The organism is Aquitalea sp. ASV15 (assembly GCF_016429115.1).
Lineage (GTDB): Bacteria > Pseudomonadota > Gammaproteobacteria > Burkholderiales > Chromobacteriaceae > Aquitalea > Aquitalea magnusonii.
This window is the reverse complement of the sequence record NZ_JAELTZ010000014.1, coordinates 1-53,949: the sequence shown is the minus strand read 5'-3', so window position 1 is coordinate 53,949 and position 53,949 is coordinate 1. Positions and strand designations below refer to the sequence as shown.

Below are 53,949 nucleotides of genomic sequence, written 5' to 3'. Positions count from 1 at the left end.
GAAAGCCATTGCAATTCCGGCTACTGCTAGAGTGCATGTAATAATAAGCAGTGCGATGGAGTAGTTTTTCCATTGAATGCTCTGGGTGCTGTGCTTGTCGGCCTCATCTTGGAAAAATTTACTTTGCTTTTTTGTTAGCTCGTTTGTGGATAATTGTTTGGCACTTGCTAAAATTTTCTCTGTTATTTCTAAATTACTGTCAATTTTATTTGATACGATGTCGCTGGCAAGGACTTTTGCCATCTGATTGAATGGAGATGTTTGAGAGAATATTTTTGAGCTAAACTTTGAAGATTCTTCTAGGATGGAAAGCTTTTCGAGAGGATCTAATTTCTCTATATTTATTTTTTCTATTCTTTCAATGAATTTAATATAATCATTTATGGTTTCCGATATTGTTTTTATTTCATTTGTGGCGACGAAGTTTATTGAGTTATTGTTTATTTCCTCTAATTCGTATCTTATGCTTTTGATTTTCTTGCTTATGAAATCGGGGAAATTCTCTGGAATAGAAATGGCTATTGCTAAATTTAGTAATTCCTCTAAGTGTTGTCGTATATATTGATCGTCTTCATTGCTTTCAGGTTTGGTCATGATGGTGGTGTCTGGAGGAATGGTTATTACTATGTTCGCATTAAAATTTATGTAAATCAATTGCTATGGCATTGGTGTCTCTGCAAACTCACCCCACCCGCCACCACATCACCATCCGTCTGGTAGCTGCCTCCCTCCTGCCGCACATTCCCGCTGAACACTGCGCCATCACCCCCTTTGATGGCCATGCCGCCTTGGCCGCTTAACTGCTGGCGCACCAGCAGCTGGCCGGTAAATTCGGCCTGCGGGCTGTCGAAGCGCATGCCTTCCGTGGCGGTGAGGGTGAAGGTTTTGGTGGTACCTGCTATCTGGCCGTCTTTAAACACAAAGGTATCGCCGAAAGCGTTAAACACCGCCGTTTCGCCGGGGGCCAGGCCTTGCACACGGAACTGGCCGTTTTCGGTCGCAATGATGATGCCGTGGCTGGTTTTGCCACCCAGCGGCAGCACGATGACGGCGGTACCGGGCGGCGGGTTGCTGCTAAAGCCGAACTGCTGGAACAGCTCCAGGTCGGGCAAAGGCTCGTCGGCCAGGCCCTCCACCTGGGCCAGCTGGCTGCCGGCTCCGTTGCTGGTGAGGCCCAGCACACCCCGGAATGCCTGGCGGATGCCGGCCAGGGCGCGGCTGATGCGGCGGTCGATGTCCGGGGTCATGGCTTGCCTTTGCTGGGATTGGGCGGGCCAACATCCACCGCCACCAGGGTTTCGCTGGCGCTGCTGTTCTTGCCCTTGCGGTGGCTGCGCTTGTGCGGGTGGGCGTCCAGTACCCAGGCCCCGTCTTCTTTCAGAGTGAGCAGGGTGTGGCTGGGGCGGCCACGGCCGCCGCTGAAGCGCCGCGCCATCAGGAAATAAATGCCGTTGATGTCGTGCGGCTCGCTCAAGACGTGCAGGCGCTGGCCCGGCGTCCACAGCAGGCCGTTGCTGCTGCGGTGCCCTTTTACTGTGGCTTGCAGGGTGAGGCCTTGCAGGCGCGAGTCCGACAGGATCTTGCGCGCCCGGGCACGGGCGGCGGCCAGGCTGTCGGCGTCATGGTCGATGACGATGCGCGGGCGGTACACGCTGACGCTGCTGTCACGCTCCACCACCTTGATGGCATGACGACCGGCCTGCAGTGCGCTGCCATGCGACTGGCCCAGTACGGTGACGTCCGAATAACGCCCGGCCATGCTGCGCACCCGGTGCAGGCGCTCCACATTATTGCCCTGGCCATCCCGGCGCAGGATCAGGCTGGCCACCGGCGGGCGCTGGTAGTCCGGCCCGCCAATTACCAGCGTGCCGTCCGGCTCAAACCACGGCCACAAGCCGTTGGCCTCGGCGGCATTGCGTAGCGTGTCCCAGGCGCTGTCACCGGGTTCAACACTGACTTTTTCGCGGGTGAGGCTATTGGCGGCGTCGATGCGGATCTGGCTCAGCCCCAGCGGCCGTGCCACCTGGGCGACGATGTCGGCCAGCGTGGCCTGGCGGCGGGTGAAGATGGGCGAGGAGCAATCCACCAGCACTGCCGCGCCATCGCGGCCGCGCAGGGTCAGCGTGTGCGCGCCGTGTTCGATCGGGTCCTCGATGTCGTCGATGCGACCGGTCAGCACCAGGTCACGGCCGATGCGCAGTTGCACCGCCGCACCTTCCTGCAGGGCTGCCGGCAGGCGGCCATCCGGCAGGCCCAGTTGCAGCTGCCAGGCGTCAGCCGGAGTGAGCAGGTCGGAATCAATCTCGTAGCTGCTCCAGGTGTGATGGGCCTTGCCTGCCAGCAGCAGGCTGACGATGTGGTCGGCAGGCACGGTATCAGCGGGCGTAGGCATGGAGCAGGTCTCCGGCTTGTAGGTGGTTGGGGTTGCGCAGCGTAGGGTTTAGGCGGGCCAGCTCGGCAGCGCGGCGGTAATCGCCATACCAGGCAAAGGCCAGCAGGTGCAGATTGCCGTCCTGTTCTACCCGGCGCTGGATCAGCGGCGGGGCCAGCGCAATGACGACGCGCGCCGCTTCCTGCACGGCCAGTGCCGTGTCTTTCAAGGCCTCGACCACCGGGCGGGCCTGCTCCAGCGGATAGGTAGCCTGATGGCTGTCGATGCTGGTCTGCAGTAGTTGGCGCACATCGTTGGCGATGGTTTCCAGCTGTGGCGGGGTAAGCGTGGGTTGCTCGGCCTGATCGGCCAGCACATCGCTGGCGGTGCTGGCCAGCGTGCTGGCGGCCACGGCTTGTACCAGGGCGGTGAGCTGGGCCACATCCTGCGGGCGCGGTGGCAGGGTCGGGACCGGGATGGCGTTGTCTGTGCTGGCGGGCGGCAAGTTGTTTGCCGGGTCGGCCGCGCTGGAATGCGACGGGCTGGCCAACTGCACCGGCAGCAGCACGATGCGATCCAGCTGCCGGGCCAGGCTGTTCCAGTCGCTGGCGATGGTGTCGGTATCGAAGCCGCGCAGATCCACCAGCCCGTCCAGCAGCCCCGTCAGTTCCGCCGCAAAGGCACGTGGGCTGTCCAGCACGCTGGCCCCGGCCACCAGGCCATGCAGCTGGCTGCGCACGGCAGCCAGCGTGCCGGTCATCACTGCACCCAGCGCTTGCAAGGGGGCGAGTTGGCCTTGCCATTGCTGCAATTGGGACAGCGCCTGGTCGAACACGGCAATGCCGGCCTGGCGTGCCGTTTCCGCCTGCAAGGCCAGGCTCTGCGCCTGCTGTGCTGGCAGCTGCTGTACAAAAAAAGGCTGGCTCGGCGTGGCTTCCTTGAAGGTCAGTTCTACCGTGCAATAGTCCACATCCTCAGCCGTGTGGCGTACCGCATGGCGCAGCAGCTGCATGCGCGCCATGCTGCCGAAAACCGGGTGAATCAGCTCGCCATGGCCGGGCAGGTCAAGCACCTGTAAGAATCCCTGCAGACGGCTGTCGTAGTCGTCACCAAAAAACACCGCAGTCAGCCGCAGCTGGCGTGCCTTGCGCCCCAGGTCTTCCACATCCTCACCATCCATATAGGGGTAGGCATGGCTGGCGGTGTCGCGTTCAGCCTCGTCCTCGGTTTGCAGGCAGTCAAACACCAGGCCACGAAAGCTGGCGTCCAGCAGATTATCTTTCCATGACATCAGTTTCTCCTCCATTCCAGCTTATTGGCCTGGTTAACTGCGGCCACGATATTGCCGTTCTGCACATCCACCGTGACATGCAGCGGAATGGGCTGCTGGCTGGCCTGCTGTATCTTGTCGGCGGCCAGGTTAAAGCGGGTGGATGAGTCCATGACGGATTGCAGCAGGGCCAATGGAGGGGCCGGAGCCGGGGCATTAAAACCGGCCTGTGGAATGGGGGCACCGGGGTCGGGCGCGTTGCGCTTGACGGGGGTGGGGGCCAATAGTTTTGCGTCCTGGTCTCCATTGATCAAATCGTAAAGCCAGGTGCCCAGGGTGCGTTCCTTGCCGTCATTGGTCGCCGTCAGTACCTTGGTCATGCCGGCATTGATACCCGTACCGACGGCATAGCCGGCAGCACCCGCCGCGCCGACTGCCCCAGCCCGGATGGCTAGCTGGCCAGCATTGCGGACCAGACCTCCACCGGCAGCCGGGCCAGGCTTGCCAGGTAGTGGCCCACCAGGCAGCCCGCCCTTGCCGATCAGCGCCAGCGGAATGGCGGCGGCAGTGGCGGCTGCGGCCAGTGCTGCGGTGGCAGTGCCTGCGGCAACAAGAGCAGCTGTCAGTCCGGGGTACTCCTGGGCGTACTCCACCAGCTTGCTGGCGGCGTTGCCCAGTGCACCGTTCAATCCTTCCATGGCTTTTTGAGTTGCAATGGCGCGCTCATTCGCCAGTTGCTCGGCCTTGAAAGCCGGGGTGTCGGCAATCAGCTGATAATTGGCCTCACCCGTCCCTTTGGCATTGGGCAATGCTGTTTCGATGTCCTGCACGTATTCGCGGTTGTTCATGATTGCCACCAGGGCCATCAGCGCCTGGCGGTCCTGTATCAGCTTGCCAATGGCGGAGCCCTGCAGAATGTCGCCCTGGGACTCCAGCAAGGCGCGGCGCTCATCCTTGTTGCCGGTATGCTTGAGTTTGTCCTGAATGGCCTGGTAGCGCTTGTCGCCCCCGATGACTTTTTCAGTCATGCCGATAAAGCTGTCCAGTGCATCCATGCCTTTTTCGCGGCCTCGCGCCAGGGTGGCGGGCAGGTCTATGCCTTGTTCACCTTTGCGCTTTTCGCGGAAGGTGGTCGCGCTGATTCTGGCGGCATCACGGGCGGTGTCCTGGCTGTTGATCTTGGTCAGCAGGTTCACCAGGTTGTTGCCGGCCTCATCTTTGCTGCCTGCAGTAATCACGGCAGCCTGGTTGGCCGCCAGCAGCTTGGCCATGCCCGGCATGCCGGTGATGCCGCTGAGTTTGGCGGCCGCCATCTGCTGCGGCAGCCATTTGGCCATGTCTTTCAGCTCGAAGCCGCCTTTCTGGCCGGCCATGATGGCTTGGTCCAGGATGAAAGAGACTTCCTGCGGCTTGATGCCCATGGTCTGCATGGCACGGATGGCGATATTGCCCAGCTCTTTGGGGTCGGCTCCGGTGCCGGTGGCCATTTTCTGCAGGGTGGGAAGCAAGCTGCTGGCCGTCTTGATATCCATGGCCCCGGAGGCAATCAGATTGTCCAGGGTGTCGGCGGCTTCTTCGCGGGTGCCACCACCATGGCGCACGGCGGTGTTGATGGTGTTATCCAGCTCGACCATGCCTTGCTTGCGGCCGGACAGATTGCGCTCGGCATAGGCGGTATTGGCCATCATCGCCAGGCGGCGCTCATAGCCCATGGTCTGTTTCACCGGGCCAGACAAGACCCGCGCACCGACGGTGACCCCGGCGGCAACTGCGGCCATCCCCTTGGCCCCGGCAATCAGCTTGCTCTGCTGCCGTTCCACGCCGTGCATTTCCTGGCGCAGCTTGCCCACCTTGTCGCGCATGGCGTCAAAAGCACGGACCTGCTCCCGGGCCGACAGCGTGCCACTGCGGCTCAGGCGCTGGTATGCGGCTTCGGTCTGGGCGAGTTCGCGCTGGATGGTGCGCTCGGCACGTATGCCCAGGGTTTCGCGGGCGCTGGCCATGCGCTGGCTTTCCCGCGACAGGCCCACCACCGCCCGTTCGGCGCGCTGGCTTTCCTGGCTGATGGTCTGCAAGGCGCGGCCCACGGTGCGCGACATGTCGTCGCGTGCCTTGAGCGTGAGCGCCAGTTCCATGTTGCGACTCATTTAACGGGTTTCCTGCGCAAGGAGGTAATGCGCTGCGTCTGGCTGCGGCTGCCGGTCTTGTGGCCATGCAGCCGGGCCAGGGCGGCCAGATAGCCGTCCAGCTGTGCCTGGTTCAGCTGGCGGATGGCGGATTCGCTGATGCCGTAGCGGCCGAGGGCAAGGACGGTGAGTCGGTAGCCGGCAAGCTGCTGCTCGGCCGCCTGCGCTTTTTTTTGAGCGCGTCACGGGCGGTGGCCAGGGTATCGAAGTCGTCATCCACCAGCCGGCTGAGCAGCGCAAAATCCAGCTGCTCGGGCGGGATGTCGCCCAGGCTCACCAGGCAGCTGGCCATCATCGCGGTGTTGATGCGGATATTGGAAGCCACGCCGTGGTTCTCGATTGCTGCAATATTGTCACCGATGGTGGGCAGGCGCATGACGAAGTCGTAATGCAGCTGGCCAGAGCCTTCTGGCCATTCCACGCCATACTGCAGTTGTCCGGGTTCGGTCATCATCATTCTTCTACCTTGCGCAGCGCGGACAGCTTGATGTCGCGGCGGGCTTCGTTATCGACACTGTATTTTTCGCCCACCTCGGTGCTGAAGCAGTCCAGGTAACTGGTGCGTTTGCCGCCGGGGCTGAGCGGGTAGATGGTGAGTTTTTCGCCCTCGATGCCGTCCCAGTCCAGGTCTCCGGACAGCGGGATGGCCACGGTTGCAGCCATGTCGTATTCGGCAATGCCCTTGGCAAAGCCCTTGGCGCGGCCGGTCTTGTTCATGGTCTTCACCAGCTTGCGGCCGGTCTTGCCGGTGACAGACAGGTCGATGACTTCAACTTCCTGGCCATTCACTTCCAGCACAATGGCCCCGGCGTATTCTTCCAGCATGGTGTGCTCCTGGTGGGGCAGCGGCTTTCTCGGGCAGCTGCCGGGTGTTAACAGGCCATGGCAGCGCAATGCCGCGACGGCGGTTTTACGGCGGCTACAGCAGCAGGTCGATGCGGCCGGCGATGACATGCAAGCCATTCACCACATCGGCTGGAATCTTGACGCATAGCGAACCCACGTTCTGCAGGTCGCGCTCCACAAGTACGCCGTCCTTGTTGGCATCGACGGCTTCCAGTATTTCCAGCTCTTCCAGCTTGTAGAGCACATCCAGGATTTCGCTGCGCACCTTGTCCGGGGTGCGGGCCGACAGCTTGTCGCGGGGAAAGCGCTGGGTGGTGCGCTGGCGGCAGGCGCGACGCACATAGTCCAGCGTGCGCATGGTTGTGAGGTCCAGCAGCGCTTCGTCCTCCACGCCCTGGGCGTTGCGGGTGTAGCTGCTGACGGCGCGCACAATCTGCACCCGGCCACCGGGGCCGACTTCCAGTGGGGTGAGGCCGTTGTACAGGGCGTTTTCCTGCTCGGTGCGCATGGTCTGGTCGGCCAGCGGCGGCACATCCAGCCCCTTGATTTCCAGCGTATTGAGCGGGCGCGCCGGGTCTTCCTCGCTGGCCAGCACGGCAGCGTAGCCGGCAGCAATCTCGCACGGCAGCGCGAACGAGCCACGATGCCAGGCCATGCTGATGCGGCCGCTGTTGATTTGCGCCATCAGCGCGGTGCCGGTGGCAAGGCTGCCCGGCCAGCCTGCGGTGGCGATGGCCCCGCGTTGTTCCATGGCCCCGGAGACAAATTCCAGATGCTGGCGCAGCTGTAGCAGCGGCTCGGCCTCGGGCATGGGGAAGGCAATGATGTGATGGCCCGCGGCCACCACGGCGGCCAGTGCCGGACGCAGGTCCGGGTCGATGCTGCCGCCACTCAGGCTGGCATCGCTGACGACTGTCAGCCCCTTGGCAGTGCTGCTGGCGCGCAGCTTGATCCAGTTGCCCTGGCTGCCTTTGTTACGGGCGGCGAAGTTGAGGACGGGGGCTGCCAGGCTGGCCTGCAGCGGCAAATCGGCATGGCGTGTCAGCGCGGTGTGCAGCGCGCCGGCCACGATGGCCGCCGTATCACCAGCGGCAATGGCCACATCCACCCGCTGTGTGCCTACCAACAGGCTGAGTACACCATTACTGTCGGCCTTGCCGGCCAGGGTGAGCTTGCCCGCTGCGGCAAGGCCAGCGGCGGCATCGTCCACGCTGATAACGGTCAGCTGCAAATAGGGATTGGCGGTAATCGCCGCCCGTGCCATCAGGTGGGCCTGGCTGCCCTGACCAAACAGCTGGGCGGCCTGGGCATCGCTGAACACGTCCACCGCTTGCAAGGCGGGCTGGCTGCCGGACGCCAGTCGCTGGCCAATCACCAGCACGCGCTGCGGGTTGCCCGGCAGGGTGCGTACTGCCAGCCGGGTGTTGAATTCGTAGTAATGGCCCGGCTTGCGGGTACTGGCCGGGATGGTGTCGAAGTTGATGTGCTGGCTGGCCATCAGGCTGTTCCTTTCTTGCTACTGGCGGTTTTTTTGGCACCGACGGCGGCCTGCTCGGCGCTGTCGTCGGGCAGGTGCTCGAGGGCCGTCAGATCCTGGCTGTCAGCCTGTTCGGCATCCGCATCCAGCAAGTCACCATCGGCCAGCTGGCGCAGGTAGTAGGCAGTTGGCTCCACCGTTACAGACTCGCTGTCGTTGATATAACGACGTGGCTGGTTTTCCATCGGCACTTGCAGGCCGGGGGCGGCAATCACCTTCATGGGGACCTCCTGATGATGTCCTGGGCGTCGGCCTGGCCGTCGTCCGGGGACAGGTGGTAGTTGAGACCGATGCCCAGCAAGGGCGGGTCGGTTTCGCTGGTTTGGCCATGCGCCAGCGTAAACACGGCATCGGGGTGGCTGGCGTCAATCAGGCCCTGGGCATCCGGCAGTGGTGGTGTGGGCCAGCCGCCCAGCGGCAAGGCCTGCTCCAGCCAGCTGCAGGCAAATTCGCAGGCGAACACGCTGAATGCCTGCTCGGCCAGACGGGTGTTAAACAGGGTGCGCACCTTGCCGGGACTTAACGGGCTGATGGCCAGGCCCAGATCCTGTTCGGTCAGCAGGCGGCGCACCGCCCGCACCAGCGCATAGCTGCCGACTTCGCCGGGGCCGGGGCCGCCCTGACGGCCCGCCAGATGACTGCGCACCGAGCGTTCGCCCACCATCACCACATACTGGCCCTGCACCCGGTATTGCTGACGGCTGGTGCTGCGCGGCTTGCTGTCGACAATGCCGCCAAAGGTGACCCACACCGCCGGGAAGCGGCGGATGGCCTCGGGCAGATCGTCGTCCAGCTCGCCGCTATAGCTGCCCACCTCGCGTACCAGCTGACCCAGGCCCAGCTGCAGGCGCTGGATGAGGGCGTTTTCGATCAGGGCAATCATCAGTAGCCTCCGGCATCACGGGCAAACACGCGGCTGCCCGGCTGAAACTGCACGGTGTTGTCAGTGGCCGCCACGCCACCATTTGGCATGCCACCCAGCGTGACCTTGCCGGCCGCCGCCAGGGTGAGAAAGCGGATGGCGTCCTGGTAGCGTTCGCGGATCAGCTCGGTTTGCAAGGTTTCGCTGCCACACAGGCGGTAGCGGGCGATGTCGCAGCAATAGCCGCTGATGATGCGTGGTGGCCCGGCCAGCGGGACGGCATAGCGGGCAGCCAGATAGCCGTCGATTTCTGCCGAAGCATCCACCAGCGCCGCTTGCAGCACGTCGGCATCAATGACGCCGTGCAGGCTGCGGTCGGTCAGCGCCACCACTTCGCGCATGCCAAAACGAGCCGTCATCTCATCCTGCGTGGCGTACATCAGGCGGCTCCCCTGGTTTTGCTGCTGGCTTTGGCCGGTGGCTTGGCGGTGTCGGCAGGCGGGTCGGTTTCTTCCTTGACCTGCTCGTCCTCGCCGGCCGGTGCGACTTTCGTGTCGGGCAGTACTTCCACCAGGAGCAGCGGCTCGGCCTGCAGCTCCTGTAGTTGTTCCTGGGAGAAGGTGTCGTCCGGGTGTTCGGTGGGGGTGGCGCTGTGTGCCATGCCGGCACGGCGGAAGCCGTCGTCCAGTGCGGTGATGCGGATCATGTTGTGCTCCTCCTTATGCCGCAGTGCCGTCCGAGCCATAAGCCAGCTGCCAAAAACCATAGCCGCCTGCTGCACGAGCTTCGGCCCCGAACTTGTAACGCTTGCGCATGAACACGTCGTCGGCCTGCGGGTCGGTTTGCTGCACAAACACCGGCTTCTTGCGCTCCTGGTAGACAAAGGGCTTCACCGGCTTGCTGGTATCCAGCAGAAACCAGGCGGTATCGGAATTCAGCCACGGTGCGACCACGACTTTTGCCGTGCCCTTGTACGGGTTGGCCTTGCCATCCTCCAGCCGGTCCACCGTCATCAGGGCGTTGGCCTCGTCCTCCAGCGCCGGACCCACAAGCAGCACAGTGGGGGTGATGTTGAGCGGGCGGCTTTCCTCATCACGGAATTTGCGCATTGCGGTGCGGGCGGCACCATAGCTGGCGCGGGCAGCCACCACGCTGGCAGCGGACAGCTTGGCCGTGCCGCGGTTGGACACCGACTTGCCATTAACCGGGTGGTCCTTGTCGAAGAAATACTGCCCGTCGTAGCAGCGGCTGCTGAAACCCAGGTTCACCAGCTCGAACACGATTTCATCCGCCAGCTGCTTGGCGGAGAAACCCGCCATCTCGGCCTGCGGCTTGTAGATGCCAAGCTGGTCGTCCTCGATGTCGTTACGGTCCACCTCTACGGTGGCTTCCCAGTCGTCGTTGACGATGGTGTATTTCGACGCTTCCAGCGCCTTCACCGCCTTGTCACCCATCCACTTTTTCATGCGCGGGAAGCGACTGAGCCAGCCGTAATCATTCTGCCGGGCGCTGGACGGCACCAGCATCGCCACCTGCTGCCACTGGCTGGGGGCAGCGTCAAAAGCGTTGTTGAAGATGGTCTTCAGGTTGAGAAAGATAGTCTTGAGGTTGTTGGCATTGATCAGCATGAAGCGCTCCTTACATCACATCTGTACCCAGACGCCGTCCGGGTCGATCTGCAAAACGGTGCCAGCCACGCAAAGATTGTTACCGTTGCGGCATACCGTCTGGTTGTCCTGCACATAGCAGACGCGGCCCAGGCCAGTGGCGGTGACTGGTTCGGTGGGGCTGTTGTCCCATTTGAAGGCCTTGCCCCGGCGCACCAGGATGGACACGCTGCCATCGGCCCCGCTGTTCTGCTTGCTTTCCTCAGCGCGGCCCATGGCCACGGTGTTGACGTTGGAAACACCGGCATAAGCCATGCCCGTACTGTTATGCACGGTGACGATGGTGCCGGCCGGGATGCTGATGCCAGCGCCCATCGGCAGATTGAGCAACTGCCCGTCCATCATTGGCGTGTTGCGGTCTTTGTAGGTCTGGGCCATGGCTTAGTCCTTGAGGGTGGCCGGGTCGAGGCCGAACTGCTGGCAGATGGCCAGGGTGTCGGCGTCCGGGGTGGTGGGGGCATCGCCTGCCGGTGGTTTGCCACCGGTCTGGGTGCCGGACAGCGCGGCAATGCGTGGAGCGGTGGCCAGGTAGCTGGTGAGCGCGGCCAGATTGCTGCCGGCAAGCTCACGTGCCCAGGCTTCCTGCGCTGGCAACAGCCGGCCATCGGCCAGTGCGGCGCTAATCAGCTGCTCTTGCGAACCGCTTTGCAGCTGGGCGCTGAGGGTGGCCACCTGCTGTTGCAGGGCCTGCATGGTGGCGATGGGCACAAAGCGCGCCGGGTCGGCCTGATTGGCGCTGAGCGTAGCAATCTGCGTCTGCTGGCTGGCCAGCAACTGGCGCAGGTCCACACTGCCGGCAGCCAGGCCTTTGCCGTCAGACAGCTGGTTGATCAGTGCTGACAAAGCGGCCTGTGCGGCGGCCTGGTCGGCCTCGGCAGGCAAGCCAAACAGCCAGCGCAGTTGCGCCAGCAATTCCTCTATATCCATGGGGGTGGTCTCCGTAGCGGGAGTGGGGGAAAGCGTCCCGGCCAGACGTGACAGCGCCGCTCTTTGCAGCTCCGGCAGTTCGTCCAGCGCGGGGTTGTTGGTGAGGGCGACATGCAGCAAGGCGACGACCTTGCCATCCTTGTCGTAGGCGAATACCGGCGACAGATAGCGGTATTCCAGCGCGTCTATCATGGCGGCGGCGCGGGCGGTCCACTCCACATCGGTGGCGTACAGCCCATCCTCGCGCCATTCCAGCGTGCCGAACCAGCCGGATGCTGGCGCAGGCTGGCCATTGACCTGGCTATATAAGGTCTGGTGTTCGTAATCGATGACATAACGCGTCTGGCGCTGGGCTGCCGCAATCACCAGTGCCGCGGCCAGTCCGGCATCCATCTGCCAGTACGGGCATTCGGTGGGGCGGCCATCGCGGGCACGGAAGGTCCCCGCGGGCAGCAGCTTGAGGGCTGTCTGTCCGGGGGTGATGTCAACCGTCAGTGCGGCGATGTGGTGTTCAAGAAGTGCCATGCCCCGCAGTGTGCGGGGCATGGTGGGGGTGGGACTGTGTGAAGGGGTTCAGTTAGAAAAAGTGCTGTTATTTGTCTTGATGTCTGCGGCTATGGGTCTGTAGTGCATCAAACCATGAGGAAACACGGAAGATGGCAATTGCCGCAGCTGCTGTTATGCATAGGCCATATAAAAACAACCAGTATCCCAGCATATCGCTTACAGCTCGTAGTGATACCAAAGGCTCAAGAAATTCTTTCCACTGCTTTGGTGGATCAAAGCTTGTAGCCTTCACCACAATAGCCATCAACAGTGTTGCAAGCTGGATCAGTACAAAATGTAGAAATGTGGCACTCACTTCCATGTAAGGCGAAGGGCCTTCCTCCCCTTCATCCTGTCCACTTATGAGTTCCTTGAAACGCTCATCGCCGAAGCCAAGAAAAATTGCAAATCCACCCAGAGTAAAACCAAGCACATTCGGCATGACGGACAGGACTTGTTCCCACCATTGTTCTTTCAGCCAGAAATGAGTGGTGATCACGAGCAGAGCAATGGAAAGCCAGAAGTATGGGGAGCGTATGATGGCTCGTATACCTCCATAGGCTTTCCAATATTCTCGAAGTACGGCTTTTAGCCCGTGTTCATTTTCGTCTGTCATCTCATTCTCAGTCATGACCTGGTAGGTTTGACGTAGCAGTCAACAAAGCATCCACGGATGTTTGCAAATCAGGATTATAGGTCACACTATCTTCCCATGGTTTAGCAAGAGTAGACTCTTCGACACGCTGTCCATTTTGGGTATAACCATAGCCAATGACCTTGCCATTACCAGCAGCAGCCACTTTGGCGGCTGTCTTGAGGTCTTCATCCAGAGCAATGGATTCTTTATTTTCGGCGACGATTTCCATTTTCAACTTACGTGCGTTCAATGCACCCAAGCGACCATATACTTTTGCTTGGGCCTTACCGAGTTCATCTGCATTAGGCTTGCTTACTTCAATAATGAGTCGACGTAGTTCATGTATTCGGAGGATTTTGTCAAGGTGCTCCTTATCTGCGAAAACATTTACCTCCACTTCCCCAAACTCTTTAACAACTTCAGGATCTGCGAATAAAGCCCTGAGCATCTTGGTTGCAAATCCTGGACTCAACGAGTGCTTGCCTGATTTATTTTCTAAGTAGAAGGCATGCCCCCGCGGGTAGAAAACAAAATTGAACATTTCACAGTTAGGGCGCAAATTCTCAGGAATATTGATTTGAGCCAACTCTTCTTCCGTAGCAACATCGTTCTTCTCGACATTGAACCAAGGAGCATCTTTGTCGATTTGTACGAAACGGTACAAACGACCAAACAAACCTTGTAGTGGGTCGTCAGAATTCAGATACCGCATCTCACCGATCATAAGGTGCTGGTCTCCACGGATTGCCACACTGCGGCCAGAATGGAAAACAGCTCTAAGAAGCTTGACGTATCCACTTGGCTTATGCGGGTGGGTCACAATGTTGATTCGAGAAAACCGCAGAGTACGATCACGTGCCATGGAGTAGTATCCTTTCAATTGCTTGGCACATTGACCAAGCCCGTATTATTCATAAGTCATTTTTGTCATTGTGCACCTTTGCCTTGGCTCCGATCAACAGATAGTAATGCGTGTTTGGGTGTTTAAACCCCGTTTAATTTCAACGATCACCCCTGCGCTGCGGCACTGCCCCATCCGGGGGACTGGCGACGCACCAGCGGCCGTTTCTGCGCCTTGTTGCCATTACTGCCCGACCACCCCGCGCAGGTAGTCCTCCACCGCCCGTTCTATCTCGCCCTCATCCCAAGCGGTCAACTGCAGGAAGGGCCGGGCCGGGATCTTGCTGCCGGGGTGGTTGACCTGTTTGACCGGGTGGCGGCCGGTGGCCCAGGCCAGGGCTTTCTTGTTGCGGGGGCGGATGATGTGGGCGCTGGTCTGACCGCCGAACTGGTGGATGGCGGCGTATTTCACATTGCTGCCGACCTGGGCGCTGCTGGCGTCGCTGGCCTGGGTAATGCTGCTGGCCAGGCGGCCGCTGTCCTGCAGTATTTTCCCGCCGCGTACCTTGCGCTCGAAGCGGGCGGCGGATACATGGCCGCGCTTGGTCAGCGCCCCGGCGCGTGACAGCCAGGATGAAGGCTTTAACCCCTGCCAGGCCGGGCGGCCTTCCTGGGCAAAGTTTTCTTCAACGGCATCGGCCATGATGGCGGCGATATTGCGCATCAAGGGGGTGGTGTTGACTGCCGCCTGTTGCAAGCTGTCCAGCGCGGCAGTAATCGCCTGATGGTCTACTTCGATGGTGATCATGGTTTATAATCCTTGTTAAGCCCGGAAACACGGTGAATCTCCCAGCCGTAGGACGTCGCAAGATGGATCGCGTGAGGGGACAGGGAGTCCCTCCCGGGCTTACTTCTCCCACAGTATCTTGCCGCTACGCCTGAGCCGGGCCACTTCCCGGTCGTTCATCGGGTAAAACGTCTGTAGCCAATTCTCTTTGCCATCCCGTGTGACCTTCACGACAGCGCTCCACCAGCGGTCTTTTTCCCTGACAAACTGCAAGTGATAATCGCGGCCACCAATAATCAGCTCGGGCTGCTCCAGCACCTGTTGCACCCGCCAGTAGTCTTCCAGTGCCACCGCCTGTCCCTGACGATGGGCCAGCTGTTTGATCAGCGTGTCATCCGACAACCATACCGTCTGACTTTGTGTGCCCAGCCTGGACATGTCGGCTGGCTGCAGTACACCTACCGGCCAGCGTTGGCCGCTGCCCAGCGCCTGGCGTAGGACCGTGCTGTCCTGCCCATCTTTTAATGATTGGCTGACTGCTTGTTCCAGCCGGGTATAGCTGCGGGCGAAGTCCGGCCCGCTGATGCTGCCTTGCACGTAGTGGCGGGCGATGTCGGCCGGGTAATTGTCCAGCTCCGGTTGCCAGGCGGCGCGGCCGGGGTTCCAGCCAAAACCGGCATCGGCCATGAAGCGCTGGCCGGTGCGCGGGTTGGTCCAGGCTGGGGCTGGGCGGGTGTTGCCCTGGCGGTCGATGGGCTGGTCTACGGTGTCGAGCTGGCCGCTGCTGTCATCGGCCTGCAGGCCCAGGCGGCTCAGGTCGGCGCTGCTGCGGGTGCGTACCCGGCAGCGGCAGCGCCAGCCATTGGGTGGGTAGAAGCTGCGCCAGAACGGGTCGTCATAGCGGAATACACGGCCATGCAGCTGGCGGTGCATGGGGCGGGTGCGGTTGTCCATTACCGCCACGTATTCCCACCACGGCCGCGCCTCGGCATTGTCCAGCTGCGCCTGGTAGCGCCCGGCCATATAGGCCGACTGCAGATTGGTGCGGAAGATTGTGTCGAGCCGACGCGGGTTCAGCCGCTTGCCGATGATTTCGCCGCTGTCCTGGTCGACGATGCGGCCCTTGCCCCACCAGCCCTTGGCTTCCAGCAAGGGTTGCAGGCGGTGCTGGAAGTCAGCCAGGGTCTCACCCTTGCTTAACGCTTCGCCCAGTGCCTGCTTGATGTCGGCCAGGATGTCGAGCTTGGTGACGCCGGCAACGGTAAAGGCGCGGGCGTGGGCTTCGCCCCACACCTCCTGCCAGTTAAAGCCGATGGTGTAGCCCTTGGCCTCGAAGTAGCGGATGGCCTGCTCTGGCGGCAGGCCGATGGCAAAGCTTAAGTCAGCGTTCGCCATGCAGGCGGCCCCACACATCGGCCACAAAGATGGCCTGGGCCAGCAGCTGCTGCAGCTGGCTGTCGTCCAGCTCCGGCCAGGCGGTGGCCAGGCTGGCCAGCACGCTGTCCGGGTGCTCGCCGGACTGGATGCGGGAAATCAGCGGGGCGAGCAGCTGCTGCACGGCGCTGTCCAGCTGCGGCAGCGCGATGTCGTCGATGGCCTGCTGGTCCGGGTAGACCAGTTCGCCCTCACTATTGCGCAGCACTGCACGGTAATGCAGCGCCGCCTTGTCGGGTTTGGCCGCTGGCCGCAGTGCCGGTGGCAGGGCCAACTCTGGCCGCGGGGTGCTGAGCACTTCTTCATCTTCCACCGGGGCCGGGATGGCCAGTTTGTCACGCACCCAGCTAACCGGCACTTTCAGGCCCAGTCCCACCAGCTTGGGCAGGCTGTCGGCATAGCTGGCCATGTCTTCCACCGCGCGGGTGTCGAATACCAGGCGTGGCAGGCGGCGCGGGTCGATCTGGCCGCTGTTGAGCACGGCCAGCGGGTAGAGCAGATCGCGGGTGAGGGTGCCTTCCAGCTGGCGGGCATCGCTGACGGTGAGGTCGTGGCGCACTTCGTTGTGGATCTGCCCCAGCGCGTTGGTGCTGGTCTTGCCGTCGGCCTGGCTGGTGAGGGTGCCGCCCAGAATGGCTTTGCTCTGGGTGCGTTCGCACCAGTCCATCATTGCCTGGAAGGGCTCATGACTGCCCTTGGCCGCTTCCTGAAACTCGATCAGCATGCCTTCCGGGATGATGCCGGCCGCGTTGTGGCCAATGCCCGCCACCGCCTGCAGCAGGGTGGCTTTTTCGGCATCGGTGGCGCCGCTGGGGTATTTGCCCAGCCGCAGCGGCAGGCCGTAGATTTCCAGAAACTCGGCCAGATCGCGCACCGCGTAGTTCTTGAACAGATAAGGCCAGCACAGGATGCGATGCAGTCCGGCGCGGGTGAGATAGCCAGACTTGGCGCGGTGCTGGTGCAGTACCCAGCCGAAGGGCCACAGTTCCGCGCCTTCCATGGTGCCATCGCGCAGGCGCAGCGCATTGCCATCGCTCGGCAGGGTCTGGAACCAGCGCTGTGGCCGATGGCTCAGCCGTTCCGGTAGCCATTCCCGGCCCAGCTGCTGCCACTGAATTTCCAGCGCGGCAAAGCCGTGGCCGATGCCGTCCAGACAGTCCAGCAGCACATCGTCCAGCTCTGGCATGTTTTCCAGCCACTCCTGCAGGCGGCCGGCCAGCGTCTTCTCGGCGGCACTGGCCTGTGGCGGCGCTTCGACAGACCAATCCAGCGTCAGCAGCACGCGCTTGCGCTTGCTCATCTCGGCAAAGATGTGGCCGTCCTTTTCTTCCATGTCGGTAAACAGGTCGGCCTGGGCGCTGAGCACGCCCTGTTCGGCTTCTTCCAGCACGCGGTGCAGCCGTGCCGGGGTGAGGCCACGGGAAGGGTGCTCGGCAAACTCCCGCGTCACCCAGCCGATGCGGGCGGTTTGTTCCTCGGCCAGCACTGCGCGCTGGATGGGCTGGCCGTATTGGTCTAGCAGACGGGACATGGCAACTCCTACCAGGCACCGCCGCCAAAGGCAGCGGCCTGTTCGCGGTGAACCGGGGTATAGGCAATGGCTCCGCAACCTCCAATCGCGGCAGCCCACAGCATCTGCAGCGCGTCCGGGCCGTCGTCGTGGTCGGCCTTGGGAAAGTGGCGCAGCTGGTCGATCAGCGTGTGCTGCGAGGGATGCAGGCGGATCAGGCCATTGGCCATGTGCGGCTGCAGGGTTTCGATGCGCAGCAGCTTGTCGGCAATCGGCGTGACGCCACGCGCCGGCACCGGGATGCCACGGGCGGCAGCGCGCTTTACCAGCTCGGTGCGCATGAATTCCTGGAACTGCACCGACTCCACCAGCCACAGCAGGCAGTGGTATTGCTGCTGCAAGGCGATGACGTCTTCAATGATGCGGTCCGGCAGGCGCTTGCGGATGCTGGCTTCCACCACATCCAGCACGCCGCTGTGGCGGTTGTAGCCACCTACCAGAATGGCCGATGGGTCGCGGCTGGCACCGGCCCGGCCCAGCGAGGGGTCGCAGGCCCCGTAAAACATCCACTCGGCCAGGCGGTTGACCCAGAAGTGGATGCACTGGGCAAACGGGGCATCGTCGCCGGACAGCGGGTCGTTCTGCTGCTCGCTGTCGAATGCCGCCTTGCCATCGCGGGCGCGCTTCACCATCAACTGGTAAAAGCTGGTGCCGCCCGGCCAGCAGATTTGCACCCCGGCGTCCATGTCCGGCTGGTGGGCCTGGTAGTAGGCAAGGGCGGCGTCCACGCCCTGCGACAACAGCAGCTCGGTCCAGTGGTCCCACAGGTCCATGCGCTCCGGCCACTGCTCCACGGCGCGGAACTTGGCCCCGTGCCATAGCGGGTTGGCCAGCAGCCGTGCCAGTACCGAGTCATAATGCAGGATGGTGCCGATGATGAACACGTCCAGGCTGTCGTCGGCATCGCCCAGTGACAGCAGGCTCTTGTTGAGCCAGGCATGCAGCTTGTCACGCTGTTCCGGGCTGCGCACATTGTCGTCGTTTTCCAGATCGTCGCCGATCACCAGATCCGGCCGCCACGGCCCGTGCCGCCGACCACGGATACGCTTGCCGGAGCCGAACACTTCTATCTTGGCGTCATTGCGGGTGAGGATGGTGCCCACCTGCCACACCCGGCCCTGGCCGCAGGCTTCGGGAAAGTCGCGCAGCAGGCGCGGGTTGAACTCCAGCTCGGCCTTGATGGCTTCCAGCATCGGCAATGCCTGGTCCAGCGCGTCCATCACCAGAATGGGGTAGTGCTTGCGGCCGGTGATGACGCACCACAACGTGCCGATCTGGGTAATCAGCGTGGACTTGGCATGGCCACGCGGCGCAGCCACCGCGTCGTGGTCGCCAGCCTGGTTGTCGATGATCTGCTGGAAGCGGGTGAACAGATAGTCGTGCAGCCGCGCTGGCTCACGCCGGGTGTAGTGGGGAAAGTAGGTGAGGGCAAAAAAGCGGAAGCTGGCCATGGCCTGCAGCCGGCGCGCCTGACTGGCGGCCGGGTCCGGGTCGAAGCCTTCGCATTCGGCCTCCAGTTGGCTGCGGTAGGCGGCGGCCAGCTGGGCGAGGTCCTGCAGGAAGGATTTTTTGGTAAGCTTGCTCATGTCATTTTTTCACTTGGAGGTTGATCATGAAACTGAATCGAGCCCTGCAGAAACATATTCTGGAAAAATTAAGGGAAAAATATACAGATCCAGAAGGGGTTGTATTGTGTGATCAGGATTACTCCGGGTTCGATAATATTACTGAAGATTTATTTGCAAATACTGCTTATTTAGGTGAGCACGGCCTGCTTGTTTATGTAGATGGTGATCCGGCAGATAGTGGAGCGTGGTTTGTCGCTGATCTACCAGTCAGAATTACTGCAAAGGGGCTTGATTTTTTGGAGCAGGATGGCGGCCTTTCTGCAATTTTGAATACTGTTACTGTAAAGCTTCATGCAGATACGATTCGTGATCTTATTGAAGCGAAAATAATGAGCTCTAATCTTAGTAAAAGTGAAAAGAAGCAATTTATGGATCAACTAAAAGAAATGCCTGGGGAGGCACTTAAAGCATTAACCAGTAAACTTGTTGAGAAAGGAATTGATGCATTCCCCGATGTCCATACAATCATGAGTCTTGTAGATAGTTTCATTTCTTAGCCATACGCCCTCGCCAGCTCCTCCCCAAACGGCTCCAGCACCTCGACAAAGGCCTGGGCGTGTTTGGGGTAACGCTCCCGGATAAACCCGGCCAGCTTCTGCACTACCTCCATCGCCGTGGCCAGCTGGCTGGTTTCCGGCAGCACGCGCTTGCTGGCGGCCACCGTTTTATTAAATGAATCCGCCAGGCTGGCCAGAATCTGCACCTTCTTTTCCGGGGGAATGTCCGGGTTGGCGTTCAGCGCGTCCATGGTGGCCTGGTACTGGGTCATGAAACCGGCCAGCGCGGCGCGGGCCACGGCTTCGATGCCATCACCGGCCAGCAGGTGGGCGGCGCGCAGCTTGTCCCAGTCGTCGCCCTTGTCCAGTGCCTCGCGCTTCCAGCGGCTGGCAGTGGACTGGGAAACACCGCATTGCAGGGCGGCAATTTCCAGGCTGATGCGCTCCATCACAACCAGGCGGCGCAGCTTGTCGCGGGTGTCCTGCCCGTGTGCCACTACAGGATTCCACGCTTGATCATTTCCGCCGCAATGGCGGTGCCTATGGCAGCAATGGCCCCGCTGATGGCCCCGTTCTTGGAGGCGCGGATTTCCACGTCACGCAGGCGGCCGTCCATCTTGTCGATACGGTCGTTGTGGATGTTCTGCCGTGCCAGCATCAGGTCCATCTTGCCCTCCATGCGCCCCAGCGCACGTTGCAGTTCTTCATGGTCCGGCATGGGCTTCTCCTTGGGTGGGCGGAAACAGCGCCAGCCAGCCATCCAGTTGCTGTTCCAGCTGCTGGCACCACTGGCCGTAATCCACCGCGTGGGTCAGCAGGGCTAAGGGGGGTAATCCGCCTGCGGGGGCGGCGGTTTGATCGGCTTGAACCGCAGCTCTGGCGTCGGCTGCGGGCAGATATTCATCGGCACTGGCGTAACCGAGTGCGGCGCGGTAGAGGCGCAAGCTGTCAGGGCCAAGGCCAGTAAAACGCTCGCCATCCTGCTGTACGACATGGGCAATCCTCCTGCTGAGTTGTGCCTGGCTGCGGGCCAGCTCGGCACGGGCTTGCAACAGCGCCACGCCCACCTGATAGGCCTGTTCCTCCAATTGCTGTTTGTCACGCAGCGCGCTGGCCAGCGCTTCGGCCTGGGCTTCTGCCTGCTGGCGCTGTTGCTCGGCATGGGCGGCTTGCTGCAGGGCGATATCGGCCAGATAGCCACGCTCTGCCCAGCGGTAGCCGGCGGTGAACAGTCCGGCAGCCAGGGTAGTAGCACCCAGCAGCCACACCCAGCGACGGTTGGCAAAGGGCAGCGTCATGGCCGCTCCTCCTGCTGCAAGGCATCACGGGCGATGGCCGCCCGCTTTGACGCCTGGTTCTGCGCCACCCAGGCCGCCAGATAACCGACATACAGCCATTCATCCAGCTTGCCCTGCACAGTAATCCACAGCAGTACCAGCGAGCTGACTACGAATGCCCCCACCAGCGTGCTGTCACTGGTAGACAGCCGCCCGCTGGCTGGATTGCGAATCAGGTCCAGCCAGCCCATTACTGCCACCCCTTGGCCAATTCAAAATGCGGAAACTCGCGGAACTTGGCTTTGGGGTTGCCATACCAGTTCAGCCCCAGCGCCTCGCCAATCCTGCCCATCACCTGCCAGTGCGGGTGACGGGCATCCCATTGCGGTTTGCCGCCCACCATAGGTACGGCATCAAAAGCGCGCGACGCGGCCTTGCCCTGGATTGTGTGGTTGTGGGCGGACTGCCCGGCGCGGGCATTGGTGACTTTTGGCCCAGGCTTGCTACGGCCCTGGGCGTACAGGGCATCCTGCTCGGCCCCGGAACGCCAGGTGCAGTAAATCAACACGTCTACCCCGGCATCGGCGCACTGGCGCACAAAAGCCTGCGCCAGGGGCTGCAGGTCGGGGTGAAGGTCGGAAAGAAGGCGGCTGGCCATGTTTGGATCATTCACGCAAGGTTGTAATGAGCCAATGATCTCAGCCACTTTAGTAGTGACCCCTGTGATTGCCTTCAGTTAGGAGTAGTATATGCAAATTGAATTTAAGGGGGTTGTATGAAGACAAACCATGATCAGTTATATCGAGATTTTGCAAAGCGTGTGCGGAATAGACTGCGTAAATATAAATATGAAAGTGTTTTGCATGGACTTGCTTGGTGGCTCAGTGAGAAAGTGAAGTCTCACGATGATTTAAAATATACCCCATGGGTTGTTGAGCGTATGGCACTGTGGGTATTGGTCGATGATCCATGCTTCTATGGTAATAAATTGCTAGATCAGAATGGTCTAGTGGATGCGATAAATTTCTGCCGAAATGAGCATGACAAGCTTCCCGTGAAGGAGATTGGCGGGAGTTTACATTTATTCCTTCGGCAGTTGTTTCTATCTCAGCTTCCCTATCAGGTGACATCCGATTTTTATGCGTTTACAAGACAATTTGAAATACTGGATGGTTTGCAAAAAAGTAGTTATCTCATACGTGAAATTGAATCATATTTTTCAATTGATTATGAGAGACTAAAAGAAATGCTTTGTGTTTCTTGGGTTTTGTTATGTACTCCTGAGGCTGGAGTTGGTGCTTTTCAACAGAAGATGGTTCCGTTGTTTGGTATTGATTTGGTAAGTAAATTTTCAAAGAAAATTTTTTTTGAAGCAAAAGATGTAAAAGCACTATCGCCAGCTCGTGATAAGGTTACAACAGATGAATGGTGGCAGCCGACATGTTTGTATAAATTTCCAATCGTAAAGCGTGGTGATGTGCTTTATTTGTTCGGAATTGTTAATGTGCGAAGATATTTAGAGTATTTTTTATTCGATTTTGCATATTCAAAAGCTTCTGCAAGGGCAAAATCTTTGCTTGATAAAGGTTTTAATCAATACATTGGTAATATTTTTAATGTAAGTTTTTCAAAGGTTCTGGATGAGACTGGTTTGAAGAGTGAGTATGGTGTGTGTGGTAAGGTATGTGATTTTGCTATCATTGAAAATGGGTTTGTTCTACTTGTTGAGGTGAAGAATAAACACTTGACCGATGAGATGCCTGCATTGGCTGAAGTTAATGCTTTGAATAGTAAATTAAAGGGGACTGTTCTGAAAGGGGTTGAGCAGCTTGAAAATGTTGAAAAAACGATAATTAATAGTGATAAAGACTTGGATGTTGTTGGGGTGATTTTAACTAGTGGAGATATGGTTTTGGGTTCGGATTATTTGGCAGAAAATGAAAGGTTTGTTATTTCTGCGACTGATATGGAAAGGATGTGTGAGATTATTCGGGCTGGTAGAGATACACTCAAGGGGATGTTTGATAAGATCAGGGTGAAACATGCAAATCCTGAAACGAAGCAGTTTGTATTTGGCCAATATCTGAATATTGCTGAGTATTCTGGTGTTGAAGATGATTATACCCTTGCTAGGGTGAATAAAATAATGGATAAACTTGCAAGTAAGTTCTCATCTTGATGGGAGTTAAAAAATAAAGGGGCAGCGCCCCTCTTGATCTTTTAAAATGGTAGTTTGTTGCCACCCATATTAATGATGGAAGTTTGCAATGCAATCAGACTGCGGGTAATGACAGGTGACGGCTCGTCCAGTTGGATGCTGTTGCCGACATAGGCCGCCAGAAATTGCTGTAAGCCGTTTTGTTTCAGCATCCATTGCCGTTGGTCGACTGCGCCGTACACGCTGGCCGCCTGCATGATGTCCAGTACATTGCTGGCTTTGTTTTTCTCCTTGAGCATTCTGTCGGCATTGCCCAGCATGGTGGCGATGTCCTCGGGTTTGGTGCCGTATTGTGCGTGCAAGGTATCCAGTAGCTGTTGGGCACGTTGGATATTACTGTCATTGGCGGCGATGTCGCGGTTTGCCGCCAGCTTGGCCAGCCGGTATGCCAGGCTGTCCTGATGGATTTCGTAGTGGCTGAGCCGCGTTTTTAACTGGGCGTTTTCCGCTTCCAGTGTCTTGAGCTTGTCGTCATTGCAGCCGGTGAACAGTGTCAGGGCCAGCAGGGGTAGCCAGATGGGGTGCATGGGGTCTCCTTGGGTAAACCTCTCAGCCTAGAACAACAGCCCTTGCTGCTCTCCCGCCGTCCGGTCAGTTGCCGTCTTCAACACACTCCACACCTGCCTCTCCGTAATCTGGTACTGCCGCGCCAGCTGGTGCACGGCGTGGCTGGCGGGGTGGTGGCGGGTGAGGGTGTCGAAGCTGTCGCGGATCTGCTGGTTGCGCATGGCGCGCAGGGCGGCGGCGCAGCGCGGGATGGCCAATACCTCGCCGCCAAAGTGACGGGTGAGGATGTTGGCGGCGTCCACGCCCACCACCTCGGCCAGGGCTTCGTAGCGGATTTGTCCCTGGCGGCGCTGGTTTTTGCTGATGGGAAAAGTGGTGCCGCCCCAGGCTTCGATCAGCTTGAGCGCCCTGGGCAGGCCGATCAGGCTGGCGATGAGTTGCGCCATTTCCGGTAGCAGGTGCTGTAGCTGTTCCAGCTGCTTGGCGTGTTCCGCTTTCATTCGGTTTTCCTCCCGGCGCGGCGTGCGTCTATCATCAGCGCGGCGACCAGTTTGTGCAGCTGCTGCGCATCCAGCCAATCCACCTTGTCTATCTGAAACATCCGTCTGGCCATGGCGTCGGCGTAGGGCCAGGGGCGGCGGGCTTCGGCCAGCAGCGCCTCAATCTTGCCTATCAGTGCCATACGGCCTGCCGTGGGGCGGGGGCGCTTGCCATGGCGCAGACCGGGCCTGGTGACAAAGCCCAGGCGCTGCATTTCTGCCAGCACCTGTACTAGCTGTGGCTGGTCCAGCTGGGTACTGCTGCTGCAGCCGGGGACGATGCGCGCCAGCAGGCTGCAGTAGTCGGCATCGGCCATGGCCAGTTGCTGGCGGGCGATGTGCAGTTTGGCGATCAGGGCCTGGCGTGGGTCTTTCATCGGCTTCCCCTTTGTTTCTTCTGCTGGCGTTAAAACCCGTTACGGAGCCGACTGGTTTAACGGTCGGCTCGATACCGGGCTTTAGTTGAGGCTGTCCTTCAAAGCCTTGCCCGGCAGGAACACCACCTTGCGTTTGGCGGGGATGGCCAGGCTTTCGCCGGTTTTGGGGTTGCGGCCAGTGCGGGCGGCGCTGGTGCGTACCTTGAAGCGGCCGATACTGGCGAAGGCGACTTCATTGCCTTGCTGCGCTTGCTCGCGGATGGTCTGTTCCAGCGCGTCGACCAGGCGCAGGGCGTCCACCTTGGCGAGGCCGGCCTTGTCGGCCAGGGTGGTGATGAGTTGTTGCTTGTTCATGGGGTGCTCCTTGGTGGTGGGGGTTAAACGGCTGCGATGTCGAGCGGCAGCGCCTGGTACTGGTCACTGTCGCCGATGCGTTCATAAATGCGGATGTAGCTTTTGGAGCACTGCACCCGCACCGAGTCGGACAGCGCTTGCATGGCGCGCTGCCATTTCTCGTCCTGGATGTCGAGGCGGCGCAGGCCGAGGATGCGGCCGGTTGAAATGTTGCCGGCCTTGTCGACATTGAAGGCGTCGCCGACGATGGCGCGGATTTCGCTGCGGGCGTCTTCTGTCCACTCATGCAGGCATTCGTCGATCAGGCTTTTGGCGGCTTGCAGCCCTTCGTCGAAAGCCAGCGTGTCCTGGATGGCGCGCAGCAGCTTGTAGCGGCCATCAAAGCTGAGCAGCGTGACATTGCCTTTGGACCCGCCCAGCTTGGCGCCATAGCGTTCGCCGGACAGTTCGACAAAGGCGTTGATGTCCCCGAATACGGCGGTTTTGAACTCGGCCAGGCTGCGGTTGAGCAGACGGGCGCGGCTGACGATGTCGTTGACCAATTCGTCCCGTGCCAGGTCGATCGGCTTGATGTGTTCCAGCGGCACCAGCCGGCCACGGGCGTCCTGTTTGTAGCCTTGTGGGGTGCTCATGGCCGGGCCTCCGTGTTGTTGCCCAGTACCTGGGTGATCTGGCCGCTGAGGGTGAGCAGTTCGCTGGCCCCGTTGCCCAGGGCAGCCATCACCAGCCGGCAGCGCTGGGCGGTGGCTTCCAGCATGGCGCTGTCGATATCGCCAGCCAGCAGGCTGCGCACCAGGGCAGCATTGGCCGGGGTGATCTTGCTGGTGTCGATGCCCAGTTGATGATGCAGGCGCACCAGTTCGGCCACCGGGGCCGGGACGCTGCGTTCGTTCTCGTAGCGGCTGCCGCCGGACTGGGTGACGAAAACCCGGCTCCAGAACTGTTGCTGGTTCAGCCCGGTGTGGCGGCGCAGGCTGCGGTAGTCTTGCGTGACGGGGGTGTCGTGCATGGTGGTCTCCTGACGGGTTAGTGGCCGAACTCGGTCCAGACAATGCGGCAGCCTTCCAGCTGGAACTGCCCCTGGCGGTAGTGGCCGAAATAGGTGTCGTGGCCAAAGCTGTAGTAGACGGCGTCGCCGCTGGCGATCAGCCGTTGGCAGCGCGGGCTGGTGCGGATGCGGATGGTGGGGCGCTCGGTGTGCTGCAGGCTGGCGCTGACCACGGACAGGCCGCGGTCGGTGAGCTGGCGCACTGCCTGGGCAATGCGCAGCGCGGCCAGCAGCATGCTGGCGTTGTCCTGCACATGCGGCGGCACGGTGCGGTCAGGCAGGATGGTTGGCGTCATGGCGTTCTCCTTCTCCTTGTGGGCGTTGCGGGCAGTGCTGGCAGGCGCGCCAGTGGGCGAGCTTGCCGGGGTGATGGGTGGGGGCCTGGGCCAGGGCGATGGCGCGGCAGTCTTGCTGCGGGATGGACTGTTGCAGCCAGGGGCAGTGGCAGCTGTCCAGCAGCGCCAGCGCCTTGCGCGCCACATGGCGGGTGTCGCCGGGGTATTTGCCGGCCAGCACCAGGCTGAGGGTGGTGCGGCTGTAGCCCAGGCGCTTGGCCAGCTGGCCGATGCTGCTGGCTGTGGCGGCACGGCGTAGCAGGCCCAGCCAGTGCGGGTCAGTCGTCGTCATGGCGGATGTCCTCTTGCCAGACCACCCTGGCCAGGTTGGGGTCGTACACGCATTTGCTGCGCTGGATCATGGGCGGGCGCGGGCCGGTGTATTTGCCGGGCAGCAGGCGGTAGCGGTTGAGGGTTTTGCCCTTGCCCACGCCCAGCGGGCGCGAGGCTTCCAGCAGTTGCAAATAACCGGCGCGGTACAGGGTGCGCAGATAGATGTTGGCGCTGTCGTCGGCAATGTGGATGCCGGCACTGGCGGCATGCTGGATCAGCTCGCGGCTGTTGAACTGGCCGAGGATGCGCATGGTGCGCCACAGGGTTTCGTTGCCGTTGCCCTGGCTGACTGGCTGGCCGTTTTTGTTCAGGCGCGGGGCTTCCACGCCGTTGTCACGCATCAGCCGGTAGCGTTTGCCGGTGCCATTGCGGCTGGCCGGGCTATGGGCGTGCAGGTAGCCGCCTTTTTCCAGTGCGCGCAGATAGCTGATGGTGGTGGCGTTGTCCACGCCGCTGGCGCTGGCCAGTTCGGCAACGCTGAGGTCTTGTTGCCGGGCGCGGATGGCTTCCCAGATGCGCTGGCGTTTGCTTTTGCCACCGCGCTGTTCCAGCTGGGCGGGCAGGCGGTTCGGGAGCGGGGTTTTCATGGCGGGCTCCTTACGCGGCGCTGCCATGACGGCGCGGGGCTTCGCCGGTGTATAGCGGGCGCTGGCCCCAGGCGGCCAGGTCCACACTGTCCAGGCCTTCCACCAGGGCGGTGTCGTAGACATTGACCAGATTCACCGACACGCGGCGCACGCTGCCGTGGCTGAGGGCCACCAGGTGTTGCAGCAGGTCGTCGGCCAGCGGGATGTCCGGGCAGTAGATGGCGGCCAGCTGGCGGCTGTCGGCCAGGCTGACGGCGGCGGCAGGCAGCCAGGACAGCACGCGGCCATGGAAGCGCTCGAAGCGCTTGAGCTTGTGCGGCAGTTGTTCTTCGCCCACCAGCAGCAGGCTGGACTGGCTGCCTTCGTAGATATCGCGCACCAGTTCGATCATGCCGTGCTTGTCGGCGCAGTAATCAAACTCGTCCAGGATGAGCGGGCGGCGGCTGGCGGCCAGTTGTTCGCAGATCTGGTCGAGCAGCGCGGGGATGGTGCCGCCGGGCTTGATGCCCATTTCAAACAGGATTTTTTCCAGCAGGGTCTTGCGGCTCCAGGCGCTGCGCAGTTGCACGTAATAGGCGCGGCTACGGTTGGCCACCGCCACGGTGGCGGTGGTTTTGCCCCAGCCGGAGGGGCCGTAGTAGACGGCCAGACCGGGCAGGCTGTCCTGGCGGTTGACCAGTTTTTCCATCACCACCGCGACCAGGTCGAGGTTGGCAATGGGGGCGATGCGGTGGCTGTGCGGGTGGGTCATGGCGGTCCTCAGGCGGTTTTCTGGTGCAATACCTTGTATTCGTGGCTCTTGGCGTAGCTGGCCAGCCAGCGTTGTTGCTGTGGGCTGAGCGGCGCGGCGCTGGCAGTCAGCTGGCGGTGCAGTTGCAGGCGTTGTTGCGGCTCGGCGGGCACGGCAAAACCGTCTGCTCTGGCTGTCGGCGTGCTGGCCGGGCTGCTGTGCAGGCGTTCGAAAGCCCCGGCGATATCGGCCCCGCGCAGGCCGGGCAGCACTTCGTCAGCTTGCAGGGTGAGGGCGGGCTGGCCTTGCCGTTCGGCGTGCACTTCCGCCAGCTGCTGTTGCAGGCGGCGTTCGCGGCCCTGGGCACGCTTGTCGCGGGCTTGTTGCAGCAGGCTGCGCGGCAGGTAGTCGCGCTGGTTGCCGTTCAGCTCGGCGCTGCACAGGTAGCGGCCGGCGGCGTCGTACACCCACACGCGGCCGGGGTCGTGGATGTCGTAGCCGACAGGCAGCTGCTCGCCGTGGTGTTCTTCCAGGGCACGGGCAAAGTAGCGCTTGCCCAGCAGTTCGATTTCGCAGCGGCGCACGGTGCGCAGCAGTTGCGGGCGGAACAGCGGGCGGGCTTCGTCGTCACTGATGCTGTGCGGCATAAAGCCCTGGGCGACATGTGCAGCCCATTGTTCGTCCGGGCTCATGTGGCGACGGCGGCCTGTGGCCGGGTCGGCAATGCGTGGCAGGCTGCGGTGCGGGCGGGCGTTATAGTCAGCCACTTGCTGATTGCAAAACTGCACAAAATCGGTCCAGCCCAGCAGTGGCATGGCGGCGGCGCTGCCGTGTTTGCCGGACTGGCGGATGGCGTGGCGGGTGATCTTGAAGCTGCTTTGCCGGGCCTGTTTGTCCATGTCCCGGCCGACATAGCCTGGCAGGGTTTTGGCTGCATTGACCCAGATGCTGTGGTGCAGCCGTTCTATCACCCCGCGGGCCTGGGAGTTGTAGGGCAGGCTGTTGATCATCTCGATGCCCAGCCGTGCCATGAAGCCGGTGGCGGTGTCCAGCATCATCTGGTTTTTGTAGCCGCTACCGTTGTCGACATAAAACACCGCCGGAATGCCGTGCTTAAGGCAGGCATCGCGCAGCGCGTCCAGCACCACCAGCGCACTTTCCGCCAGCCCCACCGACCAGCCCACCGCCTTGCGGGTGGCGATATCCACCAGGGTGGTGATTTCCGGGCGGAAAGGGCGGCCATGCAGCGGGTGCTGCACTTCGGCGTCGAAGGTGTGGCCGTCGGCGCTATAGATGTCGCCCGGCAATAAGTCGGCAAAGCTGCGGCGGATGAAGGGCTTGAGGGTTTTGAGTTCGCGCTCGCCCATGCGGCCGCTGTGGCGGCTGATTTCACCCACCTTGCTGACAAAGCGCCGTACCTGCCACACGCTGGGCAGGTCAGCTTGGCCCTGTTCGGCCTGCCATTGCGCAGCAAACTGGCGGTAAGCGTGTTCCAGCGTGGGTTTTTCCGGGCGCTGGTAATGGCGCATGAAGCTGGCAGCCCACGGTGGCACCGTCAGCTGCGGCTGGCGCTGCGCCGGAGCCAAGCGCCCTTGCTGCTGGTATTCGGCCAGCCGCAGCAGGCTGCGCACGCTGGGTAGCCCATCCGGGCTGGGCCGGCCCCGCTCGTCACGCGCCAGTTTCAGCATGGACTGCAGCTGCTCGCTGGCCGTACCAAGCCTGGCCATGTCCAGCAGCAGGGCGGCGGCTTTTTTCAGCGGGTAGCCGGTGCGCTGCATCAGCGATTGCAAGACCTGCAGCACGCCAAGACGGGCATCGGCGCAGAGGGATTGGGTGGTGGTTTCTGCTGCGGCAGGCAGGGGTGCCGGTGGAGGAGCGGGCTCGCTGTTGATCAGGCTGCTGGCCTGCGTTTGGCGCATGGCGTCCATCACATAGGCTGGTGGGGTATAGAGCCTGCGTTTCCCGCCACGGCCACGGCTTTCCTGATAGGACCAGTGCTCCTTGTCGGCACGGGCGAGCAGGGCGACCTTGCTGCTGGGCAGTACCGGCAGTTTGAGGGCCAGCAGCTCGGTGGCGCTGTACTGGCGGGGCGTCATGTTTCGCTCCCGAACAGGGCCAGTTCCGGTTCGCTGCTCTTGCTGATGTTTTCGCGCTGGAAGGCCAGCCGGGACAGGATGCCGGTGAGGGCGTCCACCGTTTCGTCCAGCGATTCGCCATGCTGGTAAAAGCGCACCAGCAGGGACATGGCATCGGCAAAGCTGGCGTGCAGATCGGCAAGGTCGGTGTGGTCGGCCTTTTTGCCGCTGGCTATGCGGATGACCACCTTGTCACCATGGGCCAGGCACAGGTAGTCGCTGATGTAGCTTGCTCCGGTGAAGGCTTCAAACTGACGCAGGCGGTTAAGCGGCATGGAGGATTCGGCCAGCCAGCGGTAGTAGGTCTTGAGTTCCACGCCCATCAGGTCGGCCATGACTTTGGCCGGACGGCGCAGCTTGTCGGCAGCGTGGTCGGCACACAATTCGATGGCTTCATCCAGATTGCTGGCGTAGCGATATTTCCAGTTGGGTTTTCTCACCGTGAGTTTCCTCTGTGCGGGAATCGTGGTGGTGGCGCGCTGGCGGATGCGTGCTTACCATTCATTCAGGACAGGGCGCTGGCGGGTTCGGCCAGTACCATGGCAGAAACAAGGGGAGGCAAAACCGGTTTAGAATGGCGTTTTGCGTAGCGGCTGGGCCAGATCACTTCTGGTGGCTGGCCGATGGTGGCGGCGATGATGCGTTCTGCCTTGGGCCAGGGCCGGTCCAGGGCATTGTTGAGCGCACCAGCGCTCAGGCCGATTTCCCTGGATAGCTTGCGCAGGGACCAGCCCTGTTTGTGCAGGGCCGCTACGATGTCCGCACGGTGCCAGTCCGGTGCGGTTTTTTTGACGACAGCAGATGTGTTCATGCCTTAATCCTTTGCGGTGATCAGGTGTGAACACGTTAAGTGTTAAGAAATTAACGGTCAATGTGTTAAGTATTTAACACTTACCGTTTCTGTACTTTATGACTGCTGCGTCTGAATTCATCTAAACCGCTGCCTTTGTTGGCTAATTTTGCGCGAACCTGGTGTGGTAACTGTCAGGCCGTGCTTAACGGTTAAGTGGGGTAAGTGTTAGGTGCGGGATTTGTTATCAGCCAGTGAAATTGCCGATTTGCGGATTCCCGGTTTGCCGACGAGCAAACCGGCCATCATTGCGCGCGCCGATCGGGAGCAGTGGTATAGCGAGACGGTGACTGGGCGGGGAGGGGAGCGCCGCGTGTATCGGCTGCCAGAGCAATATCAGGTGGAGCCATTGGTGGCAGCCGCCAGGCAGTTGTCAGCAACGCAAGGTGCGGCACCGGCTGTCGTGGATGTTGCCAAGTTGCAGATGGTGGAATCGGTGCTGGAGCATATTCTCCAGGTGCGTGGTTTGAAACTGCGCCCGGACCAGCGTGGCCAGGTGGTGGCCTTTTTGTATGACTACATTGCCAGGGGCGGAAGTCGGGAAACCATGACTCAGGCACTGGATGCGCTGGTGGCCTGACTCTACTTTTCGACAGTTTCCAGAAGGACAGGTGAGCACTAGTCTAACGGCCTGTCCATCTGCAAGGTTCAGCCCATCATGCCGGAGATACGGATGTCGAGCGCCTCAGGCGGCTACTGAACGATGCGCTCGACTTGTCCAAACCCTCTGGTCCGCGCTACCTCCATCCGGCACCCGTACTGTACCAGGCTGCCAACGATGAATGCTATCCAGCCATTCATACAGAACCACAAACCATTCAGTCTGGTGTCAAAAGCACTGCAAGATCAATCAATCTGCAGCTGTTTTTACGCATTTTCCTGCACGACAAGTTGGATGGCCCAGCCATGCTGATCGCCGCGTGGTTATTGGCTTTCGTCGCTTCATCGCCGATCAAATACCGGTGACAAAATAACTACCCCCCCACACAATGTTACCCACAGGCCTGCAACGCCACCCCCAATCCGGCACCTACTATCTTCGTCGTCGTATCCCTACTGACGTTCTTGTTTGCTATCCCGGCAAAAAAGAAATCACGTTTTCGCTACGCACCAAAGACTACCGCACGGCTGTCGAGCGCCATCGCGCGGAAGAAGCCCGTCTGACCTCCGAGTGGGAGGAAAAACGACAGCGGCAGGCGGAGCGTTACGCGCGTACGCAACTCGCCGCCATCACCCACATCGACGCACTCACTCCCGAAGCCATCGACGCCATCTGCCTGCATGCAGAGTCGGCTAGCTTGGCTGGCGATGAAGCAAGGCGCGAAAGCGGTCACTACACGCTGGATGAAGTCGAGGAATACCAAGCTGGCTATACCGAGGCCAACCGCATTCTCAAAGGCGCGGTAGCCATTGGTGACTACGAGCTTTTGCGTGGCCCGCTGGAACAATTCCTGCGGCTGTATCGCTACCAGCTCAAAGCCACCGAACCGGAAATGCGCCGACTGGCACTGGCCTATGGCCGCATGGCTATCCGCACCAACGAGAAACTGCTCAGCCGCTATGACGGCAAGGAAGTGCCGACACCGGTGATGGCGCAGCGGCTGGAAACGCCGATGCTGTCGGAGGTCACCCAAAGCTATTTGGCCTACTACCAGAAGCTGGACAAGGTGGCGATGCTGCGCAAAGTCACTGCCGTGATGCCACTGCTGGTGGATATCATCGGCGACAAGCCCATCGGCCTGCTCAAGCAAACCGACCTGGAGGCCTACTTCGAAGCGGTGCAAACCCTGCCACCGCGCTGGAAAGACATCTGTCGCCAGGAAAAACTGCGCCCACTGGAACTGGCCAAGCAACAACGCGGCGAGATGAGCAAGGGGACCTTCGACGGCACCTACCTCGCCGTGATGACACCGTTCATCAAATACTGCCGCCGCAAGTGGCAGGACCACGGCTGGCCAATGACGCTGACCACCGAAGGCGTGCAATACCTCGGCTCACGCCGTGACCGTGAAGGTGGGCAGCGGGCATTTGAATCGGCAGAGCTGAAGCGCCTGTTCGAAGGGCCGGAAATGGCACGCTTCGCCAGACGTCCCGCCATGGCCCACAAATACTGGCTTCCCCATCTGGGCCTGTTCACTGGCGCACGGGTCAATGAGCTTTGCCAACTGAACCCGCAAGTTGATATCACGCAGGATGCGCAGACTGGCACCTGGTATATGGACATTACTGACGAATCCGAAGGGGATGCACGCATCGACAAATCGGTCAAAACCGGCGGCTCCAAGCGCAAGCTGCCCATCCATCCCAAGTTGATTGAGCTGGGCTTCCTCGACTATGTGGCGGCAGCCAAGAAACGGGGCGACACCTTGCTGTTCCAGGCCTTCCCGACCGCAGCCGGCCGTGCCTCGCCCAAGGCGATGAAATGGTTCACTGAATTCCTGCAGGAAATCGGGCTGCGCGACGAAACCCCAAATGCCCGCATTGTCGGCATGCACGCCTTCCGCTCCACCTTCCTGCATCGAGCGATGGTGCTGGGCGTGGTCAGCGCCGAAACCATCACCGGCCATGCCAGCAATATCACCAGCATCGAAACCATTCAGAACGGACAGGTGAATCAGGAAGCCTCAGCGGTGGTGAAGAAATACCGAGGCGAACTGCCGGTCGACAAGAAGCTGGAAATCCTGTCGCGCATCACCTTCCCGGAGGTGGCGTTCATTCGGGCGGACAAGCCGTAAGCGACGTGTTCAGACAGAGCAAGAAGGTGCCCATACTGAATTCTGATGTGATGCAGGTACTCAGTGCTTACAGCGAGTCCAGCGCCGCCAATGCCGTGGCGAAACGGGCACGACAAGCATCGGTACGCTCGTCCAGCTTCAACGCAGCGAACTGCTGCTGCACCTCGGCTAGTGTTGAGTGCAAGTCACGCATGGAGACGCGCAGGGTATGGCATGCCACCTCGCCCAGCAGCGTGGGCAGGAATGCCTCAAACAGCAGCGGCCATTGTTGATGCTGACCCACGGGAAAACTGCGCCAGCTAGTCAGGCGGGTAGGTGGGTCTCGTGTCAGGAACATCGGGGAGAAGTCGAACAGGGGACTGAGCCGTAATCGGCTGCCATGCTTCAAAAAGGCGGTATTGCGTCCGTGGTTGTCTTCCGCCTTCAGGCAATAGGACAACACGTCACGGCGTAAATACTCAGCTACTTGCCGCAGGAATTCGTCCGGCACGGCATGGAGCTGCCAGTTTGTCAGCACGTCTTCATGAAACAGCTTCAGCCCATGAAGCTGAGCATCCTGCAGGGTGTACATGCTCATCAGGTGATGACGTTGCCACTGGCCCTGCACCAAAGCGCAATCGAAACGCGGGATGAACAACAGGCTGCCCAGCATGAAAGGCTGGCCGTGCACGTCCAGCCCGGCAGCCTTGGCCAGTTGCAGCCAGACAAACTCATGCTCCAGCAAAACCTGCTCTTCACGATTGCGTGGAAATTTGACCAGAAAGCGCTCAACGCTATCGTCTTCGGCCAGACAGGCATCCGGATAAAACCGGCCATCCCTGGCACGGCTCATCCATAGCTTGGGCGCTTGCCCCAGCATGCAGGAGACGGCATGCAAGACACCATGTTCTTGCAACAAGGATTCAAAGCTGGTGCTGACCTCAGTCAGTTCAACCTCAGACCAACCACCAAAGCCTTGTGGCATCGTACCAGCCAAATACCGATGTGCCTCACGGATGCGCATGCAGCCAGGCGGCTGACTGGCCCCATGCATCAGCACACTGGTGTCGTACTGCGCACCATCGCGGGCACTGCCATTCAGCAAAGCGAGAAGGGTATCCCTGCCATAGCCGCTCGGCAGCAAATCCAGGAAAAAAGCAGGCAACCCATCGCAACGATAGTGGTTGAAGGAAAGAGGGTGCTGAAAATCCAGACTGGCTTCGTCGCCGCAATCGAGATGCTCAAGAACATAGTCGGGCAGATACTCCAGCGTGCAGCCCGACGCCAGGCCCTTGGCGGGCTGGTCGATGTGCAGCGTCGCCGCAAGCCACCACACACCGCCAATGTACTTCTCGATTTCCAACTGCATGGTCTGCACTCCTTTGCGAAGGAGTGTACCAAGGACTATGCCTGCATGAGTGCTGGTGTCAAATGTATATGGCATTAAGTAGGCTAAATCTGCCGGTCAGCCACAAGATGGCTAACGGCAGATTTGTGCCTAAATACGGACATACCCACAGCACGACTCCGACTGCCAGCCTTATACACATATTGCATCAATGGCGAGTAAGAGCGGAGTCTTCGGGGAAATTGCTGGTCAGCATGCGCTGGGTTAGCTAAGTGCACCTTGCTGCACAAGCTTGAAGGACTGCCCCATTTCTGCTCGCACGTTCTGCGGAGTTTTTCCGGTCCAGGAATGGAATGCACGAGCAAAGGAGTTGGAATCCTCAAAACCCAGCAAGAACGAAATTTCAGCACTCGACATTTCGGTGTTGCGCAGATAGTGACGCGCAAGAGATTCACGGAGGGAATCCAGTGTCTGCTGGAATGAGGTTCCCTAATCGTGGAGTTTCCGCTGCAGTGTACGGACACTTACCGCCAGTTTTCGACTGACTACCTGTATCGAGACCTCACCCGCAGGTAGGGACTCCAGCAATGTACTGCGTACTCTTTCGACCATGCTGGCCGTTCTCTCCAGATCCGCCAGTCGCTGTCGCAAAGAAGGTTCAAAAAATAACCACAGTTTGTGATTTTCCGTAAGGAAAGGCCGCTCGATATCTTCGGTAGAGAATACCAAAGTGGCTAAGTGCGCCTCCATAACGGGCACTCCAAAAAAAGCCTCGTAGGCGAGTGCATCGTCCATTGTTGCTTCTTTCGCAAATGGCAAACTCACACGCAATGGCCGCACCGGGCTACGGGTCGCCAAGCGAGCAAGCTGAACGAAAAAAACCAGCTTGAACGCAAGGAACACGTCCGGTGGAGGCAGGGTGTGGTCAAGGAAGTCGATGGTGACAGTGGTATGTGCAACCGTACGGTCCATTCTGATGATCATCGGGGCAATTAGCCTGACGTATTTTGAAATCCGTTCAAGCGCACTAGCCATATTCGAACTACATAGCGCAGCAAAAAGCTCGGGATCAAACCAGTCAGACGACATCACCTTTGCAATCTGCAGTGCGGCCGGTAGTGCGGGATTGATGGACGCAGCCTCTGCTTCGATAGCCACCCACAGCTGGAAGAAACTGGACGGATCGAGACGAACGTTTGTGCGTGTAAAAAGATCACCCGGGAGTTGCGCACGCCTTAGTACCGGGGAGGTGGCCAGCCCTGCGTCCTGCATCAGTAGGCGCCAGCCAGGCCAGATGGCATAGTCCAGCATGGGTTTGTATCTACCACGCGGCTCGGGTGTTTTTGAGGCATTCATGGGCTGAGTTTAGGTCGCGAATCACGCCATCACAATAGCAAATTGTGCCAAATTTATTTACCTCACCTTGGCATCTTTTGCTATCAAGTTGGCGCCTTTTGCGAGTGCGAGTGGCGCGTATTGCAGGCAAAGTGGCGGCATCCGTAACAGGGATGCGAAAAATATCGCGACCGGTACCTCACCAATACGACTTGCAGAAGCAGGAAGGCCGTCACCATGAAAAACACCACACTTCTTCCGTCTGTACTCGCTGCGTCATTCTTTCTGATAGGTAGCAACAGCTATGCGCAAGGTATTTCGCAGGTAGAAAGCAAGCAGACTTCAACCTCAGCTTCCCTCATTGCCTCGACGCAGTATGCGACTGTCCATAATCAAAAGCTGGGCTACCGGAAGTTCGGCCAAGGTACGCCGCTTATTTTAATCAATCGCTTCCGAGGGACGCTGGATACTTGGGATCCACTTTTTCTCGATCTATTGGCCAAGCAAAATACCGTGATTATTTTTGATCAGCCCGGCATTGGCTATTCGGAAGGCAACCTGCCGCTCACTATGAAGGAGTTGGCCGCAGAAGTGACTGGCCTTGCCGATTATCTGAAAATCGAAAAATTTAATGTGATGGGCTGGTCCTACGGTGGCTGGGTCGCACAGTACGTAATGTTCTACAACCCGTCCCGAGTCCTGAAGACGATTCTTATCGATAACAATGCAATGGGCAAGAATTCAGTTCCCATGGAGCCTGCGTTTGCAAAAAGCGCCATGAAAGCCAATAAGGACCTTGGTTTCGAGGACTATGTGACCTTGTTTTTCGAACCCAAGTCAGAATCGAGCTGATTGGCCGCACAAAAATCGCTTGAACGTATTTTCAAGCGCATCGACTACTCGAAAGTTCCAGAAAACCCGGAAGTTCTGAAGCGATATTTTGCTCCTATCCAATCCATTGTCGACGATGCGGAGCATTTCAGGGATGCCTACGCCACCCTGAAGACTCCAGTACTGGTGATGTCTGGCGATCATGACATTTCATTCTCTTTCGACAACTGGTACCCAATGATCAGGAAAGCGCCGACAACGCAGTTCATTGTGATGCCCGACGCAGGTCATGGTCCGCAGGATCAGTACCCTGAACTTGCTTCCAGTTATATCAACACCTTTTTGAAAAACTAAGACACATCAATATACGCAAAGGATCAACATCATGAAGAAGACCATTCTAATTACTGGTGCATCATCAGGCTTTGGTTTGATGCTTGCCAACAAGCTACATCAAGACGGATTTAATGTAATTGGCACTAGCCGCCAACCGGAAAAATATGCACAAAAAGTGCAATTTAAACTGATGCGACTTGATATTGACGATGACAGCTCTATCCAGTCTTTCACGAAAGAGCTGTTTGCTTATACCAAGCAACTGGATGTACTCGTCAATAATGCTGGTTACATGGTGACGGGTATTGCAGAAGAAACACCAATCGAGATTGGGCGGGAGCAATTCGAAACCAATTTCTGGGGTACAGTCAAGATTACCAATGCATTGCTACCCTACTTCCGCAGACAGAAGAGCGGTCAGATTATTACTGTCAGCTCCATTGTTGGTTTGATCGGACCGCCGAACCTGTCCTTTTACACTGCGTCAAAACATGCAGTGGAAGGTTATTTCAAATCTCTGCGATTTGAACTAGACCAGTTCAATATCAAGGTCAGCATGGTGGAACCAGTCTGGTTTAAAACCAATCTTGGTGAGAACGCAGTTGCTGCAACGGGTGGCAGCATCAGAGATTACGATGTTTACCGAAAACAGGTACAGGCAGCTACACAAAAAGGAATGGATGAGGCGGAGGCCCCTGATGCAGTTGTATGTACCATTACCAAGTTAATAAGCAAGAAACAACCGAAGTTCAGCAATCCCGTCGGTAAGATGACCGGCATGATTCTTTTCTTGCAGACCTACGCGCCCAAAATGTTTGAGAGCGCAATATTTAAAAGCGTAAAAACTGCAAAATGAAGTAATTAGTTCATTGCAGGGATAAATCCCCATCAGCAGTTTTTACCCTACCAATCAGTTTAATTTCATGGAGGATGTTGAAATGACCGAATTTCCCTCTCAGCACACAGCTGAAATCCTGCCTGGTGAGCCTCATTTGGCAGCGCAAGCGGGGCTTAAAGAGTGGCATCGCATTGTGGCTAATTTAGATTGGAATAATCTTCCAGATTTGCTTGCCGATAATGTTGTTTTCCGTAATCCGGCGGCACTGGAACCGTACCATGGAAAGGCAACGATGGTGGCCATCCTGCGCGCTGTATTTAGCGTACTGCAGGATTTCACCTATCTGCGACATTTTGGTAACAGTAGTGGATATGTACTTGAATTCAGCGCCAGAGTCGGCGATGAAATGTTGTTTGGTGTCGATTTGGTCGAGTTTGATCAGGCAGGAAAGATCACCGATTTCATGGTCATGATGCGTCCTGCAAGTGTGGTATTGAATTTAGCAGCTGAAGCAGGCAAGCGCCTGGCCGCCAATTAAATCTCAGCGGCATGCATTCATAGTGCCCCACAGACAAAGAGGTATAAAGATGAAGTATTACCTGTGCAAGTTTATTCCCCCACGTACCAATTTTCTGGCCACGCTGTCGGCTGAAGAATTGGAATGGATGAAGCAGCATGGTGCTTATCTCAATGAACTGCTTGCTAAAGGGGTAATCGTTGCCCATGGCCCCGTCATTGACGATACCGGTGGTTATGGTGTCTCGCTCTACCAGGTTGCAGATAATGAAGACATTGCCACCTTCACCTCGGAAGACCCCATCGTGAAGAATGGCGTAGGCCATTATGAGCACTACGACATGCTGCATTTGACATACAAACACTGACCCACTCACTCTGAAAAAGAAACCATCATGAAAATTAAAGACGCTGTTGCGCTCGTTACGGGTGCAAATCGAGGGCTAGGCGCTGCATTTGCTCGCGCCTTGCTGGCCGCTGGTGCAGCCAAGGTTTATGCCGCTGCGCGTGATCCTTCTACCATTACCGAAGCTGGGGTAATTCCCGTACAGCTGGATGTTACCCAACCTCACCAGATTGCAGCGCTCGCCCGTGATTTGGGCGATGTAAGCTTGCTGATCAACAACGCAGGTATTGGCGGCTCCGGACCTGTGCTCTCCCCAGAATCCATCGACATGCTCTACCAGCAGTTCGAGATCAATACTGTTGGCCCTCTGCGCATGACCCAAGCTTTCGCCCCGATTCTGGCTGCTCGTAATGATAGCGCCGTCATCAACGTGATCTCGGCACTGAGCTGGGCGACGCTGCCGGGCGTTACTGGTACATACAGCGCTTCCAAGGCTGCCGTCTGGGCTTTGAGCAATGCAATGCGCCAGGAATTGAAAACACAAGGCACGGAAGTTCTGTCACTGCATGTCGCCTTCATGGACACAGATATGGCGCGTGGCGTACCGGGAGCCAAAGCATCCCCCGATGAGATAGCACGCCTGGCAATTGCAGCCTTGGAGTCGGGTCAGCCGGAACTACTGGCTGATGACGTAACCCGCAGCGTCCACGCTGGACTGACGACCGTGCCGCCAATGTACTTGGGAATGCTTGGATAAGGTTTTCATTTGACTAACTCCACCCAGGAACACAGTCAAAGCCATTTGTCGTGATTGGCTGCTTTCAACAGATAAGCAGCCAGTTTTTCTTATATAGCAAATGACAGTTTTGGCCGACCAACAGCCGTTGGTGAAGTCTGATCGGAGGTGATTCGGCCAAAGCGGACTGTCATGGCTAAACCTGCGAAGTCCGTTTCTGTATGGATTGCAGCTGCTAAAGCGTCTTGATAGGCAGGGGGGATTTAGTCTGATTTTCCTATCACAGCCATTGGCTAAAAGTATTTAACCTTTCCGGTAGGCACGCCGATCATCGCATTTTTCACCTACGTGGTACCTCCATTGAAAGTCCTTTTCACCCCAGAACAGCGTGGTGTGCTGTTTGCTTTTCTGGCTGCCTTCGGCTTTTCCTTTAAGGCGATCTTCGTCAAGCTGGCCTATGTCTCGACCACGGTGGATGCGGTCACCCTGCTTACGCTACGCATGGTGTTCTGCATTCCCTTTGTGCTGCTGGCAGCCATTCCCGCAATCCGGAGATTTCCCGGCCTCCCCACACGCGACAAGGGCCTACTACTCGTATTGGGCGTGCTGGGCTATTACGGTTCCAGCATGCTTGATTTTTACGGACTCCAGTACATCAGCGCAGGGCTGGAACGGCTGATCCTGTTTACTTACCCCACCATTACCATCGCCATTGGCATCGTGTTCATGGGCAAAAAAGCCGATGCGCGCATCCTGCTGGCTGCAGCCCTGTCCTATGGCGGTATCGCCATTGCATTTTTGCATGATGCCGGCCAGAGCCGGGATATCGGCACGGTATTGCTGGGGGCAGCTTTTGTCTTTGCCTGTGCGGTGCTGTATGCCTTTTACAATGCAGGCTCGGAGATTGCCATTCGCCGCATGGGTGCGCATCAGTTTTCCCTGCTGGCTATCCTGACTGCCACCGCCGCCATCCTGCTGCATTTTGTCCTGGCCAGACCACTGGCCACACTGCGGCTGCCGTGGCCTGTTTATGGCTACAGCGTCGGCATGGCGCTGTTCTCTACCATTCTGCCCATCTTTTGGCAGTCCATTTCCATCCGTCATATCGGTGCCGAACGCTCAGTGCTGATCGGTACGCTGGGGCCGGCCCTGACCTTGCTGTTTGGCTGGTGGCTACTGCACGAACCGATTTCGCTGGCGCAACTGGCTGGTACCGCGCTGGTCATGGCCGGGGTTCTGCTGGTCAGTCGTCAGGCAAAGCCAGCTTTGACCCTGCCTGAAAACCAGGCGTGATGCTGACTTATCAGCTTGCATCAACCCGCGTGGTGCAATCTGTCGCGTGCAGATAAGTGGCACCGATGTGATCAATCACGATATCAATGAGTGGGTTCTGGCGCTTGCTGCTCCAGGCCATGGCGGTGGTGACTACATGCAGCCCATCCTCCAGTGGACGAATCACCACCGCCGGAGGTGCCATCAGCTGCAATGAGTCCGGTACCAGCGCCACACCCTGCTTGCAGCCAACAAATGCAATCTGAGATGCAACTGAGCGGACTTCATGCAGGATTCGGGGTGAAAAGCCGCTATTGCCGCAGGCTGAAATCAGGGCATCAAAGGACAAGGGGCTCACCTTGCGCGCAAACATGATGAAGTCCTCCTCAGCCAGGTCTGCCAGGTACAGCCCAGACCGTTCGCACAGCGGATGTGCAGCTGGCAAGGCTACGGCCAGACGATCCTGGCGGATAGGCAGTGAATTGATGTTTTCGCCCAGATTACCTTCCAGTCGGGCAAAGGCAAGGTCGATATCACCGGCGTCCAAAGCAGGGATCGCTTCATAGCTATCGATTTCCTTGACCGCGATGGTCAACCCGGGGTGATTCTGCCTTACCTGTTCAATGAGCGCCGGCAACACCTCAAGGATGGCTGAGGTAATTGCACCGATGGTAACCGTGCCGATTTGCCCGGCCACAGCCTCACGCACCGCCAGCTCCAGGCTTTCCAGCTGCTCGGCAAACTTCCGCACTGCCGGCAGGATAGCCTGACCCACCGGGGTCAGCTGCGCGCCACGCCGCGAGCGATCAAATAGCTTCACCTTGAGTGCGTGCTCCAACACTTGAATCTGCTCGGTCAACGGGGGTTGCGACATGCCTAGCCGTTTGGCGGCACGGCCAAAGTGTTTCTCCTCGGCAATGGCCAGGAACAACCAGAGGTGACGAATCAGGCGGAAGTTGATCATGGTTTTGATAGGTTTTTCGTATTTAAACTTTAGATACAACGGAATTTACCTATTTAACTGTAGAGCGGAAAGTAGGCCTCACACAAGTCCCTGACCCAGGAGTGACGCCATGTCCCTGATTTCCCCGCTCGCCCGATTACAGCAGATGGACAGCAATACCCTGTCTGATGCACTCGACTTTCTTGACCTGCCCGGTGCGACCTATGGCCTGCGCCCGCTGTGGGATTGCCCCAAGGTGGTGGGGCGTGCCAGCACGGTCCAACTGGGCCGCAAAACCGACGCCCAGCCCACCGTCCATCTTATTTCACCCGTGATTGACACCATTTCCAGCCACGACAGGGTGCTCGTCATTGCTGGTGGTGCTGAGGGTATTTCCTGCTGGGGCGATATTTTGGCCAATGCCGCCAGACGCAAGGGTATCCGTGGCACCGTCATCGATGGCCTCAGCCGAGATATCGATGGCAGTGCCGACATTGGCTACCCAGTGTACGGACGCGGCGTCACCATGATCAGCGCCCGCAACCGGGTGGTGCAGCTGTCGTCCGGCCAGCCAGTCAATATGGCGGGTGTAACCGTGACAGAAGATGACTACGTGCTAGCGGATCGCTGTGGCACCGTGTTCATCCCAGCCCAACATATCGATGAAGTGCTAATCCTGGCCGAGAAAATCGCGTGCCGTCAGGATGGCATGGTGGCTGCCGTGCGCAGTGGTCGCTCCGTCGCAGAAGTCATGCATGACAAGCAATTTGAAGCCATCAAACAAGGAGAGGCGCAATGATGCAAACCGACCAGCAACTTGTTGCCGCCTTTGCCGGGCTGGATACCCCGGCCGTATCCGATGCCATGGACAAGCTGGGCCTGCCCGGCCAGTGTCTGGGCATCATGCCGCTGGATAACTACCGCACCACCGTGGTCGGCCCGGCTTTCACCGTGAAATACGTGAGTGCCAGCACACCGGCAGGAACGGTGGGGGATTTTATTGACGATGTTGCCCCGGGCGATGTGGTGGTCATTGATAACGATGGCCGAACCGATTGCACAGTGTGGGGCGACATCATGACCCAGTACGCTGGCATGCGGCACATTGCCGGTACCGTCATTGATGGTGTTTGCCGTGATGTAGGCAGAGCCTTGGCCGATGGCTATCCACTGTTCACCCAGGGACGTTTCATGCGTACGGGCAAGGACCGGGTGCAGGTGGAAGCGGTGAACGGCACTGTATCTATTGGCACGGCACGAGTCTGTTCCCGTGACATCGTGGTGGCTGATGCCAATGGCGTGGTGGTGGTGCCACGTGAACGTGCTGCCGAGGTTGCCGCACTGGCAGGCCATATCGAAAGCGTGGAGGCCCGGATTCGCGCACAACTGGCTGCGGGTAAAACACTGGCAGCGGCCCGTGCCGAACTGGGTTATCACAATCTGCAAAGGAAACCGGCATGAGCACTTCCGCTTTCAATCAGGAGCAGCGTACCCGCTGCCTGACATTGGGCAGCGCCACCCTGTACGAGGCATCGGGCCTGAACTGCGCGGTAGATTCGCAGATACGACCAGTTTGGGAGGGTGCGGCACTGGCGGCTCCGGCCTATCCATTGGTTTGCTCCCCCGGTGACAACCTGTCCATTCATATCGCGCTGGAACGCGCCCCGGCAGGCAGTGTGCTGGTGGTGGATGCCGCCGGTTTCATTGCTGGCTACTGGGGCGAGGTGCTGACCGTTGCCGCCGAGGCTGCCGGCATTGCAGGACTGGTCATCAATGGTGGTGTGCGCGATGTGGCTGCAATCGGCATGCATCGCTTTCCGGTGTTTGCTCGTGGTATTTCCGTGCGTGGCACCGTCAAGGCAAGTAGCCCGGCCGTCGGCCAGGCCATGCTGTTTGCTGGTGCGCCAGTGGCAGCAGGTGATCTGGTTGTCGCCGATGCCGATGGCGTCATCATCCTGCCCGCAGCAGCCGTAACGTCAGCCTTGCAGGCGGCAGAAGCCAGAGCAGAAAAAGAAAACATCATGATGCAGCAGCTACGCCAAGGGGCTACCACCCTGGAACTGATGGGGCTGTCCTGCTGGCGAGAAAGAGCATGAACATGAACATTCCCGTACTGAACAAATATCTGGCCAGCGCCCAGCCTTCGGCCACCTACAAGGTGATGGACCGGGTTGCCGCGCTGCGCGCAGCTGGCGTCGAGGTGATTTCACTATGCGCTGGTGAGCCGGACTTTGATACCCCGCTGCACATTCGTGCCGCGGCCATGGCCGCAATAAATAACGGTCATACCCGCTACACTCAGGTTGCCGGCTTGAAGGTACTGCGCGAAGCCGTAGCCGACAAGTTCCGCCGCGAAAACGGTCTGGATGTGCATTGGACCGATACCCTTGTCTGTTCGGGTGGCAAGCAGGTGATTTTCAATGCGCTGGCCGCCACCCTGAATGAAGGTGACGAGGTCATCATCCCCGCGCCATACTGGGTGAGTTACCCGGAAATCGTGCAGCTGTGTGGTGGCAAGTCGGTCATCTTGCCTTGCGGCCCGGACAGTGGCTTCAAGCTGACGGCTGCACAGCTGGCGGCCGCCATTACACCACAAACCCGCTGGCTGATCCTGAACTCACCATCCAATCCCAGTGGTGCGGTGTATCTACGTGAGGAGCTGAAAGCGCTGGCCGAGGTTTTACTGGCCAATCCGCAGGTACTGGTACTGTCCGACGATATATACGAACACTTGCTGTTTGACGGACAGGTGTTCCATACCCTGGCCCAGGTTGAAGCACGTCTCCAGTCGCGCATTCTTACCATGAATGGCGTATCCAAATCTTATGCCATGACCGGCTGGCGCATCGGCTATGCCACCGGCCCACGCTGGCTGCTGGACGCCATGGAAAAACTGCAGGGGCAGCAGACTTCGGGGGCTTGTTCCATTTCGCAGCATGCCGCGCTGGCAGCCCTGACCGGGCCCCAGGATTTTATTGCCCGCTCGCGTGGTGCGTTTGAAAACCGGCGCGACATGATGGTGCGCCTGCTCAACGAAATACCCGGCCTGTCCTGCATCAAGCCGACGGGGGCTTTTTATGCCTTTGCCTGTTGCGAGGCTCTGCTGGGCAAACGCAGCCCGGCGGGCAAGCTGCTGCAAACTGACGAAGACGTCGCCATTGCCCTGCTGACCGAAGCCAGCGTAGCGGTGGTACACGGTAGCGCCTTCGGACTGGGACCATACCTGCGGATTGCTTATGCACTTGATGAGGCATCGTTGCGCAAAGCCTGTGCTGCGATCCGGACTTTCTGCAGCACGGTGATGGCCGCCAACAGCTGAAACAGGGAGACAAGATGAAACCGCAACCATTACAGACCCAGACGCTAACTATCCACATTGAAGGTATGGAACTGACTGTTTCTGCCCTGTATCGCCCAGGTCCCAAAGAACCGATTGTCTTTCTGCACGGTTTTGGCTCGACCAAGGAAGACTATGCAGACATCGTCCAGCATCCGGCGTTTGACGGCCATGCCGTGATTGCCTATGACGCACCCGGCTGCGGGGCCTCCATCTGCCCATCGCTGGATAAGGTGGGGATTCCGCTACTATTGCAGACTGCCCGGGCGCTGCTGGCACATTATCGGGTGGAGCGCTTCCATCTGGTTGGCCACTCCATGGGTGGGCTGACGGCCTTGCTGCTGGCCGACGAGCTAAAAGAAGCAGTGCTCAGCTTTACCGACATCGAAGGCAATATCGCGCCGGAAGACTGTTTCCTAAGCCGACAAATTCAGGAATATCCCGCTTCCGATGCCGAACAATTCTTTGCCGACTTCATCCTGCGCACCAGCCAGGCTCCGGATCATGCCAGTGCACTGTATGCCACCAGCCTGCGTCACAAGGTGCGCCCAGCGGCGGTACGCGGCATTTTTACCTCCATGGTGGGACTGTCAGACAATGGGCAGTTGATGGAGAAGTTTCTGGCGCTGCCCTGCCGCAAGATGTTCATGTACGGGACCAGCAATGCCGGACTCAGTTATTTGGGCCACATCCAGGCCAACGGGGTTCGGCTGGCCGAGATCCCGGCCTGTGGCCACTTCCCCATGTACTCGAATCCGGTTGCGATGTGGCAGGCGGTGGCGGAATTCATCCAGCACGGAGGCTGCCGGGGTAGTGAATAGCCTTACCTTCTGTCACCATGCCCCCCTTTGCTCCAGGCAGCAGGGTGGCATGGTGCATCCACGGGGCGGCACCTCATCTCGCTCAACTTGAAACATGCCAATTATTGCGTTAAAGCTTTTGATGACCCCGCTCATGATCATTGCCGTTCATGCAGCGGGGAAGCGATGGGGAGCCATTGTCAGTGGTTTGCTCATCGGACTACCACTTACCTCGGGTTCGATTTCACTGACTTCTGGCCTGCCAATACGGGGAAGCGTTTGCTGTTCATGCCTCGGCAGGTAATCTGGCTGGGCAGATTTCCATCTGTCTGTTCTGCCTGGTTTATTACAAGCTATGCCAAACCAGGGGCTGGCTGAATTGCACCTTGCTAGCTACGCTCACTTTCATTGCTGCTACGGCAATCTTGAAGGTACTTGCCCTCGGCTTGCTGAGTGCATCGGGATTGCTGTTGCTTACCCTTGCGCTGGTCAGCAGCAAGACACCAGATAAACCAACATCTGCGATCAAGATGGCAAAGCCCTGGTGGGATTTGCCTAGCCGTATTGTGATTGCCGTCACATTTGTGTTGCTGATAACCAGCCTGGCAGGCAGGATGGGGCCGGTATTGAGCGGCCTGATTGCCCCGTTTCCAGTATTTGCCATTGTATTTGCCGCCTTTACCCTGCAAACCGAAGGTAGTGCGGCAACATGTAATCTACTGCGGGGCATCGTACTCAGCTCGGTTGGCTTTGCAGCCTTCTTCATGACCATTGCCCTTACCACATCACAGCTTGGCCTAAGCAGCGCTTATCTGCTTGCGGCTGGACTGGGCATTCTGTCGAACTTCATTTTTCACTCTTTACCTGGGCAGTTCTGGACTGGAAAGATGAATTGAGGACTGTCCAGATTGATGAGTACAACAGACATACAAGAACAGCGCCCTGGCGGGTCGCTGCAATCAAGCAACCGAATGCGGACATCCGATTATTAGTTTATTCGTTACTGTATCTTCTACAAATCGGGCTTCAGCGATGCCAGGCTGACTTGAAGTCAAACCAGCCCAGCGCGTTGAGCTTCAAATCCTGCATGCCATCGCTGGCTTGTAGGCGTAGCTGGTTATGAAAGAGGGGAAGTAGTGTATGTTGGCTGAGAACATGCGCGGTTAAATTACCTGCATCCAGTACTCCTCTGCGCCATTCACTATGTAAGTCAGTCGCCTGGTGGTTGTGGGCGTCAAAAGCCGCATTCCGTACCAGTGGGGTCCCTAGTAGCCAGGCAGGAATGGCGTAATCGATATCGCTGGTAAAATTGACTGAGCCCAAATAAATATCAAACCCGCCAAGCCCTTGCTGCCAGTCAGTAAAGCTAATGCTGTGGCAGCTTACTTCGATCTGCGCAGCAGCCAAGCAGTCCTGAATCGCCTGGGCAATTGCGGGGTAGTCAGGCTGATCTTCAGGGAAAGCCAAGTTCAGCGATAGCGTGCCATGCGCAGGCACTCCCACCACTTCATGTTGCTGACGCAGGTGAAACCATTGCGGCAGCAAGCTGCTTGCCACCGTCCAGTATTGCCGCACATCCAGAGGAATATGCTGAATCAGTAGTAATGGAGAAAGTAGATGGGATAGTTGCTGACGCAAAACCTGGCTACGCAGGAGGGCTGAGCGTGAATCAAGCAGTACAAAATAACAGCCTTGTTCCGCCTCCATGGCGTACGCTTGTTCTGCACTGGCCACTGGTGAAACCTGCACCTCAAGTCCTTTTGTGGATTGCTGTTCCGAGCTCTGCTCCACGCCTAGCTCGGGCAAGATCCAGATATCAATCTCGTCCAACAAGGCACGGTAACCAAAGTAGTCATCAAAAGCCTGCAGACTCAAATGAAGGTCGTCGTTGACCATTACCTTGTAGGGACCACAACCAATGGGGTACGAGGCGAATTCTGGGTTTTGAGCGTGGTTTGATGGAAGGAGTAATGCTGCACTGTCTGCCAGCAAGGTAGGAAGCCGCGCATCCTCTTCATTTAGCACAATACTGATGCAACGCGGAGTAAGTGCCTGGACTGTCCGGATATGCGAGAACAAGGGAAGTTGTCGCAGTCGCAGCAAACTGTCTTTTACATCATCTATGCTTAACAGGCGGCCATCATGCCAGCGCACGCAGGGGCGCAGGTGAAAGTGCCATTCCAGGGAAGAGTGCTGGTGCCAGTGATGCGCCACGTCCGCTTCGACTTCCCCTTTTTCCTCATTCATGACAGTAAGCCCGCTATGAATCTGCCGAACGAGATGGCGCTCGGAACGGCGCAGATCCGTACCAGGATAGAGGCTGGGTAATGCGCGGTAGTAAGGAATACTCAGCACCTGGCGGTTGTTCCGCCAATGCTGGCCGAGTTGCTGCAGCAAAATGGTCGCCAGTGCTTGTTTGTCATGGTCAAGCACTTCCAAAGCCTGCTCTACTTTCCCCTGTCCCAGCAGCGAGGCTGCACTATCACGTCGCAAGCTCTCCGGCTTGCAACAGAAGCGTAGCCTGGAACGTCCACCACGTCCGGCTTGAGCTTGCCACTCCAGCCAACCCTGTTGCTGCATGCCGTTTAGCACATTGCGCATATGCCTTCGTGTACAGCAGGCAATATCGGCCAATTGCTGCAACTGGGTATCCACTTCCTGTCCGGAAAAATGCTGATAGAGCCTGTGGTACTGCTGGGTAAGCCGTTTCGGGTGCATAAAAGAGGAAGTTTTTAAATTGATTTCAGCAATTTAATAATGCCTGTTTTTAGGGAAAGATACAGCATCTTGACGCTGAGGAAACCTCCCCATGAAAACAGCAGCAGACACAATGGCTTATTACGCCTCCTACTTGTCCCGAATCATGCCGGATAACAGCAGCAAAGTCCGCTGGGCCTTACTGCAGCTGCAGGAGTTCATGCCACCGACGGCATCTAATCCGTCAGTCAGCGCAACATCTGACAAAGTAGAGTCGGATTAGTCAACATTCCTTGTGTTATGCCCCAGGGAATACGGCCTGCGCTGTAAATCATCTGTCTGCTCAGCCTCTGGTGCTGACCGGTCGGTGAAGGCCTTACGGTACTGCAGTGGTGTCATGTGCTTGAGACTGCGGAACTGGCGATTGAAATTGGCGGTATTCGGATAGCCAGACTGTATGGCAATGCTGGCTATCGACAAACGGGTATCCACTAACAATTGACAGGCATGCGCAATGCGGATGCGCATGAGGTAGCGACTCACACTCTCCCCCAGATGCTGCAAGAAATAGCGGTGCAATGAGCGCGAGGACAAGCTACCTGCAGCAGCCAACTGCTCAATGCTTAATGGCTGGGCGAATTGGGCATCAATCATGGCCAAAATGCGATTGATTCGTTCCGGCTGATGTCCGGACGGCCTACCCATGGTTTGAAATGCGGTGGGTGACGCGAGTGGCGTACCAACCTCATCAGCCAGCAGGCACAAGATGTCCAGCGCCGCCATCAACCTGCTTCTTGGCCGCGCTGACAACAATCTATCCAGTCGTTGCTGCATCAGTGCTGCCGAATCCGGCCCAAACGACAGACCACAGCCCGCATGCCGCATCAGGCGTAGCAGCGGACCATACTCCGGGCAACAACTAGCCAGCCGTCTGGCCCAGTCTCCATCAAACCATAGCACGACCGCTACCTGATCCTCATCAGGCGTAATCGACGTATTGGATGACCAGCTATGCGGCAGATTCGGTGGTACCAGCACCAGGTCGTTGTTACCGTAGTCGGTGATTGAGTCACCGATATATCGTTTTCCCTGACTGTTCAATGTCAAGGTCAGCTCATATTCGGGGTGGTGATGCCACTCGAAGGGAATATGTTGTAGCCGGCGGTGGTAAACCCGTAGCGAACACCCTTCGGCCAGGGTGACATGCTCGAATGTAGCTTTCATGGCGGATTAGGCAAATAACTTGGCTTAATCGTATCACATCTTGCAAACGCCCTGTTTTATGCTGGCTCCTCCACCAAAGGAGACAACAAGATGCATACCCTGCACATCGAGGATTTACCCAATGCCATTCGTGTGGCCAAGCAGCAGCTACGCGCAGCCTTGCCCAATTACCGCGAAGTATTTAAGGAAGTAGAAACAGACATGCGTCGCCAGGTCGCCATCTTGCAGGAAGACAAGAAGCGCGGACTGTCAGTCATTCCGGAAGTTAATTACGCCGACATCGCGGCGGACAAGGTAGATTCTCGCCTCATCACGGCGATCAAGACACGCGGTGCATGTGTCATTCGAGGCGTATTTGCTGCTGAACAGGCCGAAGAGTGGGATAAGCAAATTGGCCACTACCTGGCTGATAACAAGCTGGATGAACGTCTCAAATACCGGGCAGAAGATAAGTATTTTGGGGAGCTCGTATCCAGCAAGCCACAGATCTACGGTGTCTACTGGTCACAACCCCAGGTAGAGGCCAGGCAGTCCGCAGAGCTGACTCTGGCACGTATATTTCTGAACCGCCTGTGGCTGAGTGAAAGTGAAGGGCAGCGTCATTTCGATCCGGAACAAGTACCCAGCTATGCCGACCGCTTGCGACGACGTCCTCCTGGGTCAGCCTCCTTGGGGCTGTCAGCACATTGCGACGGCGGTTCTGTGGAGCGCTGGCTGGATGAGAATTTCCGTAAGGTGTACCGGCACGTATTCAGTGGCAACTGGCGAGATTATGACCCGTTTGATGGGGCATATCGCACCGAGGTGCGTGAGGTTCCTTCTCCGGCCGTTTGCTCAATGTTTCGCACCTTCCAGGGCTGGACAGCTCTGACACCTCAAGGGCCTGGTGACGGTACCTTACAGCTGATGCCGATTGCCAATGTGATGGCCTATTTATTACTGCGAGCCTTGCAGGATGATGTACCTGAGGATGATTTGTGCGGAGCCTTGCCTGGACGAGCACTTTCCATCAGACCGGAGTGGCATCAGGCACTGGATGGTGCTTTGTCATCCATTCCGCAGATGCAACCAGGTGATACCGTGTTCTGGCATAGCGACGTCATTCACGCGGTAGAAGATGAGCACCATGGCAGTCACTGGAGCAATGTCATGTATATCGCGGCGATTCCGGGGTGCGCCAAGAATGATGCCTACCTGGCCCGTCAGCTACCCACATTTTTGGAAGGAAAAAGCCCGCCGGATTTCCCGGAAGATCATTTTGAAGTCAATTTTGTTGGCCGTGCCTCAGAGGGAACGCTTTCCCTACAAGGAAAGGCACAGCTAGGATTCAAATGAAGTTCTCTCTTGTCTCACATTGCGCTGCCTTCGGGCAGCTTTTTTTTGAAACTTGCTCCCGACTGTGGGTATTACAAAAACATCTATAGCTATTGCCAGGTGACTGGTCAGCATAGTAAAGCTGCCGATTATGTCTCCAACCCGGCTGACCGTTATGGCCGAACTGCTGCCTGCCGCGTTGGCAGTGTATCCCTAATGAGGGGGCTCACCATGACAATCAATTTCATCCCCTTGGTCATGACTAGGAAAGTATCCCTGCAGGGATACTTTTAAAGGCAAGTCATACCGTTGACTACGGCTGCACTTGGCAGACATGTAACTGAAGCCATCACCCAACAAGTCCTCTCCATGTACGGACCATACGGGATTGACTACAATCTCGCACGCTCAGCGCTTCCATGCGAGGAGCGCCACGATTGGCTATGGGTAGCCAACATGTTTTGCCATTTCCTTGCGCGCCGAATCCTCAGCTCTCAGCAGAACCTGAGATAGCCAACTCCAGGCTGCGAATCAAGTTATCCAGCGTGATACCAAGCGCAGTACACCAGTTGCGCAGCTCAATAATGTCCAGGCGTCGTTCGCCACGCTCACACTTGCTGACGAACGTCTGCGTTTCCTCTAGCTTCGATGCAAGCTCAACTTGAGTAAGCCCGGCGTTCTCCCGTGCCGACCGAAGGACTTCAAGCAAGAGCATGTACTCCCTCGTATAAATCGATTTTTCCATCTCAGGACTGAAAATAGTTTGGTCAGTCAGCTTGCAGTCCAAAATCGAATAGTCCAAAATCGACTATTGAATGAGACATCCAACCAAACTTGCCTTTGCCCGCCTGTAGATACATCAACCGCCACTGGTAGTTACGGCATGGACAAGGCACATACTTCAGGACTGAATTTTGCGATGGAAAACACACTCGATATTGATAATCTCGACCTGACCACGTTAGAAATGCTGTACCACATGTACCAACTGGATGGTGTGGCCGTAGTCGGAGACCCCGCGCATGCATTTGCCACCTATCATGCTGATAAGAAAGCCTTGTACATCTTTGCGGAATCTCCCGACAGGGTCCATATGGTCGCTCATCAAACAGACTCCCTTTTTTGGGTACTCAAGAGCGCGCAAGAAGCAGGTGCAAGTTTCAACGTATGCGGCGACAAAGTAATTTGTGTCGTGTGCGATGTAGTGCGGAAGGTGTGTCGTACGCGGATGCCGCGCTGCGAGCCATACTCAAGTACAAGCAGATACACAGCCAGGCTGCTTGAAAATAGGGATAGCAGGTGCTTCAAACCAACCAATACGGGTGGGAGAAGTGAGCCGAAAGGAAATGTTATGTACCATAGCCCAGACCCCAGCATCTCTAGTCTTGCAGAGGACATCAAGAAATCACTGATAGCCGAGCTCAAACAATTTGTCTCAACGGAAAACGAGGCGATAAACCTCGGTATCACCGCTCAACAAAGACTAGCGATTCTGCAGCAGCAGACCAGTGACTTCACGATTGATAAGCTGGTTGATATGGTGCTACGCGCCGGAAAGCGCATTCACTGCACCTTTGAGCCATCATCACGCTGACTGTATTGCTGCACAGGAACGCCATGGGGCGCATTGAACGAAGTGATGTCGCCATGTCTGTGGGTACGCTTTGGCAGATTGCAGATGCGCTGGGCGTACCTGCCTCAGCATTGCTACAGGAAGCCGAGCAATTGGCAGCCAAAGCAGATAGCAACCCTGACCGCAGATTCGTCCTGGTATCTGACGATGCAGTGTCTCGCCTGTGAATTGCTGGTTCAGTTGCAAGCAGTGCCAGAGCCGACGCCGAAGCACTGCTGTAACTGATTTCAAGGCTGCTGCAGGGTGCTCACAGGCGGATTTTCGGCTGCAATTTTCCGTCACCGTTGAAACCCGCAGTCTTTACCTATTTGTGAGTGAGTTCCGTTTTTGCAGCCAGAGAATGGTCATGTGTCACGGATCTGCGGATGATGTACAAGACGGATACCGCTCAAGTGCGGATGCTTTGCTCTAGAGCCCCAAGACAATGCTTTCCTGCCTTGGGGGCTCAGTGAAGCACCGGTCAGGCTAGTCCAGCGGCAGACGTTCCCCATGACTTATCTTTTGCACAAAATACAGATGCGGCAGCGGACCATCATATCCACGCTGTAGCGCGGCCTCGCATAGTGCCCACGATTGGGTTCGTACACCGCGAAATCCAGGCTGCCTCGCGATGCGTTCCAGCGTTTCAGAAATTGCTGCGGTGTCGTGCTGGTTGGCTTGCATGGCAATCAGCGCATGCAGTTCTGTCATTTCATCTTTTGTCCGTCGCCACGTCCACATCACTTTCGCCCGGTTGGTGTGACGCGCCAATTCATAGCCAAGCCATTTCAAGCGTTGTTTATCGCCTACATCCCTGTCTCTTATACACATCTCCGAGCCCACGAGACATTAACA

At 58.2% G+C, this 53,949-nt stretch carries 67 protein-coding genes and 1 pseudogene (1 of these 68 only partly in view); 21 read left to right on the top strand and 47 right to left on the bottom strand.

Annotated features, from left to right (window positions below):
• From JHD64_RS08400 to terL, 21 genes are all read right to left on the bottom strand, one after another.
• Positions 1-594, bottom strand: the 5' portion of a protein-coding gene (locus JHD64_RS08400; RefSeq protein WP_199052951.1) for a hypothetical protein. The gene continues 348 nt to the left of window position 1, outside the view; 594 of the gene's 942 nt are visible here — the first part of the coding sequence; the start codon lies at positions 592-594; its stop codon lies beyond the left edge, outside the window.
• Positions 595-650: 56 nt separating this feature from the next.
• On the bottom strand, positions 651-1,247 hold the full coding sequence (locus JHD64_RS08395; protein WP_199052950.1) for a phage baseplate assembly protein V: 597 nt from the start codon (positions 1,245-1,247) through the stop codon (positions 651-653).
• A complete protein-coding gene (locus JHD64_RS08390) occupies positions 1,244-2,392 on the bottom strand; it encodes a phage baseplate assembly protein (protein WP_199052949.1) in 1,149 nt (382 codons plus the stop codon). Before JHD64_RS08390 ends, JHD64_RS08395 begins: the two co-directional genes overlap by 4 nt.
• A complete protein-coding gene (locus tag JHD64_RS08385; RefSeq protein ID WP_199052948.1) occupies positions 2,376-3,662 on the bottom strand; it encodes a DNA circularization protein in 1,287 nt (428 codons plus the stop codon). Before JHD64_RS08385 ends, JHD64_RS08390 begins: the two co-directional genes overlap by 17 nt.
• A complete protein-coding gene (locus tag JHD64_RS08380) occupies positions 3,662-5,788 on the bottom strand; it encodes a phage tail tape measure protein (protein WP_199052947.1) in 2,127 nt (708 codons plus the stop codon). Before JHD64_RS08380 ends, JHD64_RS08385 begins: the two co-directional genes overlap by 1 nt.
• A 112-nt stretch (positions 5,789-5,900) precedes the next feature.
• A complete protein-coding gene (locus JHD64_RS08375) occupies positions 5,901-6,284 on the bottom strand; it encodes a hypothetical protein (protein WP_199052946.1) in 384 nt (127 codons plus the stop codon).
• A complete protein-coding gene (locus JHD64_RS08370) occupies positions 6,281-6,652 on the bottom strand; it encodes a phage tail protein (RefSeq protein WP_199052945.1) in 372 nt (123 codons plus the stop codon). The genes JHD64_RS08375 and JHD64_RS08370 overlap by 4 nt, the downstream gene beginning before the upstream one ends.
• Positions 6,653-6,746: 94 nt before the next feature.
• Entirely contained in the window at positions 6,747-8,171 is a 1,425-nt protein-coding gene (locus JHD64_RS08365; protein WP_199052944.1) for a phage tail sheath C-terminal domain-containing protein, read from the bottom strand.
• A complete protein-coding gene (locus JHD64_RS21975; protein WP_233170403.1) occupies positions 8,171-8,431 on the bottom strand; it encodes a DUF2635 domain-containing protein in 261 nt (86 codons plus the stop codon). Before JHD64_RS21975 ends, JHD64_RS08365 begins: the two co-directional genes overlap by 1 nt.
• Positions 8,428-9,093 (bottom strand): DUF1834 family protein, encoded by a 666-nt coding sequence (locus JHD64_RS08355; RefSeq protein WP_199052943.1) that lies wholly within the window; start codon positions 9,091-9,093, stop codon positions 8,428-8,430. The genes JHD64_RS21975 and JHD64_RS08355 overlap by 4 nt, the downstream gene beginning before the upstream one ends.
• On the bottom strand, positions 9,093-9,512 hold the full coding sequence (locus JHD64_RS08350) for a gp436 family protein (RefSeq protein WP_199052942.1): 420 nt from the start codon (positions 9,510-9,512) through the stop codon (positions 9,093-9,095). Before JHD64_RS08350 ends, JHD64_RS08355 begins: the two co-directional genes overlap by 1 nt.
• Positions 9,512-9,778 carry an HI1506-related protein gene (locus JHD64_RS08345; protein ID WP_199052941.1) on the bottom strand — a complete coding sequence of 89 codons (267 nt, stop codon included), beginning with the start codon at positions 9,776-9,778 and terminating at the stop codon, positions 9,512-9,514. The genes JHD64_RS08350 and JHD64_RS08345 overlap by 1 nt, the downstream gene beginning before the upstream one ends.
• Positions 9,779-9,791: 13 nt before the next feature.
• Entirely contained in the window at positions 9,792-10,700 is a 909-nt protein-coding gene (locus JHD64_RS08340; RefSeq protein ID WP_199052940.1) for a Mu-like prophage major head subunit gpT family protein, read from the bottom strand.
• Between the two features lie 15 nt (positions 10,701-10,715).
• Positions 10,716-11,117, bottom strand: a complete 402-nt coding sequence (locus tag JHD64_RS08335; protein WP_199052939.1) for a hypothetical protein — start codon at positions 11,115-11,117, stop codon at positions 10,716-10,718.
• 3 nt (positions 11,118-11,120) lie between these two features.
• Positions 11,121-12,191: a phage protease gene (locus JHD64_RS08330; protein WP_199052938.1), complete on the bottom strand. Its 1,071-nt coding sequence runs from the start codon at positions 12,189-12,191 to the stop codon at positions 11,121-11,123.
• Between the two features lie 67 nt (positions 12,192-12,258).
• The gene (locus JHD64_RS08325; RefSeq protein ID WP_199052937.1) at positions 12,259-12,828 is read right to left on the bottom strand and encodes a hypothetical protein; all 570 of its coding nucleotides are present in this window, start codon (positions 12,826-12,828) and stop codon (positions 12,259-12,261) included.
• Positions 12,829-12,835: 7 nt separating this feature from the next.
• On the bottom strand, positions 12,836-13,711 hold the full coding sequence (locus JHD64_RS08320) for a DUF4747 family protein (protein ID WP_199052936.1): 876 nt from the start codon (positions 13,709-13,711) through the stop codon (positions 12,836-12,838).
• Between the two features lie 222 nt (positions 13,712-13,933).
• Complete coding sequence (locus tag JHD64_RS08315; protein ID WP_199052935.1) at positions 13,934-14,497, bottom strand: phage virion morphogenesis protein; 564 nt, start codon at positions 14,495-14,497, stop codon at positions 13,934-13,936.
• A gap of 99 nt (positions 14,498-14,596) precedes the next feature.
• Positions 14,597-15,871 carry a phage minor head protein gene (locus JHD64_RS08310; protein ID WP_199052934.1) on the bottom strand — a complete coding sequence of 425 codons (1,275 nt, stop codon included), beginning with the start codon at positions 15,869-15,871 and terminating at the stop codon, positions 14,597-14,599.
• Positions 15,858-17,441, bottom strand: coding sequence for a DUF935 domain-containing protein (locus tag JHD64_RS08305; RefSeq protein WP_199052933.1), 1,584 nt, complete (start codon positions 17,439-17,441; stop codon positions 15,858-15,860). The genes JHD64_RS08310 and JHD64_RS08305 overlap by 14 nt, the downstream gene beginning before the upstream one ends.
• A gap of 8 nt (positions 17,442-17,449) precedes the next feature.
• Positions 17,450-19,066, bottom strand: coding sequence for a phage terminase large subunit (gene terL, locus JHD64_RS08300; protein ID WP_199052932.1), 1,617 nt, complete (start codon positions 19,064-19,066; stop codon positions 17,450-17,452).
• A 26-nt stretch (positions 19,067-19,092) separates the two neighbouring features.
• On the opposite strand from terL, the gene JHD64_RS08295 reads away from it, so the two are divergent.
• On the top strand, positions 19,093-19,605 hold the full coding sequence (locus tag JHD64_RS08295) for a hypothetical protein (protein WP_199052931.1): 513 nt from the start codon (positions 19,093-19,095) through the stop codon (positions 19,603-19,605).
• Here the strand turns inward: JHD64_RS08295 and JHD64_RS08290 are convergent.
• From JHD64_RS08290 to JHD64_RS08270, 5 genes are read right to left on the bottom strand one after another with little or no spacing between them, the layout of a single operon-like run.
• Entirely contained in the window at positions 19,602-20,102 is a 501-nt protein-coding gene (locus JHD64_RS08290) for a DUF1804 family protein (protein WP_199052930.1), read from the bottom strand. The two genes, JHD64_RS08295 and JHD64_RS08290, sit on opposite strands and share 4 nt — an antisense overlap.
• Entirely contained in the window at positions 20,102-20,323 is a 222-nt protein-coding gene (locus JHD64_RS08285; RefSeq protein WP_103523883.1) for a hypothetical protein, read from the bottom strand. Before JHD64_RS08285 ends, JHD64_RS08290 begins: the two co-directional genes overlap by 1 nt.
• On the bottom strand, positions 20,310-20,903 hold the full coding sequence (locus JHD64_RS08280; RefSeq protein WP_199052985.1) for a hypothetical protein: 594 nt from the start codon (positions 20,901-20,903) through the stop codon (positions 20,310-20,312). The genes JHD64_RS08285 and JHD64_RS08280 overlap by 14 nt, the downstream gene beginning before the upstream one ends.
• The gene (locus JHD64_RS08275) at positions 20,900-21,133 is read right to left on the bottom strand and encodes a hypothetical protein (protein ID WP_178974043.1); all 234 of its coding nucleotides are present in this window, start codon (positions 21,131-21,133) and stop codon (positions 20,900-20,902) included. Before JHD64_RS08275 ends, JHD64_RS08280 begins: the two co-directional genes overlap by 4 nt.
• Positions 21,133-21,540 carry a M15 family metallopeptidase gene (locus JHD64_RS08270; protein ID WP_199052929.1) on the bottom strand — a complete coding sequence of 136 codons (408 nt, stop codon included), beginning with the start codon at positions 21,538-21,540 and terminating at the stop codon, positions 21,133-21,135. The genes JHD64_RS08275 and JHD64_RS08270 overlap by 1 nt, the downstream gene beginning before the upstream one ends.
• A 117-nt stretch (positions 21,541-21,657) precedes the next feature.
• On the opposite strand from JHD64_RS08270, the gene JHD64_RS08265 reads away from it, so the two are divergent.
• Positions 21,658-23,061 (top strand): hypothetical protein, encoded by a 1,404-nt coding sequence (locus JHD64_RS08265; protein ID WP_199052928.1) that lies wholly within the window; start codon positions 21,658-21,660, stop codon positions 23,059-23,061.
• A gap of 41 nt (positions 23,062-23,102) precedes the next feature.
• Here the strand turns inward: JHD64_RS08265 and JHD64_RS08260 are convergent, their stop codons facing one another.
• The 13 genes from JHD64_RS08260 to JHD64_RS08200 form a co-directional block, all read right to left on the bottom strand.
• Entirely contained in the window at positions 23,103-23,627 is a 525-nt protein-coding gene (locus tag JHD64_RS08260; RefSeq protein ID WP_199052927.1) for a hypothetical protein, read from the bottom strand.
• A 27-nt stretch (positions 23,628-23,654) separates the two neighbouring features.
• Entirely contained in the window at positions 23,655-24,107 is a 453-nt protein-coding gene (locus JHD64_RS08255) for a Mor transcription activator family protein (protein ID WP_199052926.1), read from the bottom strand.
• Positions 24,104-24,523 (bottom strand): gp16 family protein, encoded by a 420-nt coding sequence (locus JHD64_RS08250; RefSeq protein WP_199052925.1) that lies wholly within the window; start codon positions 24,521-24,523, stop codon positions 24,104-24,106. Before JHD64_RS08250 ends, JHD64_RS08255 begins: the two co-directional genes overlap by 4 nt.
• An 81-nt stretch (positions 24,524-24,604) precedes the next feature.
• The gene (locus tag JHD64_RS08245) at positions 24,605-24,877 is read right to left on the bottom strand and encodes an HU family DNA-binding protein (protein WP_199052924.1); all 273 of its coding nucleotides are present in this window, start codon (positions 24,875-24,877) and stop codon (positions 24,605-24,607) included.
• A 23-nt stretch (positions 24,878-24,900) separates the two neighbouring features.
• Positions 24,901-25,509, bottom strand: coding sequence for a DUF3164 family protein (locus JHD64_RS08240; RefSeq protein WP_199052923.1), 609 nt, complete (start codon positions 25,507-25,509; stop codon positions 24,901-24,903).
• Positions 25,506-25,886 (bottom strand): helix-turn-helix transcriptional regulator, encoded by a 381-nt coding sequence (locus JHD64_RS08235; RefSeq protein WP_199052922.1) that lies wholly within the window; start codon positions 25,884-25,886, stop codon positions 25,506-25,508. The genes JHD64_RS08240 and JHD64_RS08235 overlap by 4 nt, the downstream gene beginning before the upstream one ends.
• A gap of 17 nt (positions 25,887-25,903) precedes the next feature.
• On the bottom strand, positions 25,904-26,221 hold the full coding sequence (locus JHD64_RS08230) for a hypothetical protein (RefSeq protein WP_199052921.1): 318 nt from the start codon (positions 26,219-26,221) through the stop codon (positions 25,904-25,906).
• Entirely contained in the window at positions 26,199-26,552 is a 354-nt protein-coding gene (locus JHD64_RS08225; protein ID WP_199052920.1) for a helix-turn-helix transcriptional regulator, read from the bottom strand. The genes JHD64_RS08230 and JHD64_RS08225 overlap by 23 nt, the downstream gene beginning before the upstream one ends.
• Positions 26,539-27,180, bottom strand: coding sequence for a helix-turn-helix domain-containing protein (locus JHD64_RS08220; protein WP_199052919.1), 642 nt, complete (start codon positions 27,178-27,180; stop codon positions 26,539-26,541). Before JHD64_RS08220 ends, JHD64_RS08225 begins: the two co-directional genes overlap by 14 nt.
• A gap of 10 nt (positions 27,181-27,190) precedes the next feature.
• Positions 27,191-27,931, bottom strand: coding sequence for an AAA family ATPase (locus JHD64_RS08215; RefSeq protein ID WP_199052918.1), 741 nt, complete (start codon positions 27,929-27,931; stop codon positions 27,191-27,193).
• An 8-nt stretch (positions 27,932-27,939) separates the two neighbouring features.
• Positions 27,940-30,006, bottom strand: a complete 2,067-nt coding sequence (locus tag JHD64_RS08210) for a Mu transposase C-terminal domain-containing protein (RefSeq protein WP_199052917.1) — start codon at positions 30,004-30,006, stop codon at positions 27,940-27,942.
• Positions 30,003-30,485 (bottom strand): hypothetical protein, encoded by a 483-nt coding sequence (locus JHD64_RS08205; RefSeq protein WP_199052916.1) that lies wholly within the window; start codon positions 30,483-30,485, stop codon positions 30,003-30,005. Before JHD64_RS08205 ends, JHD64_RS08210 begins: the two co-directional genes overlap by 4 nt.
• A 65-nt stretch (positions 30,486-30,550) precedes the next feature.
• Positions 30,551-30,856, bottom strand: coding sequence for a helix-turn-helix domain-containing protein (locus JHD64_RS08200; protein WP_199052915.1), 306 nt, complete (start codon positions 30,854-30,856; stop codon positions 30,551-30,553).
• 211 nt (positions 30,857-31,067) lie between these two features.
• Between JHD64_RS08200 and JHD64_RS08195 the strand changes: the two genes are divergently transcribed.
• The 3 genes from JHD64_RS08195 to JHD64_RS08185 all read left to right on the top strand — a co-directional run bounded on the left by JHD64_RS08195 (position 31,068) and on the right by JHD64_RS08185 (position 33,630).
• Positions 31,068-31,475, top strand: a complete 408-nt coding sequence (locus JHD64_RS08195; protein WP_199052914.1) for a hypothetical protein — start codon at positions 31,068-31,070, stop codon at positions 31,473-31,475.
• Between the two features lie 134 nt (positions 31,476-31,609).
• Positions 31,610-31,861, top strand: coding sequence for a hypothetical protein (locus JHD64_RS08190; protein WP_199052913.1), 252 nt, complete (start codon positions 31,610-31,612; stop codon positions 31,859-31,861).
• Between the two features lie 23 nt (positions 31,862-31,884).
• Positions 31,885-33,630, top strand: a complete 1,746-nt coding sequence (locus JHD64_RS08185) for a site-specific integrase (RefSeq protein ID WP_199052912.1) — start codon at positions 31,885-31,887, stop codon at positions 33,628-33,630.
• Positions 33,631-33,697: 67 nt separating this feature from the next.
• Here JHD64_RS08185 and JHD64_RS08180 read toward each other — a convergent pair whose 3' ends face one another.
• From JHD64_RS08180 to JHD64_RS08170, 3 genes and pseudogenes are all read right to left on the bottom strand, one after another.
• Positions 33,698-34,978, bottom strand: a complete 1,281-nt coding sequence (locus JHD64_RS08180; RefSeq protein WP_199052911.1) for a HipA domain-containing protein — start codon at positions 34,976-34,978, stop codon at positions 33,698-33,700.
• 243 nt (positions 34,979-35,221) lie between these two features.
• Positions 35,222-35,434, bottom strand: a pseudogene (locus JHD64_RS22470) (helix-turn-helix domain-containing protein); the annotation flags it as partial.
• Between the two features lie 12 nt (positions 35,435-35,446).
• Positions 35,447-36,268: an AraC family transcriptional regulator ligand-binding domain-containing protein gene (locus JHD64_RS08170; RefSeq protein WP_199052910.1), complete on the bottom strand. Its 822-nt coding sequence runs from the start codon at positions 36,266-36,268 to the stop codon at positions 35,447-35,449.
• A 261-nt stretch (positions 36,269-36,529) separates the two neighbouring features.
• On the opposite strand from JHD64_RS08170, the gene JHD64_RS08165 reads away from it, so the two are divergent.
• From JHD64_RS08165 to JHD64_RS08135, 7 genes are all read left to right on the top strand, one after another.
• Positions 36,530-37,144 carry an alpha/beta fold hydrolase gene (locus JHD64_RS08165; protein ID WP_199052909.1) on the top strand — a complete coding sequence of 205 codons (615 nt, stop codon included), beginning with the start codon at positions 36,530-36,532 and terminating at the stop codon, positions 37,142-37,144.
• Positions 37,145-37,477: an alpha/beta fold hydrolase gene (locus tag JHD64_RS08160; RefSeq protein WP_199052908.1), complete on the top strand. Its 333-nt coding sequence runs from the start codon at positions 37,145-37,147 to the stop codon at positions 37,475-37,477.
• A gap of 31 nt (positions 37,478-37,508) precedes the next feature.
• Positions 37,509-38,315, top strand: coding sequence for an SDR family NAD(P)-dependent oxidoreductase (locus tag JHD64_RS08155; protein WP_199052907.1), 807 nt, complete (start codon positions 37,509-37,511; stop codon positions 38,313-38,315).
• 82 nt (positions 38,316-38,397) lie between these two features.
• Entirely contained in the window at positions 38,398-38,835 is a 438-nt protein-coding gene (locus tag JHD64_RS08150; protein ID WP_199052906.1) for a nuclear transport factor 2 family protein, read from the top strand.
• Between the two features lie 49 nt (positions 38,836-38,884).
• Positions 38,885-39,181, top strand: a complete 297-nt coding sequence (locus JHD64_RS08145; RefSeq protein WP_199052905.1) for a YciI family protein — start codon at positions 38,885-38,887, stop codon at positions 39,179-39,181.
• Positions 39,182-39,208: 27 nt separating this feature from the next.
• Positions 39,209-39,916, top strand: coding sequence for an SDR family oxidoreductase (locus tag JHD64_RS08140; protein WP_199052904.1), 708 nt, complete (start codon positions 39,209-39,211; stop codon positions 39,914-39,916).
• Positions 39,917-40,288: 372 nt separating this feature from the next.
• A complete protein-coding gene (locus JHD64_RS08135) occupies positions 40,289-41,188 on the top strand; it encodes a DMT family transporter (protein ID WP_199052903.1) in 900 nt (299 codons plus the stop codon).
• 10 nt (positions 41,189-41,198) lie between these two features.
• Here the strand turns inward: JHD64_RS08135 and JHD64_RS08130 are convergent, their stop codons facing one another.
• On the bottom strand, positions 41,199-42,170 hold the full coding sequence (locus tag JHD64_RS08130; RefSeq protein WP_233170402.1) for a LysR family transcriptional regulator: 972 nt from the start codon (positions 42,168-42,170) through the stop codon (positions 41,199-41,201).
• 70 nt (positions 42,171-42,240) lie between these two features.
• Here JHD64_RS08130 and JHD64_RS08125 point away from each other — a divergent pair, with 70 nt between their 5' ends.
• The 6 genes from JHD64_RS08125 (at position 42,241) to JHD64_RS08100 (ending at position 47,143) form a co-directional block, all read left to right on the top strand.
• The gene (locus JHD64_RS08125; protein WP_199052902.1) at positions 42,241-42,909 is read left to right on the top strand and encodes an RraA family protein; all 669 of its coding nucleotides are present in this window, start codon (positions 42,241-42,243) and stop codon (positions 42,907-42,909) included.
• Positions 42,906-43,571 carry an RraA family protein gene (locus JHD64_RS08120; protein WP_199052901.1) on the top strand — a complete coding sequence of 222 codons (666 nt, stop codon included), beginning with the start codon at positions 42,906-42,908 and terminating at the stop codon, positions 43,569-43,571. Before JHD64_RS08125 ends, JHD64_RS08120 begins: the two co-directional genes overlap by 4 nt.
• Complete coding sequence (locus JHD64_RS08115) at positions 43,568-44,206, top strand: RraA family protein (protein ID WP_199052900.1); 639 nt, start codon at positions 43,568-43,570, stop codon at positions 44,204-44,206. The genes JHD64_RS08120 and JHD64_RS08115 overlap by 4 nt, the downstream gene beginning before the upstream one ends.
• A gap of 2 nt (positions 44,207-44,208) precedes the next feature.
• Complete coding sequence (locus tag JHD64_RS08110; RefSeq protein ID WP_199052899.1) at positions 44,209-45,429, top strand: pyridoxal phosphate-dependent aminotransferase; 1,221 nt, start codon at positions 44,209-44,211, stop codon at positions 45,427-45,429.
• Between the two features lie 14 nt (positions 45,430-45,443).
• Positions 45,444-46,268, top strand: coding sequence for an alpha/beta fold hydrolase (locus JHD64_RS08105; RefSeq protein WP_199052898.1), 825 nt, complete (start codon positions 45,444-45,446; stop codon positions 46,266-46,268).
• 365 nt (positions 46,269-46,633) lie between these two features.
• Complete coding sequence (locus JHD64_RS08100) at positions 46,634-47,143, top strand: hypothetical protein (protein WP_199052897.1); 510 nt, start codon at positions 46,634-46,636, stop codon at positions 47,141-47,143.
• Positions 47,144-47,273: 130 nt separating this feature from the next.
• Here the strand turns inward: JHD64_RS08100 and sgrR are convergent, their stop codons facing one another.
• The gene (sgrR, locus tag JHD64_RS08095) at positions 47,274-48,965 is read right to left on the bottom strand and encodes an HTH-type transcriptional regulator SgrR (protein ID WP_199052896.1); all 1,692 of its coding nucleotides are present in this window, start codon (positions 48,963-48,965) and stop codon (positions 47,274-47,276) included.
• Positions 48,966-49,223: 258 nt separating this feature from the next.
• On the bottom strand, positions 49,224-50,168 hold the full coding sequence (locus JHD64_RS08090) for an AraC family transcriptional regulator (RefSeq protein ID WP_199052895.1): 945 nt from the start codon (positions 50,166-50,168) through the stop codon (positions 49,224-49,226).
• 90 nt (positions 50,169-50,258) lie between these two features.
• Between JHD64_RS08090 and JHD64_RS08085 the strand changes: the two genes are divergently transcribed.
• On the top strand, positions 50,259-51,503 hold the full coding sequence (locus JHD64_RS08085) for a DUF1479 domain-containing protein (RefSeq protein WP_199052894.1): 1,245 nt from the start codon (positions 50,259-50,261) through the stop codon (positions 51,501-51,503).
• A gap of 466 nt (positions 51,504-51,969) precedes the next feature.
• On the opposite strand, the gene JHD64_RS08080 is transcribed toward JHD64_RS08085, so the two are convergent.
• Positions 51,970-52,227, bottom strand: coding sequence for a helix-turn-helix transcriptional regulator (locus JHD64_RS08080; protein ID WP_199052893.1), 258 nt, complete (start codon positions 52,225-52,227; stop codon positions 51,970-51,972).
• A gap of 138 nt (positions 52,228-52,365) precedes the next feature.
• Between JHD64_RS08080 and JHD64_RS08075 the strand changes: the two genes are divergently transcribed.
• On the top strand, positions 52,366-53,076 hold the full coding sequence (locus JHD64_RS08075) for a hypothetical protein (protein WP_199052892.1): 711 nt from the start codon (positions 52,366-52,368) through the stop codon (positions 53,074-53,076).
• A 23-nt stretch (positions 53,077-53,099) separates the two neighbouring features.
• The gene (locus tag JHD64_RS08070; RefSeq protein ID WP_199052891.1) at positions 53,100-53,282 is read left to right on the top strand and encodes a hypothetical protein; all 183 of its coding nucleotides are present in this window, start codon (positions 53,100-53,102) and stop codon (positions 53,280-53,282) included.
• 298 nt (positions 53,283-53,580) lie between these two features.
• Here the strand turns inward: JHD64_RS08070 and JHD64_RS08065 are convergent, their stop codons facing one another.
• Positions 53,581-53,886 (bottom strand): hypothetical protein, encoded by a 306-nt coding sequence (locus JHD64_RS08065; protein WP_199052890.1) that lies wholly within the window; start codon positions 53,884-53,886, stop codon positions 53,581-53,583.
• Positions 53,887-53,949: the final 63 nt, after the last annotated feature.

Bases quoted from the DNA above. Each gene is read 5' to 3' on its own strand.
- JHD64_RS08375 (WP_199052946.1), bottom strand. From the start codon at position 6,284: ATGATGATGACCGAACCCGGACAACTGCAGTATGGCGTGGAATGGCCA.
- JHD64_RS08180 (WP_199052911.1), bottom strand. From the start codon at position 34,978: ATGCAGTTGGAAATCGAGAAGTACATTGGCGGTGTGTGGTGGCTTGCG.
- JHD64_RS08235 (WP_199052922.1), bottom strand. From the start codon at position 25,886: ATGCACGACACCCCCGTCACGCAAGACTACCGCAGCCTGCGCCGCCAC.
- JHD64_RS08380 (WP_199052947.1), bottom strand. From the start codon at position 5,788: ATGAGTCGCAACATGGAACTGGCGCTCACGCTCAAGGCACGCGACGAC.
- JHD64_RS08255 (WP_199052926.1), bottom strand. From the start codon at position 24,107: ATGAAAGCGGAACACGCCAAGCAGCTGGAACAGCTACAGCACCTGCTA.
- JHD64_RS08275 (WP_178974043.1), bottom strand. From the start codon at position 21,133: ATGGGCTGGCTGGACCTGATTCGCAATCCAGCCAGCGGGCGGCTGTCT.
- JHD64_RS08240 (WP_199052923.1), bottom strand. From the start codon at position 25,509: ATGAGCACCCCACAAGGCTACAAACAGGACGCCCGTGGCCGGCTGGTG.
- JHD64_RS08110 (WP_199052899.1), top strand. From the start codon at position 44,209: ATGAACATTCCCGTACTGAACAAATATCTGGCCAGCGCCCAGCCTTCG.
- JHD64_RS08285 (WP_103523883.1), bottom strand. From the start codon at position 20,323: ATGCCGGACCATGAAGAACTGCAACGTGCGCTGGGGCGCATGGAGGGC.
- JHD64_RS08345 (WP_199052941.1), bottom strand. From the start codon at position 9,778: ATGATCCGCATCACCGCACTGGACGACGGCTTCCGCCGTGCCGGCATG.
- JHD64_RS08390 (WP_199052949.1), bottom strand. From the start codon at position 2,392: ATGCCTACGCCCGCTGATACCGTGCCTGCCGACCACATCGTCAGCCTG.
- JHD64_RS08335 (WP_199052939.1), bottom strand. From the start codon at position 11,117: ATGGCCCAGACCTACAAAGACCGCAACACGCCAATGATGGACGGGCAG.
- JHD64_RS08165 (WP_199052909.1), top strand. From the start codon at position 36,530: ATGAAAAACACCACACTTCTTCCGTCTGTACTCGCTGCGTCATTCTTT.
- terL (WP_199052932.1), bottom strand. From the start codon at position 19,066: ATGAGCAAGCTTACCAAAAAATCCTTCCTGCAGGACCTCGCCCAGCTG.
- JHD64_RS08355 (WP_199052943.1), bottom strand. From the start codon at position 9,093: ATGATTGCCCTGATCGAAAACGCCCTCATCCAGCGCCTGCAGCTGGGC.
- JHD64_RS08370 (WP_199052945.1), bottom strand. From the start codon at position 6,652: ATGCTGGAAGAATACGCCGGGGCCATTGTGCTGGAAGTGAATGGCCAG.
- JHD64_RS08250 (WP_199052925.1), bottom strand. From the start codon at position 24,523: ATGAAAGACCCACGCCAGGCCCTGATCGCCAAACTGCACATCGCCCGC.
- JHD64_RS08155 (WP_199052907.1), top strand. From the start codon at position 37,509: ATGAAGAAGACCATTCTAATTACTGGTGCATCATCAGGCTTTGGTTTG.
- JHD64_RS08145 (WP_199052905.1), top strand. From the start codon at position 38,885: ATGAAGTATTACCTGTGCAAGTTTATTCCCCCACGTACCAATTTTCTG.
- JHD64_RS08270 (WP_199052929.1), bottom strand. From the start codon at position 21,540: ATGGCCAGCCGCCTTCTTTCCGACCTTCACCCCGACCTGCAGCCCCTG.
- JHD64_RS08085 (WP_199052894.1), top strand. From the start codon at position 50,259: ATGCATACCCTGCACATCGAGGATTTACCCAATGCCATTCGTGTGGCC.
- JHD64_RS08090 (WP_199052895.1), bottom strand. From the start codon at position 50,168: ATGAAAGCTACATTCGAGCATGTCACCCTGGCCGAAGGGTGTTCGCTA.
- JHD64_RS08120 (WP_199052901.1), top strand. From the start codon at position 42,906: ATGATGCAAACCGACCAGCAACTTGTTGCCGCCTTTGCCGGGCTGGAT.
- JHD64_RS08150 (WP_199052906.1), top strand. From the start codon at position 38,398: ATGACCGAATTTCCCTCTCAGCACACAGCTGAAATCCTGCCTGGTGAG.
- JHD64_RS08260 (WP_199052927.1), bottom strand. From the start codon at position 23,627: ATGCACCCCATCTGGCTACCCCTGCTGGCCCTGACACTGTTCACCGGC.
- JHD64_RS08350 (WP_199052942.1), bottom strand. From the start codon at position 9,512: ATGTACGCCACGCAGGATGAGATGACGGCTCGTTTTGGCATGCGCGAA.
- JHD64_RS08315 (WP_199052935.1), bottom strand. From the start codon at position 14,497: ATGATCACCATCGAAGTAGACCATCAGGCGATTACTGCCGCGCTGGAC.
- JHD64_RS08330 (WP_199052938.1), bottom strand. From the start codon at position 12,191: ATGGCACTTCTTGAACACCACATCGCCGCACTGACGGTTGACATCACC.
- JHD64_RS08200 (WP_199052915.1), bottom strand. From the start codon at position 30,856: ATGAACACATCTGCTGTCGTCAAAAAAACCGCACCGGACTGGCACCGT.
- JHD64_RS08115 (WP_199052900.1), top strand. From the start codon at position 43,568: ATGAGCACTTCCGCTTTCAATCAGGAGCAGCGTACCCGCTGCCTGACA.
- JHD64_RS08385 (WP_199052948.1), bottom strand. From the start codon at position 3,662: ATGTCATGGAAAGATAATCTGCTGGACGCCAGCTTTCGTGGCCTGGTG.
- JHD64_RS08075 (WP_199052892.1), top strand. From the start codon at position 52,366: ATGGACAAGGCACATACTTCAGGACTGAATTTTGCGATGGAAAACACA.
- JHD64_RS08080 (WP_199052893.1), bottom strand. From the start codon at position 52,227: ATGGAAAAATCGATTTATACGAGGGAGTACATGCTCTTGCTTGAAGTC.
- JHD64_RS08320 (WP_199052936.1), bottom strand. From the start codon at position 13,711: ATGGCACGTGATCGTACTCTGCGGTTTTCTCGAATCAACATTGTGACC.
- JHD64_RS08280 (WP_199052985.1), bottom strand. From the start codon at position 20,903: ATGACGCTGCCCTTTGCCAACCGTCGCTGGGTGTGGCTGCTGGGTGCT.
- JHD64_RS08170 (WP_199052910.1), bottom strand. From the start codon at position 36,268: ATGCTGGACTATGCCATCTGGCCTGGCTGGCGCCTACTGATGCAGGAC.
- sgrR (WP_199052896.1), bottom strand. From the start codon at position 48,965: ATGCACCCGAAACGGCTTACCCAGCAGTACCACAGGCTCTATCAGCAT.
- JHD64_RS08220 (WP_199052919.1), bottom strand. From the start codon at position 27,180: ATGAAAACCCCGCTCCCGAACCGCCTGCCCGCCCAGCTGGAACAGCGC.
- JHD64_RS08140 (WP_199052904.1), top strand. From the start codon at position 39,209: ATGAAAATTAAAGACGCTGTTGCGCTCGTTACGGGTGCAAATCGAGGG.
- JHD64_RS08340 (WP_199052940.1), bottom strand. From the start codon at position 10,700: ATGCTGATCAATGCCAACAACCTCAAGACTATCTTTCTCAACCTGAAG.
- JHD64_RS08265 (WP_199052928.1), top strand. From the start codon at position 21,658: ATGAAGACAAACCATGATCAGTTATATCGAGATTTTGCAAAGCGTGTG.
- JHD64_RS21975 (WP_233170403.1), bottom strand. From the start codon at position 8,431: ATGAAGGTGATTGCCGCCCCCGGCCTGCAAGTGCCGATGGAAAACCAG.
- JHD64_RS08210 (WP_199052917.1), bottom strand. From the start codon at position 30,006: ATGACGCCCCGCCAGTACAGCGCCACCGAGCTGCTGGCCCTCAAACTG.
- JHD64_RS08125 (WP_199052902.1), top strand. From the start codon at position 42,241: ATGTCCCTGATTTCCCCGCTCGCCCGATTACAGCAGATGGACAGCAAT.
- JHD64_RS08365 (WP_199052944.1), bottom strand. From the start codon at position 8,171: ATGGCCAGCCAGCACATCAACTTCGACACCATCCCGGCCAGTACCCGC.
- JHD64_RS08305 (WP_199052933.1), bottom strand. From the start codon at position 17,441: ATGTCCCGTCTGCTAGACCAATACGGCCAGCCCATCCAGCGCGCAGTG.
- JHD64_RS08070 (WP_199052891.1), top strand. From the start codon at position 53,100: ATGGGGCGCATTGAACGAAGTGATGTCGCCATGTCTGTGGGTACGCTT.
- JHD64_RS08225 (WP_199052920.1), bottom strand. From the start codon at position 26,552: ATGACGACGACTGACCCGCACTGGCTGGGCCTGCTACGCCGTGCCGCC.
- JHD64_RS08395 (WP_199052950.1), bottom strand. From the start codon at position 1,247: ATGACCCCGGACATCGACCGCCGCATCAGCCGCGCCCTGGCCGGCATC.
- JHD64_RS08325 (WP_199052937.1), bottom strand. From the start codon at position 12,828: ATGACAGACGAAAATGAACACGGGCTAAAAGCCGTACTTCGAGAATAT.
- JHD64_RS08310 (WP_199052934.1), bottom strand. From the start codon at position 15,871: ATGGCGAACGCTGACTTAAGCTTTGCCATCGGCCTGCCGCCAGAGCAG.
- JHD64_RS08185 (WP_199052912.1), top strand. From the start codon at position 31,885: ATGTTACCCACAGGCCTGCAACGCCACCCCCAATCCGGCACCTACTAT.
- JHD64_RS08105 (WP_199052898.1), top strand. From the start codon at position 45,444: ATGAAACCGCAACCATTACAGACCCAGACGCTAACTATCCACATTGAA.
- JHD64_RS08215 (WP_199052918.1), bottom strand. From the start codon at position 27,931: ATGACCCACCCGCACAGCCACCGCATCGCCCCCATTGCCAACCTCGAC.
- JHD64_RS08245 (WP_199052924.1), bottom strand. From the start codon at position 24,877: ATGAACAAGCAACAACTCATCACCACCCTGGCCGACAAGGCCGGCCTC.
- JHD64_RS08230 (WP_199052921.1), bottom strand. From the start codon at position 26,221: ATGACGCCAACCATCCTGCCTGACCGCACCGTGCCGCCGCATGTGCAG.
- JHD64_RS08295 (WP_199052931.1), top strand. From the start codon at position 19,093: ATGAAACTGAATCGAGCCCTGCAGAAACATATTCTGGAAAAATTAAGG.